Annotated in this window: 53 protein-coding genes and 1 other RNA gene (2 of these 54 cut by a window edge); 32 read left to right on the top strand and 22 right to left on the bottom strand. The window is 73.8% G+C overall.

Going from position 1 to position 54,973, the window contains the following annotated elements; translation table 11 throughout:
- Together Q7A36_RS04105 and Q7A36_RS04110 are read left to right on the top strand one after the other, a co-directional pair.
- A protein-coding gene (locus Q7A36_RS04105) for a metallophosphoesterase family protein (RefSeq protein WP_305102388.1) crosses the window boundary here: on the top strand, positions 1-527 show its 3' portion. The gene continues 697 nt to the left of window position 1, outside the view; the window shows 527 of its 1,224 coding nt (coding positions 698-1,224); the start codon falls outside the window, past its left edge; the stop codon is at positions 525-527.
- Positions 524-4,036: a YhaN family protein gene (locus Q7A36_RS04110; RefSeq protein WP_305102389.1), complete on the top strand. Its 3,513-nt coding sequence runs from the start codon at positions 524-526 to the stop codon at positions 4,034-4,036. Before Q7A36_RS04105 ends, Q7A36_RS04110 begins: the two co-directional genes overlap by 4 nt.
- Before the next feature lie 24 nt (positions 4,037-4,060).
- On the opposite strand, the gene Q7A36_RS04115 is transcribed toward Q7A36_RS04110, so the two are convergent.
- Complete coding sequence (locus tag Q7A36_RS04115; RefSeq protein WP_305102390.1) at positions 4,061-4,936, bottom strand: DMT family transporter; 876 nt, start codon at positions 4,934-4,936, stop codon at positions 4,061-4,063.
- Between the two features lie 106 nt (positions 4,937-5,042).
- Between Q7A36_RS04115 and Q7A36_RS04120 the strand changes: the two genes are divergently transcribed.
- From Q7A36_RS04120 to Q7A36_RS04140, 5 genes are all read left to right on the top strand, one after another.
- Positions 5,043-5,798 carry an MBL fold metallo-hydrolase gene (locus Q7A36_RS04120; RefSeq protein WP_305102391.1) on the top strand — a complete coding sequence of 252 codons (756 nt, stop codon included), beginning with the start codon at positions 5,043-5,045 and terminating at the stop codon, positions 5,796-5,798.
- A complete protein-coding gene (locus Q7A36_RS04125; RefSeq protein WP_305102392.1) occupies positions 5,799-6,452 on the top strand; it encodes a phosphohydrolase in 654 nt (217 codons plus the stop codon).
- Between the two features lie 125 nt (positions 6,453-6,577).
- A complete protein-coding gene (locus Q7A36_RS04130; protein ID WP_305102393.1) occupies positions 6,578-7,636 on the top strand; it encodes a class I SAM-dependent methyltransferase in 1,059 nt (352 codons plus the stop codon).
- Between the two features lie 151 nt (positions 7,637-7,787).
- Entirely contained in the window at positions 7,788-8,249 is a 462-nt protein-coding gene (locus Q7A36_RS04135) for an acyl-CoA thioesterase (protein WP_305102394.1), read from the top strand.
- A gap of 84 nt (positions 8,250-8,333) precedes the next feature.
- Entirely contained in the window at positions 8,334-8,948 is a 615-nt protein-coding gene (locus Q7A36_RS04140; protein ID WP_305102395.1) for a metal-dependent hydrolase, read from the top strand.
- On the opposite strand, the gene Q7A36_RS04145 is transcribed toward Q7A36_RS04140, so the two are convergent.
- A complete protein-coding gene (locus tag Q7A36_RS04145; protein ID WP_305102396.1) occupies positions 8,912-9,451 on the bottom strand; it encodes an NAD(P)H-dependent oxidoreductase in 540 nt (179 codons plus the stop codon). The two genes, Q7A36_RS04140 and Q7A36_RS04145, sit on opposite strands and share 37 nt — an antisense overlap.
- Before the next feature lie 88 nt (positions 9,452-9,539).
- On the opposite strand from Q7A36_RS04145, the gene Q7A36_RS04150 reads away from it, so the two are divergent.
- The 4 genes from Q7A36_RS04150 (at position 9,540) to Q7A36_RS04165 (ending at position 12,939) form a co-directional block, all read left to right on the top strand.
- Positions 9,540-10,463: a LysR family transcriptional regulator gene (locus Q7A36_RS04150; protein ID WP_305102397.1), complete on the top strand. Its 924-nt coding sequence runs from the start codon at positions 9,540-9,542 to the stop codon at positions 10,461-10,463.
- An 83-nt stretch (positions 10,464-10,546) separates the two neighbouring features.
- Positions 10,547-11,566: an NAD-dependent epimerase/dehydratase family protein gene (locus Q7A36_RS04155; RefSeq protein ID WP_305102398.1), complete on the top strand. Its 1,020-nt coding sequence runs from the start codon at positions 10,547-10,549 to the stop codon at positions 11,564-11,566.
- A gap of 6 nt (positions 11,567-11,572) precedes the next feature.
- On the top strand, positions 11,573-12,535 hold the full coding sequence (locus Q7A36_RS04160; protein ID WP_305102399.1) for a tripartite tricarboxylate transporter substrate binding protein: 963 nt from the start codon (positions 11,573-11,575) through the stop codon (positions 12,533-12,535).
- Positions 12,536-12,594: 59 nt separating this feature from the next.
- Entirely contained in the window at positions 12,595-12,939 is a 345-nt protein-coding gene (locus tag Q7A36_RS04165) for an Hpt domain-containing protein (RefSeq protein WP_305102400.1), read from the top strand.
- Between the two features lie 27 nt (positions 12,940-12,966).
- On the opposite strand, the gene Q7A36_RS04170 is transcribed toward Q7A36_RS04165, so the two are convergent.
- A complete protein-coding gene (locus Q7A36_RS04170; protein WP_305102401.1) occupies positions 12,967-13,962 on the bottom strand; it encodes a hypothetical protein in 996 nt (331 codons plus the stop codon).
- Between the two features lie 240 nt (positions 13,963-14,202).
- On the bottom strand, positions 14,203-14,739 hold the full coding sequence (locus Q7A36_RS04175) for an adenine phosphoribosyltransferase (protein ID WP_305102402.1): 537 nt from the start codon (positions 14,737-14,739) through the stop codon (positions 14,203-14,205).
- A gap of 133 nt (positions 14,740-14,872) precedes the next feature.
- Here Q7A36_RS04175 and Q7A36_RS04180 point away from each other — a divergent pair, with 133 nt between their 5' ends.
- The 7 genes from Q7A36_RS04180 to Q7A36_RS04210 all read left to right on the top strand — a co-directional run bounded on the left by Q7A36_RS04180 (position 14,873) and on the right by Q7A36_RS04210 (position 21,949).
- Positions 14,873-15,064, top strand: coding sequence for a DUF2842 domain-containing protein (locus Q7A36_RS04180; RefSeq protein ID WP_305102403.1), 192 nt, complete (start codon positions 14,873-14,875; stop codon positions 15,062-15,064).
- 303 nt (positions 15,065-15,367) lie between these two features.
- A complete protein-coding gene (locus tag Q7A36_RS04185; protein WP_305102575.1) occupies positions 15,368-16,477 on the top strand; it encodes a glycosyltransferase family 4 protein in 1,110 nt (369 codons plus the stop codon).
- A 145-nt stretch (positions 16,478-16,622) separates the two neighbouring features.
- On the top strand, positions 16,623-17,048 hold the full coding sequence (locus Q7A36_RS04190; RefSeq protein WP_305102404.1) for a hypothetical protein: 426 nt from the start codon (positions 16,623-16,625) through the stop codon (positions 17,046-17,048).
- Between the two features lie 126 nt (positions 17,049-17,174).
- Positions 17,175-18,563: a carbohydrate porin gene (locus Q7A36_RS04195; RefSeq protein WP_305102405.1), complete on the top strand. Its 1,389-nt coding sequence runs from the start codon at positions 17,175-17,177 to the stop codon at positions 18,561-18,563.
- A gap of 53 nt (positions 18,564-18,616) precedes the next feature.
- Positions 18,617-19,600 carry an aldo/keto reductase gene (locus Q7A36_RS04200; RefSeq protein ID WP_305102406.1) on the top strand — a complete coding sequence of 328 codons (984 nt, stop codon included), beginning with the start codon at positions 18,617-18,619 and terminating at the stop codon, positions 19,598-19,600.
- 93 nt (positions 19,601-19,693) lie between these two features.
- On the top strand, positions 19,694-21,271 hold the full coding sequence (purH, locus tag Q7A36_RS04205) for a bifunctional phosphoribosylaminoimidazolecarboxamide formyltransferase/IMP cyclohydrolase (RefSeq protein WP_305102407.1): 1,578 nt from the start codon (positions 19,694-19,696) through the stop codon (positions 21,269-21,271).
- Positions 21,272-21,337: 66 nt separating this feature from the next.
- Entirely contained in the window at positions 21,338-21,949 is a 612-nt protein-coding gene (locus Q7A36_RS04210) for a carbonic anhydrase (protein WP_305102408.1), read from the top strand.
- A 42-nt stretch (positions 21,950-21,991) separates the two neighbouring features.
- Here the strand turns inward: Q7A36_RS04210 and Q7A36_RS04215 are convergent, their stop codons facing one another.
- The gene (locus Q7A36_RS04215) at positions 21,992-22,384 is read right to left on the bottom strand and encodes a RidA family protein (protein WP_305102409.1); all 393 of its coding nucleotides are present in this window, start codon (positions 22,382-22,384) and stop codon (positions 21,992-21,994) included.
- Between the two features lie 141 nt (positions 22,385-22,525).
- On the opposite strand from Q7A36_RS04215, the gene Q7A36_RS04220 reads away from it, so the two are divergent.
- Together Q7A36_RS04220 and Q7A36_RS04225 are read left to right on the top strand one after the other, a co-directional pair.
- Complete coding sequence (locus Q7A36_RS04220; protein WP_305102410.1) at positions 22,526-23,548, top strand: DNA recombination protein RmuC; 1,023 nt, start codon at positions 22,526-22,528, stop codon at positions 23,546-23,548.
- Positions 23,545-24,792, top strand: coding sequence for a NupC/NupG family nucleoside CNT transporter (locus Q7A36_RS04225; protein ID WP_305102411.1), 1,248 nt, complete (start codon positions 23,545-23,547; stop codon positions 24,790-24,792). The genes Q7A36_RS04220 and Q7A36_RS04225 overlap by 4 nt, the downstream gene beginning before the upstream one ends.
- 3 nt (positions 24,793-24,795) lie before the next feature.
- On the opposite strand, the gene Q7A36_RS04230 is transcribed toward Q7A36_RS04225, so the two are convergent.
- A complete protein-coding gene (locus tag Q7A36_RS04230) occupies positions 24,796-25,167 on the bottom strand; it encodes a nuclear transport factor 2 family protein (protein ID WP_305102412.1) in 372 nt (123 codons plus the stop codon).
- Between the two features lie 120 nt (positions 25,168-25,287).
- On the opposite strand from Q7A36_RS04230, the gene Q7A36_RS04235 reads away from it, so the two are divergent.
- Complete coding sequence (locus tag Q7A36_RS04235) at positions 25,288-26,022, top strand: DUF4336 domain-containing protein (protein WP_305102413.1); 735 nt, start codon at positions 25,288-25,290, stop codon at positions 26,020-26,022.
- Between the two features lie 9 nt (positions 26,023-26,031).
- Here Q7A36_RS04235 and Q7A36_RS04240 read toward each other — a convergent pair whose 3' ends face one another.
- On the bottom strand, positions 26,032-26,427 hold the full coding sequence (locus Q7A36_RS04240) for a cupin domain-containing protein (RefSeq protein ID WP_305102414.1): 396 nt from the start codon (positions 26,425-26,427) through the stop codon (positions 26,032-26,034).
- A gap of 134 nt (positions 26,428-26,561) precedes the next feature.
- Here Q7A36_RS04240 and Q7A36_RS04245 point away from each other — a divergent pair, with 134 nt between their 5' ends.
- The 4 genes from Q7A36_RS04245 to Q7A36_RS04260 all read left to right on the top strand — a co-directional run bounded on the left by Q7A36_RS04245 (position 26,562) and on the right by Q7A36_RS04260 (position 31,002).
- A complete protein-coding gene (locus Q7A36_RS04245) occupies positions 26,562-27,896 on the top strand; it encodes an aspartate aminotransferase family protein (RefSeq protein ID WP_305102415.1) in 1,335 nt (444 codons plus the stop codon).
- Between the two features lie 114 nt (positions 27,897-28,010).
- Positions 28,011-28,202, top strand: a complete 192-nt coding sequence (locus Q7A36_RS04250; protein WP_305102416.1) for a CsbD family protein — start codon at positions 28,011-28,013, stop codon at positions 28,200-28,202.
- A gap of 180 nt (positions 28,203-28,382) precedes the next feature.
- Complete coding sequence (locus tag Q7A36_RS04255; protein WP_305102417.1) at positions 28,383-29,510, top strand: class I SAM-dependent methyltransferase; 1,128 nt, start codon at positions 28,383-28,385, stop codon at positions 29,508-29,510.
- 70 nt (positions 29,511-29,580) lie between these two features.
- Entirely contained in the window at positions 29,581-31,002 is a 1,422-nt protein-coding gene (locus Q7A36_RS04260; protein WP_305102418.1) for a polysaccharide pyruvyl transferase family protein, read from the top strand.
- A 208-nt stretch (positions 31,003-31,210) separates the two neighbouring features.
- Here the strand turns inward: Q7A36_RS04260 and Q7A36_RS04265 are convergent, their stop codons facing one another.
- The 8 genes from Q7A36_RS04265 to Q7A36_RS04300 all read right to left on the bottom strand — a co-directional run bounded on the left by Q7A36_RS04265 (position 31,211) and on the right by Q7A36_RS04300 (position 39,369).
- Positions 31,211-32,263 (bottom strand): polysaccharide pyruvyl transferase family protein, encoded by a 1,053-nt coding sequence (locus Q7A36_RS04265; protein ID WP_305102419.1) that lies wholly within the window; start codon positions 32,261-32,263, stop codon positions 31,211-31,213.
- A complete protein-coding gene (locus Q7A36_RS04270; protein WP_305102420.1) occupies positions 32,260-33,501 on the bottom strand; it encodes a class I SAM-dependent methyltransferase in 1,242 nt (413 codons plus the stop codon). Before Q7A36_RS04270 ends, Q7A36_RS04265 begins: the two co-directional genes overlap by 4 nt.
- 68 nt (positions 33,502-33,569) lie before the next feature.
- Complete coding sequence (locus tag Q7A36_RS04275) at positions 33,570-35,519, bottom strand: hypothetical protein (protein WP_305102421.1); 1,950 nt, start codon at positions 35,517-35,519, stop codon at positions 33,570-33,572.
- A 123-nt stretch (positions 35,520-35,642) separates the two neighbouring features.
- Positions 35,643-36,245, bottom strand: a complete 603-nt coding sequence (gene recR, locus Q7A36_RS04280; protein ID WP_305102422.1) for a recombination mediator RecR — start codon at positions 36,243-36,245, stop codon at positions 35,643-35,645.
- A gap of 79 nt (positions 36,246-36,324) precedes the next feature.
- Complete coding sequence (locus Q7A36_RS04285) at positions 36,325-36,660, bottom strand: YbaB/EbfC family nucleoid-associated protein (protein ID WP_305102423.1); 336 nt, start codon at positions 36,658-36,660, stop codon at positions 36,325-36,327.
- A 9-nt stretch (positions 36,661-36,669) separates the two neighbouring features.
- Positions 36,670-38,658, bottom strand: a complete 1,989-nt coding sequence (locus Q7A36_RS04290; RefSeq protein WP_305102424.1) for a DNA polymerase III subunit gamma/tau — start codon at positions 38,656-38,658, stop codon at positions 36,670-36,672.
- 73 nt (positions 38,659-38,731) lie between these two features.
- Positions 38,732-38,829: signal recognition particle sRNA small type (ffs, locus tag Q7A36_RS04295), an RNA gene on the bottom strand.
- Between the two features lie 72 nt (positions 38,830-38,901).
- Complete coding sequence (locus tag Q7A36_RS04300) at positions 38,902-39,369, bottom strand: DUF29 family protein (RefSeq protein ID WP_305102425.1); 468 nt, start codon at positions 39,367-39,369, stop codon at positions 38,902-38,904.
- Positions 39,370-39,460: 91 nt separating this feature from the next.
- On the opposite strand from Q7A36_RS04300, the gene nudC reads away from it, so the two are divergent.
- Positions 39,461-40,390, top strand: a complete 930-nt coding sequence (nudC, locus tag Q7A36_RS04305; RefSeq protein WP_305102426.1) for an NAD(+) diphosphatase — start codon at positions 39,461-39,463, stop codon at positions 40,388-40,390.
- A complete protein-coding gene (locus Q7A36_RS04310) occupies positions 40,387-40,701 on the top strand; it encodes a phosphoribosylamine--glycine ligase (protein WP_305102427.1) in 315 nt (104 codons plus the stop codon). The genes nudC and Q7A36_RS04310 overlap by 4 nt, the downstream gene beginning before the upstream one ends.
- A gap of 10 nt (positions 40,702-40,711) precedes the next feature.
- On the opposite strand, the gene Q7A36_RS04315 is transcribed toward Q7A36_RS04310, so the two are convergent.
- From Q7A36_RS04315 to Q7A36_RS04325, 3 genes are all read right to left on the bottom strand, one after another.
- The gene (locus Q7A36_RS04315; protein WP_305102428.1) at positions 40,712-42,895 is read right to left on the bottom strand and encodes a hybrid sensor histidine kinase/response regulator; all 2,184 of its coding nucleotides are present in this window, start codon (positions 42,893-42,895) and stop codon (positions 40,712-40,714) included.
- 95 nt (positions 42,896-42,990) lie between these two features.
- Positions 42,991-45,921, bottom strand: a complete 2,931-nt coding sequence (polA, locus tag Q7A36_RS04320; RefSeq protein WP_305102429.1) for a DNA polymerase I — start codon at positions 45,919-45,921, stop codon at positions 42,991-42,993.
- Positions 45,905-46,141 (bottom strand): zinc-finger domain-containing protein, encoded by a 237-nt coding sequence (locus Q7A36_RS04325; protein ID WP_305102430.1) that lies wholly within the window; start codon positions 46,139-46,141, stop codon positions 45,905-45,907. The genes polA and Q7A36_RS04325 overlap by 17 nt, the downstream gene beginning before the upstream one ends.
- Before the next feature lie 161 nt (positions 46,142-46,302).
- On the opposite strand from Q7A36_RS04325, the gene Q7A36_RS04330 reads away from it, so the two are divergent.
- Positions 46,303-47,361 carry an alpha/beta fold hydrolase gene (locus tag Q7A36_RS04330; RefSeq protein WP_305102431.1) on the top strand — a complete coding sequence of 353 codons (1,059 nt, stop codon included), beginning with the start codon at positions 46,303-46,305 and terminating at the stop codon, positions 47,359-47,361.
- On the top strand, positions 47,358-47,897 hold the full coding sequence (locus Q7A36_RS04335) for a TspO/MBR family protein (protein WP_305102432.1): 540 nt from the start codon (positions 47,358-47,360) through the stop codon (positions 47,895-47,897). Before Q7A36_RS04330 ends, Q7A36_RS04335 begins: the two co-directional genes overlap by 4 nt.
- On the opposite strand, the gene Q7A36_RS04340 is transcribed toward Q7A36_RS04335, so the two are convergent.
- The 3 genes from Q7A36_RS04340 to fsa all read right to left on the bottom strand — a co-directional run bounded on the left by Q7A36_RS04340 (position 47,898) and on the right by fsa (position 50,243).
- Positions 47,898-48,830 carry a tyrosine recombinase XerC gene (locus tag Q7A36_RS04340; RefSeq protein ID WP_305102433.1) on the bottom strand — a complete coding sequence of 311 codons (933 nt, stop codon included), beginning with the start codon at positions 48,828-48,830 and terminating at the stop codon, positions 47,898-47,900. It abuts the gene before it with no gap.
- Positions 48,831-48,912: 82 nt separating this feature from the next.
- Positions 48,913-49,590, bottom strand: coding sequence for a DUF484 family protein (locus Q7A36_RS04345; RefSeq protein WP_305102434.1), 678 nt, complete (start codon positions 49,588-49,590; stop codon positions 48,913-48,915).
- Positions 49,587-50,243, bottom strand: a complete 657-nt coding sequence (gene fsa, locus Q7A36_RS04350) for a fructose-6-phosphate aldolase (protein ID WP_305102435.1) — start codon at positions 50,241-50,243, stop codon at positions 49,587-49,589. The genes Q7A36_RS04345 and fsa overlap by 4 nt, the downstream gene beginning before the upstream one ends.
- An 81-nt stretch (positions 50,244-50,324) precedes the next feature.
- Between fsa and Q7A36_RS04355 the strand changes: the two genes are divergently transcribed.
- Complete coding sequence (locus Q7A36_RS04355; protein WP_370655629.1) at positions 50,325-52,562, top strand: primosomal protein N'; 2,238 nt, start codon at positions 50,325-50,327, stop codon at positions 52,560-52,562.
- Positions 52,563-52,669: 107 nt separating this feature from the next.
- Here Q7A36_RS04355 and Q7A36_RS04360 read toward each other — a convergent pair whose 3' ends face one another.
- A complete protein-coding gene (locus tag Q7A36_RS04360; protein WP_305102437.1) occupies positions 52,670-53,881 on the bottom strand; it encodes an MFS transporter in 1,212 nt (403 codons plus the stop codon).
- Between the two features lie 205 nt (positions 53,882-54,086).
- Between Q7A36_RS04360 and Q7A36_RS04365 the strand changes: the two genes are divergently transcribed.
- On the top strand, positions 54,087-54,680 hold the full coding sequence (locus Q7A36_RS04365; protein WP_305102438.1) for a F0F1 ATP synthase subunit delta: 594 nt from the start codon (positions 54,087-54,089) through the stop codon (positions 54,678-54,680).
- Positions 54,680-54,973, top strand: the 5' portion of a protein-coding gene (gene atpA, locus Q7A36_RS04370) for a F0F1 ATP synthase subunit alpha (RefSeq protein WP_305102439.1). 1,242 nt of this gene lie beyond the right edge of the window; the window shows 294 of its 1,536 coding nt (coding positions 1-294); it begins with the start codon at positions 54,680-54,682; its stop codon lies beyond the right edge, outside the window. Before Q7A36_RS04365 ends, atpA begins: the two co-directional genes overlap by 1 nt.

The following is a 54,973-nucleotide window of genomic DNA, read 5'->3' on the forward strand; positions in this document are numbered from 1 at the left end:
GGGCGGTCGAGCACCGCGCCGTCGACGTCCTGCGCTGGGCGGCGCTGGAGGTGGATGCCGAGGCCGGCGACATCCTGACCCTGCAGGACCGGCTGGCCGAGGCCGCCCGCGCGGCGGTGGCGGAGGCGGGCGACCTGCCGGTCCTGGCCCGCGTCACGCTGCGCGGCGCGACGCCGCTGCACGCCGCCCTGCTCGCCGATGCCGAGCAACTGGCCGCCGAATGCCGCAACGCCGCGCTGGCTGCCGGCGGCACGCTCTGGGTCGAGGCGCTCAAGCTCCGCACCCGCCCGGCCCGCACCGCCGAGGAAGGCGCGCTGCGGCCGCTGCGGGAGGCCTTCGCGGCGGCACTCGACGAGCCCGCCCGCATGACCGGGCTGCTGCAGGAATTCGAGTCGCTCCGCCGCAAGCTCCCTTCCCATGCCCAGGAGGGGCTCGACCTGCCGGCCGATGAGGCAGCGCTGCGGGCGCTGGCGGAGGACGCCTGGGCCGAGGCGGCGCGCGCCATCGCGGAGGCCGAGGCGCCATGAGGCTGCTGCGGCTCGACCTGCTGCGCTACGGCCACCTGACCGACGTCTCGCTCGATTTCCCGCGCGAGGCCGCGCTGCATGTCGTCCTCGGCCCGAACGAGGCCGGCAAGTCCACGGCGCTGGAGGCGATCGGCGACGCGCTCTTCGGCTTCCCCGCCCGGACCGGGCGCGACTTCCTGCACGCCTCGAAGGACCTCCGCATCGGCGTCACGCTCGCCGGCCGGGACGGCGCGACGGCAAGCTTCCTCCGCCGCAAGGGCCGGCAGCAGACGCTGCTGGACGCCGAGGAGAACCCGCTGCCGGAGGAGGCGCTGCGCCGCTTCCTCGGCGGCGCCGACCGCGACCTCTTCGACCGCGCCTTCGGCCTCGACGGCGCGCAACTGCGCAGGGGCGGGGAGGAGTTGCTGAAGGCGGGCGGTGACAGCGGCGAGAGCCTGCTCGCCGGCCTCGGCGTCATGCACCTGCACAAGGCGCTGGCGAAGCTGGACGAGGAGGCCAAGACGCTGGTCGGCGACGGCCGCGGCAAGCGGCAGTTCAGCATCGCCATGGAAGCCTGGAAGCAGGCCCGCGACGCCGCGGCCGAGGCCGCGGTGCGCCCGGCCGAGTGGCAGGAGGCGACGGAGCGCCTGGCCGGCATCGTGGCGGACCTCGCTGGGGTGCAGCAGGAGATGGCGGCGCTGGCGCGGGAGGACAGCCGCCTGCAGCGCATCCGCCGGGTGAAGCCGCGCCTTGCCGAGCTCGACCATGCGCGCGGGCAGTTCTCGCTGGTCGCCGATGCCCCGCGCCTGCCCGCCGATGCGCGCGCCGCGCTCGAGCACGGGCGGGAGGCGCGCCGCGCCGCCGCCCAGGACGCCGAGCGCGAGGCGGAGGCGGTGCGCCGCCTCTCGGAGGACCTGGAGGCGCTGCCGCGCGACGCCGCCGTGCTCGCCCTGCAGGATGGCATCGATTCGCTGGCCGGGCGTCGCGCCCTGGTGCAGCAGGCCGAGGCCGACCTGCCGGCGGTCCGCGCGCGGCTCGAGGGCTACCGGGCCGCGGCGGCGGAGGCGGCGCGCGGACTCGGCCTCGACCTCCCGGCCGAGGCGCTGCGCGAGCGCCTGCCGGCCGAGGCGCTGCGCCGCCGCGCGCAGGCGCTGCTCACCGACCGCGCCCGGCTGGTCACCCAGCGCGAGGCCGCGGCGCAGGTGCTGGCGGCCGCCCATCGCGCCCGCGACGCGGCGGCTGTGGCCGTGCAGGCGGCGCCCGCGCCGCCCTCGCCGGCGCCGCTGCGGCAGGCGATCCAGGCGGCGCAGCGCGAGGGCCGCATCGACCGCGAGCTTGAGGCGGCCGAGCGCCGCCTCACCGGCGCCGCGGAGGCCGCCGCCGCCGCCCTCGGCGCCCTGCCGCTCTGGTCCGGCGATGCCGCGGCGCTCGCCGCCTGCCGACTGCCGCTGGCGGCCGAGGCGGAGGCGGCGGCGACGCGCCTGGCCGAGGCCGATAGGGCTCTCGGCAAGGCGGGCGAGGAGGCGGCGCTGGTCGCGGCCGAGATCGCCCGGCTGCAGGAGGAACTGGCCGACCTTGCCGCTGGCGAGACCATGCCGACCCGGGCCGCGGTCGAGGCCGCGCGCGGCGAGCGTGACCGCGCCTGGCGCCTGCTTCGCCGTGCGCTCGAGGGCGGCGCACCGGCGACGGCGGAAGAGCGCGCCGGGCTGCCGGAGGCACCATTGCCCGAGGCTTTCGAGCGCCTCTGCGACGCGGCCGACCGGCTCGCCGACCGCCGCGCGGACGAGGCGCAGCGTGTCGCCGACTGGCTGCTGCGCTCCGACCGGCTGGAGCGCGCGCGGGCCCGCCATGCCGAGGCGGGGAGGGGGCTGGCCGCGGCCGAGGCCGCCGCGGCGGCGGCGCTCGCCGCCTGGCAGGCCCTCTGGACCCCGGCGGGCATCGAGCCCCGCGCGCCCGAGGCCATGAAGGAATGGCGGGCGCAGCGCGCCGAGGTCCTGCGCCTCCTGGCCGAGGCGCGGGCCGCGCGCGAGGCCCGCGACGACCTCGCCGCGCGGCGCGAGGCGGTGCGCGAGCCGCTCGCCGCCCTGCTGCCCGGCGGCCCCGCCGGCCCGGCGCTGGCGCCGTTGCTGAACGCCGCGGACCTCGCCTGCCAGGCGGCCGAGGAGGCCGTGGTCGAGCATCGCCGGCGCCTCGACCGGCTCGCCACCGAAGAGAAGCGCCTGCCCGAATTGCGCGACCGGGCCGAGGCCGCGGCGCGGGACCTCGCCGCCGCGGAGGCCGGCTGGGAGGAGGCCGTCGCGGCGCTCGGCCTGCCGCCCGGCGCGGGCGCCGAGGCGATGGAGGCCGCGCTGCTCGCCTGGGGCCGCATCGCCGAGGCCGCCGAGGCCTGGCGGGAGGACGAGCGCCGCATTGCCGACATGCAGCGCGCCGTCGAGGATTTCGCGGCGGCGACCGCGGCGCTGCTCGCCGCCCTGCCGGAGGCGGAGGGGGAGGGCGCGCCGGCGCTGCTGCTGCCCGGCCTCGTGCGGCGGCTGGCCGAGGCGCGCAAGGCGGAGGATGCGGCCGAGGCGCTGGCCCGCCGCATCGCCCAGCACCGCGAGGCCGCCGAGGTCGCCGGGCAGCGCTTGCGCCAGGCCGAGGCCGGCCTCGCCGCCCAGCGCGCGGCCGCCGGCGCGGTGGACGAGGCCGCGCTCGAAGAGGCGATCGACCTCGCCGCCCGCCGCGACCGGCTGGCCGCCGAGGTGGAGGGCCTGGAGCGCCTGCTGGCCGAACAGTCCGACGGCATGCCGGAGGCGGCGCTGCGCGAGGAGGCTGCGGAGGTCGGGATCGATGCCGCGACCGCCCGGCTCGAGGAGATCGGGCGCCAGCGCGCCGCGCTGGCGGAGCGGCTGAGCGCCCTCGGCGGCGAGCGCAACGCCGCCGAGCAGGTGCTGCGCGACCTGGAGAAGGGGCGCGACGCCGCCGCCCATGCCCAGGCCGCCGAGCAGGCGCTGGCCGAGGCGCGCGGCGCGGCCGAGCGCTATGCCCGGCTGCACCTCGCCCGCCGCCTGCTGCAGGCCGGCATCGAGTGCTTCCGTGCCGAGCGCCAGACCCCGCTGCTGCGCGATGCCGGCCGCCACTTCGCCCTGCTGACGGGCGGGCGTTACGCGAAGCTGGCGGCGGAGGAGGACGAGAAGGGCCGCATCGTGCTGCGGGCCGTCCGCTCCGACGGCAGCGACTGCGCGGTAGAGGCGCTGAGCGAGGGCACGCGCGACCAGCTCTACCTCGCGCTGCGCATCGCCGCGGTCGAGAGCCATGCGGCGAATGCCGAGCCGCTGCCCTTCATCGCCGACGACCTGCTGGTGCAGTTCGACGATACGCGGGCGGCGGCGGCGATCGGCCTGCTGGCGGAGCTCGGGCGGGTGGTGCAGCCGATCCTCTTCACCCACCACACGCATCTCGCCGAGCTCGCCGCGCGGCAGAAGGGCGTGCAGGTGCAGGTGCTGCCGGGCGGCGCCCCAGCGCCGGTGGAGGCGCGCAGCGCCGCCTGAGCCGGTCCGAAAACCGGACCCGGTTCAGCCCCGCCGCGCCGCCCGTGCCAGCCAGAGCGTCGCCGTCAGCATCAGCGCCGTGCCGAGCGCGAGGCCCCAGCCCGGCTGCTCGCCGAAGAGCAGCATGCCGATCGCCGCACTCGCCGGGATGCCGGCATATTCGACGGGCGCCAGCAGCCCGATCTCCGCCCGCCGCGCCGCCGCCTGCATCAGCAGGTCGCCCAGCACCGCGAGCGCCGAGCCGGCCAGCAGCAGTGCGAGGGCGAGCAGCGAGGGCATGCGCCAGAATACCGCCGAGACCGGCCCCCAGACCAGGATGGAGCAGACCGCGTACCAGGCGATGATGCGCGGCCCCGGCTCCGTCCCGCCGAGCCGCTTCATGCATATGATGACCAGCGCGCCGGTGATGCCGCTGCCGACCGCCGCGAGCACGCCGATGGAGAGGTCGCCGTCCGGCCGCGCGATGGCCAGGACGCCGGCGAAGCCCAGCAGCGCCGCGGCGATGCGGTCGCCCCGCAGCCGCTCCCCCAGCAGCAGCACCGCCAGCGGCAGCGCCCAGAGCGGCCGCGCCTGCATGATGGCGACCGCATCCGCCAGCGGCATCCAGTCGATGGCCAGCAGGTAGAGCATGAAGCTGGCGATCCCCGCCACGCCCCGCGCCAGGTGCCCCTTCCAGCGCCGCGTCGCCAGCCCCGCCACCCCCTGGCGCAGGAACCAGGGAGACAGGATCACCAGGGTGAAGACCCCGCGCGCGAAGGGGACGAGGGCGAGCGGCAGCCCGTCCTCCAGCGCCAGGCGGAAGCCGGCGCCCATGCCGGCGAAGGCGATGGTCGCGGCGAGCATGAAGCCCATGCCGGCGAGGGAACTCGAAGCGGCGGGGGCGCGCGGCGCGGCATGCATCGCCCGCCTCTAGCGGCCCTGCTGCAGCGCAGCAAAGGGATTCCCGGCGATTGACGCCGCGCCGGGCCGCGCCGAGTCTCCGGCCGGAACGGGAAGGGAATGCGCCATGGTCCGGCTCGACGTGCTGATCCAGGGCTATCCGGGGAAGTCGCTCTGCCATGGCGGCCTGGGCTGGAGCACCATCGCCCTGCTGCGCGGGCATGGCCGGACGATCCTGATCGATGTCGGCGCCTTCGCGGTGCGGCCGGAATTCGGCCGGCAGTTGCAGGCCGCCGGCTGCGACCCGGCCGAGGTCACCGACGTGGTGCTGACGCATGCGCATTGGGACCATTCGGTGAACTACACGCTCTTTCCCAATGCCGAAATCTGGATCGGCCGCGCCGAGATGGACTGGGCGACGACGACGCCGGTCGGCTTCAACCCGCTGCCCGAGCTCTATGTCCGCGACCTCGCGCAGCATCCGAAGCTGCACCTGCTGGAGGATGGCGAGGCCTTCCTGCCCGGCCTCACCGCGCATCTCTGCCCCGGCCACACGCCGGGCTGCCTGGTCTATCGCCTCACGGGCAACGAGGTGCCGGTGGTCTTCAGCGGCGATGCCGCCAAGAACCGGGCGGAGCTGCTGTCGATGGCGACCGACATGACCATGGATGCCGGCGCCAGCCGCGCCAGCCTCGACCGCATCTGGGGCCTCTGGCGGCAGGAGAAGGGGACGCTGCTGATCCCGGGGCACGACCTGACCATGCGGCTCGATGCCGCGGGCCGTCCCGAATACATCGGCCAGCGCCGCGCCGGCATCGCCGCCTGGTTCAGCGAGGATCTCGCGGTCATGGAGAAGTTCGACATCTCCGCCCCGAGGTTCTGAATGCGCCCATCCGCCGAGCCGAAGGCCGCGGGCTCTCCCGAGCTGCGCGCCTGGGTGCGGCTGCCCTCCGGCCGGCGCCTCGACCTCATCTCGCCCACCCCCTTCGACTGGACGGACGAGGACCTGGCGATCGGCCTCTCCCGCACCTTCCGCTGGGGCGGGCATTCCGTCTGGCCGGGCGCGCCGCTCTCCGTCGCGCAGCACTCGCTCGCCGTGCTGGCGCTGCGGCGGGCGAAGGCGAGGGGCGGGCTGAGCCGGGCCGAGGCGCGGCGCGAATTGCTGCACGATGCCGAGGAAGGGCTGCTCGGCTTCGACTGCATCTCGCCGCTGAAGCCCTTCCTCGGCGCCGGCTTCGCCGACCTGCAGGCGCGGCTCTCGGGCGCGGTCGCGCTGCGCTACGCGCTGCCGGCCTGGACCCCGGAGTCGAAGAAGGCCCACAAGGCCTGCGATATCGCCCTCGCGGCCGGCGAGGCGGTGCATGTCGCGGGCTGGACGAAGGAGGAGGTGCGCGGGACGCTCGGCATCAAGGCCGCCGTGATCGCCGAGGACCCGCTGCTGCCGGCCTATGGCGGCGATCCCTGGCGCCCCTGGCCGCCCGAGCAGGCGGCGGAGCGCTTCCTCGCGGCGCTGCGCGGATTGCTGGGCGGCGAGTGACCGCGCCGGGCCCCCCCGCCGGCCTGTGCGCTGCCGCACACATCATACCGGACCGATCGTGCGACATCGCCGCGCCATGGCGCGGGCCACAGCCGGCCGCGCATCGCATGACGAGGAGCCGCCACGTGCCCGACACCGCCATCCTGCCGCAGCCCGCGACCATGCCGGGGACCGAGCCGACCCCGGACGCCATCCTGCAGCTCGGCTTCGCCTTCTGGCAGTCCAAGACGCTGCTGAGCGCGGTGGAACTCGGCCTCTTCACGCTGCTCGACGAGGCCGGGCCGCTGCCTGCCGCGGCGGTCGGGGCGCGGCTCGGGCTGCATCCCCGCGCCCTCAGCGACTTCCTCGATGCCCTCGTCGCGCTCGGCATGCTCGGGCGCGATGCGGCGGGCCGCTACGGCAATACGCCGGCGACCGCCCGCTACCTCGTGCGCTCCCGCCCCGGCTATGTCGGCGGGATGCTGGAGATGGCGAATGCCCGCCTCTACCCCTATTGGGGCCGGCTGACCGACGGGCTCCGCACCGGCCTGCCGCAGAACGAGATCCGGGACGGGCAGCCCGGCATCTTCGAGACGCTCTATGCCGACCCGGCGGCGCTCGAGGGCTTCCTGCAGGCGATGACCGGCCTCAGCCGTCCCAATGCGCGCGCCATGGCCGAGGCCTTTCCCTGGGGCGAGCATGCCAGCGTCGCCGATATCGGCTGCGCCCAGGGCGGGTGCCTCGCGGAGATCCTGCGGGCGCATCCGCATCTCCGGGGCATCGGCTACGACCTGCCGCAGGTGCGCCCGGTCTTCGAGGATTTCGCGCGCGGGCAGGGGCTGCAGGACCGCATGCGCTTCACCGCCGGCGACTTCTTCGCCGACCCGCTGCCGCAGGCCGAGGTGCTTGTCATGGGCCATATCCTGCACGACTGGGACCTGGAGGCGAAGCGCATGCTGCTGCGCAAGGCGCATGCGGCGCTGCCGCCGGGCGGGGCGCTGGTGGTCTACGACGCGATGATCGACGACGACCGGCGGGAGAATGCCTTCGGCCTGCTGATGAGCCTGAACATGCTGGTCGAGACGCCGGGCGGCTTCGACTATACCGGCTCCGACTGCGCCGGGTGGATGGAGGAGGCAGGCTTCCGCGCCGTCCGGGTCCGCCACCTGCAGGGGCCCTATGCCATGGCGGTCGGCATCCGCTGATCGATACCCACCGGCAGACGTCTTGACGTCTGCCGGTGGGTACCGCGCGCAGGGATGGCGTGGCGGCTGCGCGCCGAACAACAAGCCATGCCGGTCGGCATGTGTGCTGGCCGGCATGCCCGGGGGCGGCAGGACGGGCTATCCTGCCGCCATGCCCGACACGCCCTCGACGCTCGACGACTTCGCCTTCGCCCATCGCCTGCGGGTGCGCTGGGCGGAGCTCGACCCGCAGCGCATCGTCTTCAACGCGAACTACCTGATGTATTTCGACGTGGCGCTGTCCGAGTACCTGCGGGCCATCGACTTCAAGGGCCAGCAGGGCTTCGCCGGACACGGCAGCAACCTGGTCGCGGCGAAGGCCGAACTCGACTTCCGCGCTCCTGCGCGGCACGACGACGAGCTGCTGGTCACTGCCCGCGTCGCCACGCTCGGCCGGACCTCGCTGCGTTTCCGCATGGGCTGCTTCCGGGACGAGGCGCTGCTGGTCGAGGGGCGGCTGGCCTATGTCAACGTCACGCTCGGCGACCACCGGCCCGTGCCGCTGCCGGCACCCTTCGTCGAGAAGGTGCTGGCCTTCGAGCGGATCCCGCCGGAGCGGACAGCGCCCGGTTAGGAAAGCGTTGGACATTCCGTGCGTTAGGGGGGAGTCTTCACCCTCCATCGCTGCGCCCGTCCAGGGCGGAAGGTCATCGCCGCCATGCTGGCGGGTTCCCATGTCGCCCTCGGCGCTGCTGCCTGGATGGCCGTCGCCCCGCATATCGGCCGCCCGCCGCTCGACCCCGAGGCGCTTGCCGTCGCGGTCGCGGGCGGGCTGCTGCCGGATATCGACCACCCCAAGAGCTGGGTGGGCAAGCGGCTGCGGCCGGTCTCCGACCTGGTGGCGGGGCTCTTCGGGCATCGCGGCGTCACCCATTCGCTGCTCGCGCTCGCCGGCTGCGGCTGGCTGCTGCACCAGGGCGCGCTGCCGGCCCGCTGGGCGGAGCCGCTGGTCGCGGGCTATGTCAGCCACCTCGCGGGCGACCTGCTGACGCCGGCGGGTCTCCGCCTGCTCTGGCCGGTCCGCGGCACCTGGGCCTTGCCGATCTGCCGCACCGGCTCGCCCTTCGAGCCGCTGGTGGTGGCGCTGATCCTGATTGCCGCCTGGTGCACCCTGCCGGACCGGCCGGATGCGCGGGGGGCATTGCAGCGCCTCGGCACCTTCATCGCCGGGACCATGGAGGCGCTGCCCCTGCCGCCGCCGCCGCCTCCGCCGCCGCCGCGCCGCCGGGTCGCGGATCAGCCCGCCGGCAGCGCCGCGAGCCGCGCCGCGTAGGCGCGGCCCGCCGCCGCCAGGGCCGCATCACCGGCCGATCTCGCGTCGTGGACCAGGAAGGGCTCCTGCCAGGCCAGGGCGCAGCGGCTCGCCGTCGCCTGCAGCGGCCGCAGCAGTTCGGCGAGCGGGTAAAGATTCACGCCGCCCGGCCCATAGGTCTCCCGCCGGTTGCCCGCGGTGGCCGCGACCAGCAGGGGCCGGCCGGCGATCACGGCGCCCTCGGTCTCCGGCGCGACATAGAACATGGGCGTCAGCACGCCGTCCTGCCAGGCTTTCAGGAGCGGCGGCGTCGCATACCACTGCACCGGGAATTGCAGCACGATCCGCCGCGCCGCGAGCAGCCGCGCGACCTCCGCCGGCACGTCGATCCGGCCATCGGGGTAGAGCGCCTCGAGATGCGCGACCGCCACCCCGGGCAGCCCTGCGGCGGCCGCGGCCAGCGCGCGGTTGGCGCGGGAGGCGCCGTAGTCGGGGTGGCTCAGCAGGATCAGGGTCTCGGTCATCGCCGTCCTCGGTCTCGGTTCGTCCGGACGATGACAGCGGCAGAGATATCCTTCCAACCGATAATACTTATGCTGCATTATCGGTCCTATGGATAATCTGCGCCGCCTGGACCTGAACCTGCTGGTCGCCCTGGATGCCCTGCTAGCCGAGGCGCATGTCTCCCGCGCCGCCCGCCGGCTCGGCCTCTCCCAGCCCGCGACCTCGGCCGCGCTGGAGCGGCTGCGGCACCTCTTCCGCGACCCGCTGCTGGAACGCACCCGCGGCGGCATGCGCCCGACCCCGCGGGCGGAGGCGCTGCGGGCGCCGCTGCGCGCGGCGCTCGACGCCGTCGCCGGGGTGCTGGGCGCGGCGGAGCCCGACCTCGCCGGCATGCGCCGCCCGGTCCGGCTGCTGCTGGCCGATGCGCCGGCGCTCGAGGCCGCCACCCTCCTCGTCGCGCGGCTGGCGGCGACCGCGCCGGGTGTCACGCCGGTGCTGCTGCCCTGGCGCGGCGCGCCGGATGCGCTGGCGCGGCTGGCGGCGGGGGAGGCCGATCTGGTCGCCTCCGTCCTGCCGCCGCTCGGCCCGGAATTCCGCAGCCGGCCGCTCTTCGAGGAGAGCTACTGCATCGCCATGCGGCTGCACCATCCGGCGGTCGCGGGCTTCGACCTCGACCGCTGGCTCGCGCACCCGCATGTCGTCGTCTCGGGCCGCGGGGAGGCGGCGACGCCGCTCGATGCGCAGCTTGCCGCGCTGGGGCGGTCGCGCCGCGTCGGCGCCGTGGTGCCGAGCTTCCTGATGGTGCCGCCGCTGCTGCTGCGCTCGGACCTGATCGCCCTGCTGCCGGGCCGCTGCATCCCGCCCGACCTCGCGGGCGAGCTCGCCACCTTCGCGCCGCCCGTCCCGGTGGATGGCTTCCGCCTCGGCCTCGCCTGGCATGTCCGGCGGGAGAGCGACGCGCTGGTGCGGCATGTGGCGGCGCTCCTGGCCGGGGTGCTCGGCGGCGATCCGATGGCCGGCGCGCAGGCCTGACCCGCGCCGCGGGCGAGGCCGGCCGCACTTCCCCTGCCGCCGCTCCCGCGCTTGGATGGCTCCCAAGCCTTTGGGAGCGAGACATGCCAGGAACCCCCGCCGTGCCGATCGCCGGCAACCGCTTCTGCATCGTCGGCGGCGCCAGCCTGGTCGGCTCGGCCACCGCCGGCGAGCTGCTGGACCACGGCGCCGCCGAGGTCGTGCTGTTCGACAATTTCGCCTTCGGCTCCGATGCCGCGATCGAGCACCTGAAGGACCATCCGCGCCTGAGGCTGGTCCGCGGCGACGTCATGCGCATGGCCGACCTGCTGCGCGCGACGGAGGGCATGGCGGGCGTGCTGCAGCTCGCCGCCTACATGACCCTGTCGATGGACCGCGATCCCTGGGGCGGGCTCGACGTCAATATCCGCGGCGTGCAGAACGCACTCGAGGCCTGCAGGGCCAACAAGGTGGCGAAGATGGTCTTCGCTTCCTCCAACGCTACTTACGGCTATGGCCCGGGCGTCGCGGGCGACCTCGTGGAGGGCACGCCTTTCCACAGCGCCGGCGCGCCGCCGGCGGCGATCCTCTACGGCGCCAGCAAGATCATCGGCGAGCAGCTCTGCCGCGACGCCTACCGCAAATGGGGCCAGGACTACGTCGTCCTGCGCTACTCCACCGTCTACGGGGAGCGGCAGCACTACCGCGCCGCCAATGCCCTCTACATCATCGAGACCTACGACGCGGTGAAGCGCGGCGAGGCGCCGCAGGTCTTCGGCGACGGGTCGGAGACCAAGCATTTCGTCTATGTCGGCGACCTCGCCCGCGCCAACCGCATGGCCTTCGAGAGCGCGGCGACCGATGTCGCGGTCAATGCCTCCGGCCCCGCGCCCATCACCACGCTCGAGCTGGTGAAGCTGGTCACGCAGCTCGCGGGTGGCGGGCCGGAGCCGCGCTTCGTCGGCAGCGAGCCCGGCAAGGTGCGGCTGACCAGCGGCGGCGCCTTCCGCATCGCGCATGAGGAAGCCTTCCGCGCCATCGGCTGGAAGCCGGAGGTTGATATGGCGGAGGGACTGCGGCGCCTGATAACGTGGCGGGAACGAAGCAACGCCTCCGGGAGATAGCCGTCCATGCCCACCCCGTTCCGCCGCCGCGGCCTGCTGGCCGCCGCCGGCGCCAGCCTCGCCGCGCCGGCGCTCGGCCAGCCGCGCTGGCCCGACCGGCCCATCGAGATCGTGGTCGGCTTCGTCGCCGGCGGCGGCACGGATCTCGACGCGCGCAGCTATGCCCGCGCGCTGGAGACGCGGATCGGCGGCAGCGTCGTCGTCACCAACCGCGCCGGCGCGGGCGGGGAGCTCGCGCTGGCCGCGGTCGCCCGCGCGAAGCCGGACGGGCACACGCTGGGCACCACCAACTATCCCGGCCTGCTGACCATCCCGATCGAGCGGCCGGCGCAGTTCCGGCTCGAGGATTTCGCGCCGCTCGGCAACCTGGTGACGGACCCGAGCGCCATCACCGTCCATGCCGAGAGCCCCTACGGGAGCCTGCAGGACCTGCTGGCGGCGGCGCGCGCCGCGCCGGAGCGGCTGACCTATGCCTCGCCCGGCGTCGGCTCCGACGACCACCTGCAACTGGTGCTGCTGCAGGCGGCCGCCGGGATCGCCATGACGCATGTGGTCTTCCAGGGCGACCCGCAGCTCCGCCAGGCGGTGCTCGGGAAGCAGGTGGACTGCACGGGGCTCAACCTCGGCGCCGTGCTGCAGGTGCCCGACCATCTCCGCGTGCTGGCGCAGGCCGGCGCGGCCCGCAGCCGCTTCCGCCCGGAGGTGCCGACGCTGAAGGAGCTCGGCTATCCCGTCGAGATGGCCTCCGAACGCGGCCTGGTCGCGCCCGCCGGCACGCCGGCGGCGATCCTGTCGCGGCTGCGGGAGGCGACGGAGGACATCGCCCGCGACCCGGACTTCGTGCGCCAGCTCGAGGGCCGCTTCACCGAGCCGGCCTGGGAGCCGGGCGATGCCTGGTTCGCCCGGCTGAAGCGGCAGGAGGCCGGCTACCGCGCCCTCTGGCAGCGCACGCCCTGGGCGCAACGCTGAGGGCGGGGGCCCGTGTCGCCGTGATTGACTGAGGGAGCCCCGAATGCAACGAATGCGGCGTGAGTGCACTCGATCCCGACATCGCCGGACTATTGGCGCAGGAGCTTCCGGCCGCTGATTTCCGGCGCATCGTCGAGACCTTCGAGGACGATATCGGCCGCCTGACCGGCGAGCTCGAGCAGGCCGGCGCGGCCGGCAGGCTCGACGAGTATCGCCGCGTGGCGCATGGCCTGGCCGGCGCGGCCGGGGCGGTCGGCGCCACCCTGCTGGAGCGCACGGCAAGGCTGGCGATGGACCCGCGCTCCACCCTCCCGCCGCAGCAGATGGTCCCGATGATCCGGGCCCAGGCCAGGGCCGCGCTGGAGGAGCTGGCAGCCCTCCTCCGCCGCGTGGGAAAGGTTTGAGCCTCGCGGCCTGTGGCGCGGGAAGCGTCAGTCGGCGCGCCAGTTCAGCCGGCGCAGCAGCCATTCCCGATAGGCCAGCGCGGCCGAGGGCGGCGGCGCGATGGCCGCGAGCAGCGGCGCCGCCTCCGTCCCCGGCAGGGCCCGCAGCCCGGGCGCCCAGCCCTGGCGGCCTTCCTCCTCCAGCCAGCGCAGGGCGGCGCCGCGCCAGGCCGCGACGATGTCGGCCGGCGTCAGCGGCGGCAGCACCAGCGCCGCCTGCAGCCGGATGCTCGCCGCCGCCGCGGCCAGCGCCGCCCGCAACTCGGGCGGCCCGAGGAGGCGCAGGTCGTGCAGGGAGGGCAGGTCGGGCAGCGCCGGGTCGCGCTGGCCGGCCGGCTCCAGCGTGAACCAGGGCCGCGCCCCGCAGGCGGCGAGGCGGCCCGGGATGTCGGCGCCGTGCAGCAGCACCGCCTCGGCGACGCCCTGGGCGAGCGCCGCCTCGGCCCGCGGCGGCGGCAGGCCGAGCACCGGGCTGGCGGCGAAGCCCAGCAGGTCGAGCGCGAGCAGCCCCGCCGCCCCCGGCATGTCGGGCGCGCCGAGGCCGAAGCGCGGGGCGGCGCCGGGCGGTGGCATCGCCTCCCGCCCCGCCAGCACGGCGGAGCCCTGCAGGGCGCAGACCGGCAGCCAGCCGGCGGGATCGAAGCGGGCGCGCGGGTCGCCGACCAGGCGGGCGAGCGGTGCCGCGCCGGGGAGCAGCAGCAGGGTGCGGCCGTCCGGCGCGCTTTCGGTGACGAAGCGATTGGCCGCGGTCACGCCGTCCGGGCCGCCGAGGACGCTATGCCCCAGCCGGATGGCCGTGGTGGCGCCGCGGGCGAGCGAGGCGGCGAGATGGGCGGCCAAGCGGGCGAGGGGGCCATCCTCCGGCCCCGGCACCAGCAGGGTGGCGGCAGGCGGCAGCATGGCCCGCGCCGGCGCGGCCAGGGCAAGGCCGCCGGTGGCGAGCCCCGCCTGCAGCAGGCGGCGCCGGGTCGGGCTGGCTGGCATCGCGGTTCCTCCCCCTGGCGGGTCGCCTCCTCGGGCCCGGCACAAGGCCGGGTGACCGCTTGCGTATGTCAGGCGGGCCGGTCCGGGTCCATGGGCCGCGCGGTCCTCGGGCCGACCTGCCGGCCGGGCGGGCCGGTTCAGACCTGCGCGATGTCGGTGCTCCGGTCGCCGGTCGGCCCTGCCGGCCGGCGGACCGCTTCGGACCTGCGCGCCTTCCGGCGCCGCGGGCATCGGGCCGCGTCAGTCGTCGTAGCGCAGCAGCGCCTCGAAGGGCACGTCCAGCCGCTGGCGGCCGTTGAGGAAGCTGAGCTCGATCAGCGCCGCGCTCGCCGGCACCACCGCGCCGGCCTGGCGGAGCAGCGCGATGCCGGCCGCCATGGTGCCGCCGGTGGCCAGCAGGTCGTCCAGCAGCACCACGCGCTGGCCGGGCTGCACCGCATCGGCCTGCATCTCGATCCGGTCGGTGCCGTATTCCAGCGCATAGTCCAGCCCGACCGTCGCGCCCGGCAGCTTGCGCGGCTTGCGCAGCATGACGAAGCCTAAGCCCAGCTCGAGCGCGAGGGGGGCGGCGACCAGGAAGCCGCGGCTCTCGATGCCCGCCAGCAAGTCCGGCTTGTAGGGACGGATGACGCGCGCGAGGCGGGCCATGGCGGCGCGCCAGGCCGGGCCGTGCCGCAGCAGGGTGGAGATGTCGTAGAACAGGATGCCGGGCTTGGGGAAATCCGGGATGCCGCGGATGTGGTCGCGGAGGTCGAGGTCGTCGTGGGTCTCGGTCATGGCCGGTCCTGCGGGCTGGGATGGGGGTGCCCGGACCGGCCAGCGGCGCGACGGACGGGGCCACTAAAAGCATCGGCACGGCGCGGCGGCAACGGGCCTTGGCGCGGCCGCGCGGCCGGTCCATGTGGCGGCCATGTCGCGCATCGCCATCGCCGTCCCGCTCGGCCTGCTGGGCTTCTGCCTCTATATCGTGCTCGTCCTCACGGCGGCCGACCGGGTGCTGCAATGGCACTGGCTGCTGCAGCTCCCCTTCTTCGCCATCGCCGGGATCGTCTGGGCCTGGCCGGCGAAGTGGCTGATGGCCTGGGCCGCCGGGCCGCGCTGAGGCGTGCCGATGACCGAAGGGCCGGATGGCCCGGAGTTCTGAAGCGGCTCGCCCAACATACAAGGCGGTCCGATGACCGTAGGGCCGGAGGGGTCCCCACGAAGCGGCGCTTCGTGGGGCGCCCCGGATGGCGCGGAGGTCTGAATCGGCTCGCCCAACATGCAAGGCGGTCCGGCGACCGCAGCGCCGCGCGGCAAGGAGGTCTGAACCGGCCCGACGGACCTGCGGCGCCGGCCGGTCGCGGCCGGGGCGCGGATATGCCATTCCTCCGCCGCCCGGCCACCCGCCAGAAGGTCCGTCCCCCTGAAGATCGCCGAAGTCATCAACATCGATTTCTCGCTGCGGCATTTCCTGCTGCCGCTGATGCGCGGCGCGCGGGCGCGCGGGCATGAGGTGGTGGGGATCTGCGCCGAGGGACCGCTGCTGGACCTGCCGCGGGCGGAAGGATTCCGCATCATCCCCGTCCCCATGGCGCGCAGCCTGAACCCGCTGGCGCAGGCGCGCTGCTTCCGGGCGCTGCAGCAGGTCTTCGAGGCGGAGCGCTTCGACCTCGTGCACGCGCATATGCCGATCAGCAGCCTGCTCGCGCGCGCCGCGGCCAAGGCGGCGGGCGTGCCGCGCATCGCCTTCACCTGCCACGGCTTCCTGTTCAACCAGCCTGGGCCGCTCTGGCGGCGGGGCCTCTCGCTCGGCCTGGAATGGGCGGCGGGGCGGATCACCGACACCTTCCTGACCGTGTCGGAGGAGGAGGCGGCGGATGCCAGGCGCATCGGCATCCATCCGCGCGCAACGGCGGTGCTGAACGGGCGCGACCCCGCGGTCTTCCACCCGGATCCGGCGGCGCGGGCGACGCTGCGGGCCGCGCTCGGCGCGGGGGAGGGCGACTGCGTCGTCGTCACCGTCTCCCGCCTCGTCCGCCACAAGGGCTTTCCGGAATTGCTGCGGGCCGCCGAGGCGGCGCCCGGCGTCACGCTCTGGATTGTCGGCGAGCGGCTGGCCACCGACCATGGCGAGGACCTCGAGCCGCATTTCGCGCGGGCCGCGCAGGTCCTCGGCCCGCGGCTCCGGCGGCTCGGGTACCGGCACGACGTGGCGCGGGTGCTGGCGGCGGCCGATGTCTTCTGCCTGCCCTCGCATTTCGAGGGCCTGCCCATGTCGGTGATCGAGGCCATGCTGACCGGCCTGCCGGTGGTCGCCACCGATATCCGCGGCCCGCGCGAGATGGTGGTGGAGGGCGAGACCGGCTTCCTGGTGCCGCCCATGACGGTGGACCCGCTGGCGGCGGCGCTGCAGCGCCTGGCCGCCGACCCGGCGCTGCGGGCGCGCCTGGGGGAGGCGGGGCGGGCACGGGCCCTCGCGCGCTTCGACGAGGCGAAGGTGGTCGGGCGCACCCTGGACCTGCTCGGCCTGTAGAGCGCCATCGTGGCGGTGGTGCGCTGGCCTAATCATTTCCCTCCCATAGGGGCTTTACCATCGCGGTTGCGGATTTAGTGCAGTTTCACTACAAATTGTCGAAACGCATCTTGTGGGAAGGTGCGTGGAGAGGAAGGCATCGAAAATGCGTATCGTTGCATGGCTGGCGATGTCAGCTTTGATCGGGTACGTTTTCAATAACATTGTAGGTCTTGATAATGTTCTTGCTGCGGGGGCGGTATTCGCCTTACCTTTCGTGGTAATAGGGTTTCAGTATAATGAACGCGCAGAATTCGCGGATGGTGTCTGGCAAGATAAGGGAGCAATATACCGGCAACTCACTTTTTGGGGTATTCCCGTCGGGCGTGAGACCCTTATGGCGTCATATCGCAAGACACCCCTAATTGACGAGAGAACCGGCGTTTTTGTCGATGGCGCCGAATCAGCGAAAGAGACGCTGCGCAGCCTAAAGCTCCGTCACAGTACACCTGTTTTATTTGCGCCGATTTTCCGAGGCTCGGCCCCGTCTCAGCCGGAAAAGCAACTGGCGTTGTCGAAGCCAGAAACATAACTGAGTTGGCGGGGGCAACCGGTACGTTGCCCCATAACGCCTTGTGGCCAGCCACTAAGCCCATTACTGGTGGCTATGTGCTTGAATTTCCTCAGAAAACTCTCGCCACCTCTTCATATGACTCATATGAACAGGTCTGCAATCATCGGTGTTGTCCTGGCGCTGCTGCCGGCCCTGCCGGCGCTCGGCCAGCATGGCGGCAGCCGCGGCACCGGCGCGCCGCCGCTGCCGCCCGAGGCGCCGGCGATCTTCCCCGACCTCGCCGCCCGGCAGGACGCGCTGGAGGCGGCGGGCTGGCTGATCCGCGGCCAGAGCACCTTCGTGCAGCAATTCCACCCTTCCTTCCACGCGCCCTATCGCGGCGAGAACAGCCTCGGCGCCGGCGACCAGGGGCGGAACACGCTCTCGCTCGACATCGTGGTGGGGCGGCGGCTGTGGGAAGGCGCGGAGGTCATCATCGACCCGCAGGTCTCCCGCGGCTACGGCCTCTCGGGCACGCGCGGGGTCGCCGCCTTCCCGAACGGCGAGGCATTCCGCATCGGCAGCGACTGGCCGACCATCTATGTCGCACGCGCCTTCCTCCGCCAGACCATCGCGCTGACGGCCGAGCGCGACGGCATGGCGCGCGACCCCCTGCGCTTCGGCGGCACCCAGCCGCGCGAGCGCATCACTATCACCGCCGGCAAGTTCCCGGTCTTCGACATCTTCGACGACAACAGCTACGCGCATGACCCGCGCACGCAGTTCCTGAACTGGGCCTTCGCCTCCGCCGGCGCCTTCGACTTCGCCAACGACGCCAAGGGCTTCACCAACGGCGTGGCGATCGAGTGGGACAACACCGCCTGGGGCCTGCGCGCCGGCGCCTTCCAGGTGGCCAAGCGGATCAACTCCCTCTCGCTCGACCCCAAGCCCTTCCGCGGCTTCCAGCTCCTCGCCCAGGCCGACCGTTTCTACCAGCTCGGCGGCCGGCCGGGCGCGCTCCGGCTGCTCTACGGCCTCTCCCGCACCCGGGCGCAGCGCTGGGACGCGCTGGTCGAGGGCGATATCGAGGCGACCGAGGTCAGCCCCGACAACCGCTCCACCGTCAAGCACATGCTGGTGCTGAACGGGGAACAGGAATTGCGCGAGGACCTCGGCGCCTTCGCGCGGGTCTCCTGGAACGACGGCCGGACGCAGAACTGGATGTACACGGAGATGGACTGGGCGGCCTCGGCGGGCCTCTCCTGGACCGGGCTCCGCTGGGGGCGGCCGGACGACACCGTCGGGCTCGCCGGCAATATCGGCGGCCTGTCGCGCAGCCACCAGCGCTTCCTCGAGGCCGGCGGCCTCGGCTTCATCACCGGCGACGGCCGGCTGCGCTACCGGCCGGAACTGGCGGCGGAGGCCTATTACCGCTGGCGCCTCGCGCCCGGGACGGACCTGACCGGCGACCTGCAGCTCTTCGGCAATCCCGCCTACAATGCCGATCGCGGCCCGGTCGCGGTGCTCGGTGTCCGGCTGCGGACGGAGTTCTGAACTGCGCCGCCCGCCGCCGCGTTCGGGGGCGAACCACCGAGGTTCCCCTGCCCATGCCCGCCACCGCCCGTTTCGCCCCGCCGGGTCCGCTCGGCTTCGGGGGCGCGCCGCTCGGCAACATGTTCGCCCCGATCGACGAGGCCGCCGCGGAGGCGGCGCTCGAGGCCGCCTGGGACAGCGGCATCCGGTACTTCGACACCGCGCCGCATTACGGCGCCGGCCTGTCGGAGCACCGCTTCGGCCATGCCCTGCGGCAGCGCCCGCGCGACGACTATGTGCTCTCGACCAAGGTCGGCCGGCTGCTGCGGCCCGACCCCGCCGCGCCGCGCGACTACGTCATGTTCCGCGATGCGCTGCCCTTCCGGGCGGCATACGACTACTCGCATGACGGCACGCTGCGCTCCATCGAAGACAGCCTGCAGCGCCTCGGCCTGCCGCGCATCGACATCGCCTTCATCCACGACATCGCGGCCGACGCGCATGGCGATGCCTGGGAAGGGCTCTTCGACCAGGCGATGCAGGGCGCCGCCAAGGCCCTGACCCGGCTGCGGGAGGAGGGGGTGATCAGGGCCTGGGGCCTCGGCGTGAACCTGCCGGAGCCGTGCCTCCGCGCCCTCGACCGGGCCGACCCGGATGTCTTCCTGATGGCCGGGCGCTACAGCCTGCTCGACCAGGGGGCGCTGGAGGTGCTGTTCCCCGCCTGCGCCGCGCGCGGCGTGCATGTGGTGGTGGGCGGGCCGTATAATTCCGGCCTGCTCGCCGGCGACCGCACCTTCGAATATGCCGAGGCGAAGCCGGAGCAGGTCGCCGCTCGCGACCGCATCGCCGCGGCCTGCGCCCGGCACGGGGTCGACCTGCGGGCGGCCGCGCTGCAGTTCAGCGCCGCGCATCCGGTGGTCGCGGCCGTCATCCCCGGCGCGAAGGGAGCGGCGCGGGTGCGGGAGAATGCCGGTCTGATGCGCGCCGCCATCCCGCAGGAGTTCTGGCAGGACCTGAAGGTGGAGGGGCTGCTGCCGCAGGACGCGCCGACGCCCTGAGGCCCGGCGCGCCGGCACGGCCCGCCTGCCGGCCTCTGTTGCCGAGGGGCCGGGCCGGGGTCTATGCCGCCGCCCTCTCCGGAGTTGCCCCCGATGACCGATCCCGTCCCCGTCCGCCGCGCCCTGCTCTCGGTCTCCGACAAGACCGGCCTGGTCGAGTTCGCCCGCTTCCTCGCGGGGCAGGGGGCCGAGATCCTCTCGACCGGCGGGACGGCCCGGGCGCTGCGCGAGGCCGGGATCGCGGTGAAGGACGTCTCCGAGCATACCGGCTTCCCCGAGATCCTGGACGGGCGGGTGAAGACCCTGGTGCCGCAGGTGCATGGCGGCCTGCTCGGCCGCCGCGACCTGCCGGAGCACCGGGCGCAGATGGAGCAGCACGCCATTGCGCCGATCGACCTGGTCGCGGTGAACCTCTACCCCTTCGAGGCGACAGTGGCGAAGGGCGCCGGCTACGAGGACTGCATCGAGAACATCGACATCGGCGGCCCGGCGATGATCCGCTCGGCGGCCAAGAACCACGCGCATGTCGTGGTGCTGACCGAGCCGGCGCAATTCGCCGAGGTGCAGGCCGAGATCGCGGCGCAGGGCGGCACCACGCTGGCGACGCGCAAGCGCCTGGCCGCCGCCGCCTATGCCCGCACGGCGGCCTATGACGCCGCCATCTCCGGCTGGTTCGCCGGCCAGCTCGGCGAGGAATTCCCGCCGCGCCTCGCCTTCGCCGGCATCCTGAAGCAGACGCTGCGCTACGGCGAGAACCCGCACCAGCAGGCCGGCTTCTACCTCGACGGCACGAACCGCCCGGGCATCGCCACGGCGGTGCAGGTACAGGGCAAGGAGCTCTCCTACAACAACATCAACGACACCGACGCGGCCTTCGAATGCGTGGCGGAGTTCGAGCGGCCGGCCATCGTCATCGTCAAGCACGCCAACCCCTGCGGCGTCGCCGTCGCGCAGGACCTCTCCACCGCCTGGGACCAGGCCTTCCTCTGCGACCCGGTCTCGCCCTACGGCGGCATCGTCGCCGCCAACCGGGTGCTGGATGCGGCGGCGGCGGAGAAGATCGCGGCCATCTTCACCGAGGTTGTGATCGCCCCCGATGCCGATGCGGCGGCGAAGGCGGTCTTCGCCCGCAAGAAGAACCTGCGGCTGCTGCTGACCGGCGGGCTGCCGGACCCGGTGGCGCCCGGCACGACCTTCCGCAGCGTCGCGGGCGGCTTCCTGGCGCAGTCCCGCGATGCCGGCCGTGTCACCGCCGAAGGGCTGAAGGTGGTGACCCAGCGCGCGCCGACGCCGCAGGAGCTGGACGACCTCCTCTTCGCCTTCCGCGTCTGCAAGCACGTCAAGTCCAATGCCATCGTCTATGCCAAGGGGCTGGCGACGGTCGGGATCGGCGCGGGGCAGATGAACCGGGTCGAGTCCTCCCGCATCGCCGCCTGGAAGTCCGAGGCCGCGGCCAAGGCGGCGGGGCTCCCCGAGCCGCTGGCCAAGGGCTCGGTCGTCGCCTCCGACGCCTTCTTCCCCTTCGCCGACGGGCTGGAGACGGCGGCGGCGGCCGGCGTGACGGCGGTGATCCAGCCCGGCGGGTCGATCCGCGACGCCGAGGTGATCGCGGCCGCCGACAAGGCCGGGCTCGCCATGGTCTTCACCGGCATGCGCCACTTCCGGCACTGAGCCGGCGGCCGGTCCCTTCTTGCACCGCAGCAATCCTGCACGATATGCGGCCGGAGGAGCCCTGCCATGGAACGACTGATCGCCGGCTACCGCCGTTTCCGTGACGAGACCTGGCCGCGCGAGCGCGCCCGCTTCGAGGAGCTGGCCGCCCGGGGCCAGCGGCCGCGCGCCATGGTCATCGCCTGCTCGGACAGCCGGGTGGATCCGCAGATGATCTTCTCCGCCGGCCCGGGCGAGCTCTTCGTCGTGCGCAACGTCGCCAACCTGGTGCCGCCCTACATGCCGGACGCCGCCTTCCACGGCACCAGCGCGGCGGTGGAGTTCGGCGTGCGGGTGCTGGGCGTCGAGGAATTGGTGGTCATGGGCCATGCCCTCTGCGGCGGCGTGCAGGCGGTGCTGCAGGGGGTGCCGCCGGCGGCCGGGGATTTCGTCGCCGGCTGGATCCAGATCGCCGAGCCGGTCCGCGCCGTGGCGCTGCGCTGCGACGACCCGGAGGCGCAGCAGGAGGCGGCGGAGCACGAGGCGGTGCGCATCTCGCTGCGCAACCTCATGACCTTCCCCTGGGTGGCGGAGGCGGTGGCCGCGGGCCGGCTGCGGCTGCGGGGCGCGCATTTCGGCGTGGCGACGGGGAAGCTGGTGCTGCTGCAGCCCGACGGGTCCTTCGCGCCGCCGGCTTGAGGGCGAGCGCCCGCCCGCGGGCGCCGCTCGACGCAGCCCGGCTCAGGCCAGCGCCACGCACTCGATCTCGATGTCGAACTCGAGCGGCCAGGACCCGACCGCGACGAAGGTCCGCGCCGGCGGCGCCTCCCCGCCGAAATACCGGGCATAGATCGCGTTGATCTTCCCGAACCAGGCGCTGTTGGCGCAGTAGATCGTCACCTTCACCACCTTCTCGAGCGACGATCCCGCCGCCTCCAGCGCGTGCTTCACCGCCGCCAGCGAGGCCTCGGTCTGCGCCTCGATTCCGCCCTGCACGATCCCGCCGGTCCGCAGGTCGATCCCCGGCAGGCCGGAGACGAAGACGAAGCCGTTCGCCCGCACCACCGGCGAGAGCGGCACGCCGTACTTCCGCACCGTCTCCGAGACGACCGGCACCTCGACGATCTCCTTCATCGCACCCTTCCTTGCTGGCCGCGGCAGCCTTCCATGCCGGCCGCCGCCCGGTCCAGCGCCGCGCTGCTGGCCCCGGCGCCGCGGGCGGTGCGACAGTGCGGGGCCGCGACTCGGGGGACTCGCGGCCCGGGGGAGAGGCGCATGCCCGACTGGCTGCTGCCCATGCTGGTGCTGCTGGCCGCCGCCCTCGCCGGCGCGCTGCTGGCGGGCGCCCTCGCGCTCGCCTTCCGCCCGCGCGGGGGCGGGGAGGGGATGCTGCTGCTGGCCGAGCGCATGGAGGCGCTCTCCGCCCGGCTCGACGCTTCCGTCGCCGCGCAGAACGAGCGCCTCTCCCGCGCCCTCGCCGACAGCGCCGACCGCACGCAGGAGAGCGCCCGCCGCATCCATGAGCGCCTTGCGGTGATCGACGCGGCGCGGGCGAATATCGAGCGTCTCGGCGGCCAAGTGACCAGCCTCGCCCAGATCCTCGGCAACAAGCAGGCCCGCGGCGCCTTCGGCGAGGTGCAGTTGCGCGACATGCTGGCGGACCGGCTGCCGGCCGATGGCTGGGGCTGGCAGGTCACCCTCGCCAACGGCACCCGCTGCGACGCGCTGATCCGCCTGCCCTTCCCGCCGGGGCCCATCGCGGTGGACAGCAAATTCCCGCTCGAGGCCTGGCAGGCGCTGCGCCGTGCCCAGGACGATCAGGCCCGCGGCATCGCCGAGCGGCGCCTCGCCGCCGATATCCGCCGCCACGTGGACGACGTCGCCCGCAAATACATCTGCCCCGGCGAGACCGCCGAGGGCGCGCTGATCTTCCTCCCCTCCGAGGCGCTGCATGCCGACCTGCATGCCCTCTTCGGCAGCCTGGTGCAGGAGGCGGCGCGGCGCGGCGTCTACCTGGTCTCCCCCGGCACGCTCTGGGCGGTGCTCGGTGCCATGCGCGCCCTGATGCGCGACGTGCGGCTGAAGGCGGAGGCACAGCAATTGCGTCGGGAGGTGGCGCGCCTCGCGGAGGAGACGGAGCGGCTGGACCGCCGCGTCGCCAACCTGAAGCGCCATTTCGCGGAGATGCAGGCGGACGTGCAGCAGATCGAGATCACGGCGCAGCGGATCACCGCCGCCGGCGCGCGGATCGAGGCGGTGGAGATGGACCCGCCCCCGGCGGCGAGGGCGGCGGAGTGAGCCTGCTCCAGCTCCAGGCCGGGCTCGGCCTCGGCCTGCTCTGCCTGCTCGCCTGGGCCTGCGGCGGCTGCCGGCGCGGGGTGCGGCCGCGGGTGGTCGCGGCGGGGCTGCTCGGCCAGCTTGTCCTCGCCGGCGCGCTGCTGCACATCCCGCCGCTCCGCGCCGGCTTCGCCGCGGTCGGCGATGCGGTGGAGGCATTGGCCCGCGCCACCCGCGCCGGCACCTCGCTCGTCTTCGGCTATCTCGGCGGCGCGCCGCTGCCCTTCGCCGAGACGACCCCCGGTGCCAGCTTCATCCTCTTCTTCCAGGCCCTGCCGCTGGTGCTGGTGGTCGGCGCCCTCTCCGCCGCGCTCTACCACTGGCGCGTCCTGCCGCTGGTGGTGGACGGGCTGGCGGCCGGGCTGAAGCGGCTCTTCGGCCTCTCCGGCGCCTGCAACCTCTCGGTCGCCGCCAATGTCTTCGTGGGCATGGTCGAGGCGCCGCTGCTGATCCGGCCATGGCTCGGCAGCCTGACGCGGGCGGAGCTCTTCGTCTCCATGGTCGCCGGGCTTGCCACCATCTCGGGCAATATGCTGGTGGTCTATGCGACCATGATCGCGCCGGTGGTGCCGGACGCCGCGGGGCAATTGCTGACCGCCAGCCTGATCGCCGCGCCGGCCTCCATCCTGGCCGCGCTGCTGATGCTGCCGGAGAGCGAGGCGCCCACCGCCCAGGCCGCGGAAGGGCCGATGCCGCGGCTCTACGACAGCACCATGGATGCGCTGGTGCGCGGCACGGCGGACGGGCTGCAATTGCTGCTCGGCATCATGGCCTCGCTCATCGTCTTCGTCGCGCTGGTCGCGCTGGCGAATGCGATGCTGGAGCCGCTGACCGGCCTGACGCTGCAGCGCGTCGCGGGCATCGTCTTCTGGCCGCTGGCCTGGGCCATGGGAATCCCGGCCGAGGAATGCGCCACCGTCGCCCGCAGCCTCGGCGTGAAGGTGGTGGTGAACGAGTTCGTCAGCTACCTCGAACTCGCGGCCTCTGGCGGTGCGGGCCTGGCCGAGCGCTCCCGCGTCATCCTCACCTATGCCCTCTGCGGCTTCACCAATTTCGCCTCGGTCGGGATCATGGTGACGGGCATGTCCGCCCTCTGCCCGGAGCGGCGGGCGGAGATCACCGCGCTCGGGCTGAAGAGCCTGGTCGCGGCCAGCATTGCCTGCTGCATGGCCGGGGCGACGGTCGGGCTGCTGACCGCGCCCTGAGCCTCAGGCGGCGATGGCGGAGGCATGCTCCGCCTCCACCTGCCAGCCCTCCGCCCCGCGGCGCCAGAGGCGGGTGACGGCCTGGCGCGCGGCGACGCCCTGGCCGAGGTGGCGGCCCTGCAGCCGCAGCCGCAGCCAGGCGATGGCGCAGTCGCCCAGCATGCGGACCTGCAGGTCCTCGACCTCCACCACCTCCAGCCGCAGGCGGTGGGAGCGGAACTCGGCCAGCTCCTCCTCCCGCGACACGGTCCGGCCTTCCTCGTCGGTGACGACCAGCTCCTCCGAGAGCAGCGCCGCCAGCGCCGCGGCATCGCCGTCCAGCATGGCGCTCCGCAGCCGCGATTCGGCGGCGTAGATCTCGGCCTCGTCCGGCATCGGCAAATCCCGCATGGGTTGGCGCGGCTTTGTGCGCGTGTCCGGCCGGAACGGCAACGGCCCGCGCGGAACCATCGGCCGGCCTGCCGCATCATGGCCGGCGCCAGCGCGAGGGATGCCATGACCCGGGACGGGACCTATCCGCCGCTCGACACGCCGAAAGCCGCCGCCGAGGGCGTCTGGGTGGTGGACAGCGGCCCGCAGCGCCTGCTCGGCCTGCCGGTGCCGATCCGCATGACGGTGCTGCGCCTCGCCGATGGCGGGCTCTGGCTGCACTCGCCGGTGGGCTATTCGCCGGCGCTCGCGGCCGCGCTGCAGGCCCTCGGCCCGATCCGCCACCTGGTCTCGCCCGGCACCGCGCATTGGCTGCACCTGCAGGCCTGGCAGGCGGCGGTCCCGGAGGCGCGCCTCTGGGCCCCGCATGGCGTGGTGGAGCGGGCGCGGGACCAGGGCGCGGCGCTGCGGGCCCATGGCGTGCTGGGCCCGGAGCCGCCGGCGGACTGGGCCGGCCAGATCGACCACGAGATCCTGCGCGGCGCCGGATTCGTCGAGGTCGCCTTCTTCCACCGTGCCAGCCGCACGCTCCTCCTCTGCGACACGGTCCAGGCCATGGAGCCGGCCCGGCTGCCGCTTGCGGCGGGGCTGCTGGTCCGCGCCCTCGGCGCCCCGGGGCCGGAGGGCGGGACTCCGCGGCATGTCCGCCTCGTCCTCTCCCGCTACCGCGGCCACAACCGTGAGGCGGTCGGCCGCCTCCTCGCCCTCGACCCCGCCCGGGTGGTCTTCGCCCATGGCGCCTGGTTCGAATCGGAGGGCGCCGCCCGGCTGCGGCGCGCCTTCGGCTGGCTATTGGGGTAGCCGCCGGCGTCAGTGGACCGGGTCGAGGAATGGCGTCCCCGGCTCGGCGACATAGACGATCAGCACCCGCAAGGGCCCCTCCGCCCGGTTGAAGCCGGTCATCCGGACCCCCGGCGGTTCCACCATCGCCTCGCCGGCGCGGAGCAGGACCGGGCCGCGCCCCTCCATCTCGAGCGTGAAGGCGCCCTCCAGCACATAGACCGTCACGGGATGGCGATGGGTATGGAGCACCGTCCGGTCGCCCGGGCGGAAGCTCGCGGTGAGCACCTGGACCTCCTGCCGGTCCCCGCGCGGCATGCCGCCGACCGCCTCCTGCAGCAGCAGCCTGGGCCGGACGAGGCCAGGCTCCTCGGCCAGGGCGGGCACCGCGCCCAGCAGCAGGGCGCAGGCGAGTGAGGCACGCATGGTCGTCCTCCCGGTCCGGGTTACTCCCGCAATGCTCCGCGCGGCCCGCGGGTCCCTTGCGGGCCTGCGGCAAGGGGCGTGACGGCGCATCGCGGATCGGGAAAGCTGGCCCGACCGCGCCGGAGAGCCCCGCCATGAGCCATCTCATCCACCGCAGCCTGCGGCAGGACCCGCCCCTCGCCCTCCGCGGCGAGGGGATCCACCTCTATGGCGAGGACGGGCGGGCCATCATCGACGGCTCGGGCGGTGCCGCGGTCGCCTGCCTCGGCCATGGCCATCCCAGGGTCGTCGCCGCCATCAAGGCGCAGCTCGACAGCCTGGCCTATGCCCATACCGCGCTGTTTTCCTGCGAGAGCGCGGAGCGGCTGGCCGACGTTCTGGTCGGGCATGCCCCGGGCGGGCTGACGCATGCCTGGTTCTGCTCCTCGGGCTCGGAAGGGAACGAGGCGGCGATCAAGCTGGCGCGGCAGTATTTCCTCGAGATCGGCGAGCCGCAGCGCACCCGCTTCATCGCCCGGCGGCAGAGCTATCACGGCAACACGCTCGGCGCGCTCTCGGCCGGCGGCAATGCCATGCGGCGCGCGCCCTATGCGCCGCTGCTCTCGCCTGCCTTCAGCCATGTCTCGCCCTGCTACCCCTACCGCGACCGGCGGGACGACGAATCCGACGCGCAATATGTCGCCCGGCTGCTCGCGGAACTTGAGGCGGAGTTCCAGCGGCTCGGCCCCGACACCGTCATCGCCTTCATGGCCGAGACGGTGGTGGGCGCGACGCTCGGCTGCGCGACGGCGCTGCCCGGCTATTTCGAGGGCGTGCGCGCCATCTGCGACCGGCACGGCGCGCTGCTGATCCTGGACGAGGTGATGAGCGGCATGGGCCGCTGCGGCACCCTGCATGCCTGGGAGCAGGAGGGGATCTCGCCGGACATCCAGATCGTCGCCAAGGGCCTCGGCGGCGGCTACCAGCCGATCGGCGGCATCCTGGTGCATGGCCGGGTGATCGAGGGCTTCCGGCGCGGCAGCGGCGCCTTCATGCACGGCCATACCTACCAGGCGCATCCCATCGCCTGCGCCGCGGCGCTCGCGGTGCAGCAGGTGATCGCGGAGGAGCGGCTGCTGGACAATGTCCGGGCCATGGGCGCCCTGCTGGAGCAGCGCCTGGTCGAGCGCTTCGGAAACCACCGCCATGTCGGCGACATCCGCGGCCGCGGCCTGTTCTGGGCGGTGGAACTCGTCCGCGACCGCGCGACGAAGCAGGTCTTCGATCCCGCGCTGAAGCTGAACGAGCGGGTGAAGCGCGAGGCCCATGACCGCGGCCTCGCCTGCTACCCCATGGGCGGCACCATCGACGGCCGGCAGGGCGACCATGCGATCCTGGCGCCGCCCTATATCGTCACGGCGGCGCAGGTCGAGGCGATCGTCGAGCGCTTCGGCGCGGCGGTGGACGCGGCGATCGCCGGCTGCGGCTGAGCGGGAGCGTCGCCGCCAGCGATTCGCCGCCTGCCCGCGCAACCTTCCGCGCCGCGCCTGCGTTCCATTCCAGGAAGCCGCCGCATTCGTGGCGACACAACTGGAGGGTCAGTCATGGACAAGGACCGCATCGAGGGCCTGGGCAAGCAGGTCAAGGGCGCCGTGAAGGACGCCGCCGGCAAGGTCACCGGCGATACCAAGCTGCAGGCCGAGGGCAAGGCCGACAAGGCCGAGGGCAAGGTGCAGAACACCGTCGGCGGCGCCAAGGATGCCGCCCGCGACGCGCTCGACCCGAAGCGCGACTGACGCCCTGAGCCGCGCCGCCCGCCCGACCCGGCGGGCGGCCCTCGCGGGGCGCATCCCGCCCGCGATGGAAAGGCGCCGTTAACGCAGCGGCCGGCAGGATGCCGGCCGCTGCGAACGGTGCACAGGATGCTGCAAGCGACGCCCAGGATCGGCGCCGGAACCCTTCCGGACTCTCATCGCGTGCGGCCGAAGGCGGGGGTCGACCCGGCCCGGCTGCTGCGCGCCGCGCCGCGCCTCCTGCGCGGAATCCGCCGGCGCCTCCGGCCGAGGCGCGTCTCGGCCGAGGCCGCGCGCTGGGCCATCCGCCTCTTCCTCGGCCGGGAGCCGACGGGGCGCGAGGAGGTCGCCTTCCATCGCGGCCATGGCGACCTCAACTCGCTGCGCACCGGCTTCGCCCGCACCCGCGAATTCCGCGAGTTCCTGGCCCGCATCGGCGGGGAGGGCCGCTATGCCGCGCCGCTCTTCCTCCTGCGGCCGCCGGCCTCGCCGCTGGTGCCCTGGCATTTCGCGCCGCCGAGCCTCGCCGCGCCGGTGTCGCAGCTCTGCACCGCCGCGCAGCTCGAGGAGCCGGACTTCGCCTGGCTCTGCGGCGCGCTCGGCCTGCGGCCTGACCCGCACCGCAAGGTCTGGGAATTCGCCTTTGTCGTCGCCGCGCTGCGCAAGGCCGGGCTGCTGCGGCCGGGGCTCCGCGCCCTCGGCTTCGGGGTGGGGCAGGAGCCGATCCCCGCCTTCCTCGCGCGACAGGGCATCAGCGTGCTGGCGACCGATGCACCGCCCGAGGCGATCGCCGGCCAGGGCTGGGAGAGCACCGGCCAGCATGCGACGGGCCTCGCCCCGCTGCGCCGCCCGTCACTCGTCCCGAACCCCGAATTCGACCGGCTGGTCCGCTTCACCTCCTGCGACATGAACGCCATCCCGCCGGAGCTCGAGGGCTTCGACCTCTGCTGGTCCTCCTGCGCCTTCGAGCATCTGGGCTCCATCGAGCATGGCCTGCGCTTCGTCGAGGAGAGCCTGCGCACGCTGAAGCCCGGCGGCCTCGCGGTGCACACGACGGAGTTCAACCTCTCCTCCGATGCCGAGACCTTCGAGGAGGCCAATCTCTGTCTCTTCCGCCGCCACGACCTGGAGGCGCTGCTGGAGCGCCTGGCGCAGGCCGGCCACCGGCCCTGGCCGCTGAACCTGCATCCCGGCGACGCGCCGATGGACGAGCATGTGGACCTGCCGCCCTATGCGCTGCCGCATCTGAAGCTGCTGGTCTCGCGCTTCGTCACGACCTCCATCGGCATCGTCGTGCAGAAGGCGGGGTGACGGGATTCAGCCTTTCGCAAGATCGGCCGCGCGAGCCTGGCGCTGCTGCCAATAGGGTGGTGTGACCTCGATGACCCTCAGCCTGCGCCCGGTCGGGCTGGACCTGATCGCCTCGGCCATCCGGCCGGAGGATGCGCGCCTTGCCGTGCCGGACCACCTGCAGGCCGCCGCCGCCGCGCGCTGGCCGGAGCGGCAGGTGATCCCGACCCATGCGCTGCGGGCCGATGCGCCGCCGGACCTGGTGATGCTGCACACGGGGCTGCTGCGCCGCGTCGCGCGGCCGGCGCTGCGGGCGCTGCTGGATGCCTGCCGGCCGGTGCTGGCGACCGAGGATGCGCTGCTGCTGCGGCCGGCCCTGTGCGTCGCGGAGGCCGCCCTGCGGCCCGACTGGCTGGCGGAGGTCGCGCGCCTGCGCCGGGCCGCCGCGCCGCCCGAGGCCGGTGCCCTCGATCTCGGGGGCACGGCGCTCGTCGCCGCAGACTACGGCAGCGGCGATATTGGCGCGGAGGCGGCGGCCATGGTCGCGGGCCGCATCGCCGCGGCCGCGGGCTTCCGCCGCGTCATCCTGGCCGGCGCCGCCGCTGCCTTCGACCTGGCGCGGGAGGCCGACTTGGTCGTGCTGGCCGGCGGCGGCGCAGCGGACCCTGCGGCGGTGGCCGACCAGGCCGGGCTGCTGCGGCATGCCCAGGATCTCGGGCGGCGGAGCGTGGCACTCGGCCTCGGCCTTCGCGGCCGGCCCGCGCCGGAGGCCGCCGCCACCTGGCGGGAGGCGCTGGGCCGCGCCGACCATGTCGCGGTCTGCGACCCCTTCGACCTGGGGCTGGTCCGCGAGGAACTCGGCATCGGGCAGGCCGTGCTGGCGGCGGATCCCTGCTTCGGCCTCGGCACCTTCGTCTGGCCGCCGGGCCCGCTGCCGCCGCGCCGCCTGGCGCTGGTGGCGCCGGGCGCCGCCGGAGAGGAGGCGGCCTGGGAGGGGGTGATCCGCCACCTCGCGGAGGCGCAGGAGGTGGTGATCGCCCGCCATGCGCCCGGGGACGCGGCGCTGTGCGAGCGGCTGGCCCGCGCCACCGGCGCACGGCTGGAGGTCATGGCGGAGCGCGGCGTGGTCGGCACGGGGGCGCTGTACCGGGAGGCCGCGACGGTGGTGGCCGGCCGCAGCCATGCCCTGGTCTGCGGCCTGCTGGCCGGCTGCCGCCTGTTGCCGGTGGTGCCGCCGGAGGGGCGGCAGGCACGGCTGGTCCGCTGGGCGCTGCCCTCGCTGGCCGCCGCCGTCACGCCGCCGGAGCGCTTCCTGGCCGAGCCGCCGGCGGTGCTGCTGGCGGCGGCGGTGGCCGCCGACCCGTCCGAGGTGGCGGCGCTGCAGGGGCGCGTGCAGGACCTGCCGGTGCAGATCGCCGCGGCGCTGCGCGGCCCGGTCGGCATCCAGACGACGATGGCGGCGATCCGCGCCGCGCTGGCGGCGGCACCGGAGATGACGGCGATCGCGGCCTGAGCCCGCGCCGCCGGGCCGGGGCGTACTTCCCCGGGATCATGCCGGCGGGCATGGCGCTCTGTCCGGCGCGCGGCCGCCGCCCTGCCGGAGTACGGCGCCAGCTCCGCCAGCGCGCATCATGTGCGGCGTCCCGGAAGGGGCGCGCCGGCGGCCGACGCGGCGGCAGATGGCCGCGTCCTGTGCCGGATGGCGGTGCCGGGCGCGCCGCCTATTGCCAGGGAAGCTGCGCCAGCAGTTCCGGCGGCATCTCCCACACCGGCTGGTCGAAGCCGACGCGCGGGGTCAGCGGGAAGGCTTCGAAGAAGCTGTCGAGCCGCGGCGGGAGGAGCGGCGTCCAGTGCCGGTCGATCGCGGCGATCACCTCGTCCCAGGCGGTCTCCGCGCCGAAGGGCTGGGCGAAGGCCGGCAGCACGGCGCGGCCGGCGCCGCGGTAGAAATCGGCGTAGCGGTGGTCCACCTCCCCGCCCTCGAGGTCGAACGCCATCTCGCCCTGGCCGCGGAAGGGGAAGGCGATGCAGGGGATGCCGTAGGATTCCGCGATGATCAGCCCGTGCAGGCTGGTGCTGGCGATGCGGCGGCAGGAGAGGATCTCTGCCAGCTTGCCGCGGAAGCCTTCCTCGCTCGCCTCGTGCAGGGTGTGGATGATGCGGACGCCGTCGGCCTCCCCATGGCGGTAGCGGGCATGCACCGGCCGCCCGTCCACCCGGATGGCGTCGAGCTCCGAGAGGTGGACGATCACCCCGAGCTCATGCGTCGGCTCGGTGGCCGGGCGCGGCAGGATGCGCGGCAGGAACCAGGCGCCGTCGCCATAGATCGGCGGCGCGGTGATGCCGGCGCCGAGCAGCGTGCGCCGGCTGTGCGGCCCGCGCGTCGCGTGCACGACGTAGCGGGTATGCGGCGCCGCGGCGAAGCCGGCATGGCGGTCGCCGAAGGCGCGCAGCTTGGCGTCGAAGCCGGTGCCCCAGACATGCACCGTGCCGAATTGCTGCGACTGGCCGATGGTGCCGATGGCGGCCAGCCGGATGAACTGGTCGCTATGGGCGCGCGCGAAGGGCAGGCAGCCGCTGATCGCCGCGACCACGACGACGCTGGCGACATCGCCGAAATTGGCCACGCCCTTGACGCTGCGGGCCCAGGTCAGCGGGACCTTGCCGCCCATGCGCCGGACGGCGTCGTCGAGGTCGAGATGCGGGCTATAGGCCAGCGGCGCCGCGGGGGTCGCGGCGGGCGGGGCGGGGATGACGGGCAGGGCGACGGTCACCGGGGCAGGATCTCCACATGCTCGATCGCGGCCTGGAAGCCCTGCTCGCAGAAGAGCCGGACCTCCAGCGTCTCCATCTCGCGGTCGGCGCCGAAGGGCAGGTCGAAGCTCAACCCCTCCGCCCCGATGGCGCCGAGGTCGACCTGCCGTTCCGCCAGCAGGTGGCTGCCGGTACGGCAGGCGACGTCCATCCGCGCCCGGCCCGCGGCGAAGCCGCCGCGGAACCGCAGCCGCGCCAGGTAGGTGCCGGCCGGGAGCGTGATGTAGGGGCCGTAGAGGCCGGTGCCGGCGCGGCCCTCCAGCAGGATCAGGTCGCCCTCGCGCCGGCCGGCCTGGGTCTGCAGCCGCGGGTCGCCGCCCGTGGCGCGGAAGACCGGCTGGTCGCGCCGCCGCGCCTCCCAGACCGTCATCCAGTCCGGGTCGGCGCAGCCGCGGCGCAGCCCGTGCCAGCCGGTCTCGGCCAGCGCCCGGGCGAAGTAGTCCTCGCGGAAGCCGAGCTCGAGCCAGCCGTTCTTGCGGATGGCCCAGAGCGAATTGCCGTCGAGGCGGAGGCCCCAGGGCATGGGGAAGTCCGGCGTGATTGGCTCGCCCGCGAAGAAGATGCGGCCCTCCGGCGCCAGCGCCTCGCCCAGCGCCCGCAGCAGCCGCAGGTGGTCGGCGCAGTGGTGGAAGCACTCGTAGAAGAGCGCCGCGTCGAAGCGCCGGCCGCAGCGCTCGGCCCAGAGGAAGTCGTCCTGGACGACCTCGACCTCCACGCCCTCCTGCGCGGCGCGGCGGCGGATCAGCTCGCAGAAATGCGGCTCGATGTCGACGGCCGTCACTTGATGGCCGAGCTTCGCCAGGGCGAGGGTGGTATTGCCCCAGCCCGGGCCGAATTCGACGACGCGGGAGCCGGGCGGCAGCGCCATGGCGCGCAGCAGGAAACCGATGGCCATGAGCTGCTCGCCGGTCGTCACGGCGCTGCCGGTATAAAAGGGGAAGGGGCGGCGCAGCGCGGCCTCGACATCGAAGGCCGTGACCTCGTTCGTCACGGCATAGTCGCGGCCGGCGACGTCGCGGTAGAGCGCGAGCTGCGCCTGCCGGTAGGCCTCCGAGAAGGGGTCGGGCGGCAGGCCGACCGGCGGGTCCATGCGGAAGCTGCCGAAGACCGCGCGCATGGCGTCGTCCGAGATCGCCTCGGCGCGGTTGCATTCCTCGATCTTGCCATCGAGTTCCGCGGTGGTGCGGATCACCTGCATGTGGCCTGTCTCCGTCCTGGCGCGGCGCCGCGGATCTGCGCGGGCGAGGGGGTGGGCATGGTGCGGGCTCAGTCCCAGGGATGGCCGGTGCGGCCGAGCACGACCCAGGGCTGGGTCTCGGAATTCGTCTCGGAGGAGAGCCAGGAGCTGCGGATCTCGAGCCCGTCCGCATGCTCGCGCGTCGCCAGCGCGACCTGGCGCAGCAGCAGCGGCTCGAAGACCGCGAGGCGTTCGGCATGATACGCATGGATCGCGCGCAGCCGTTCGTCCGGCGAGTCGCGGAGCGCGCGGAACAGCCGCAGCGTCAGGCCGACATGGAAATTCCAGAAGGCGTGGCTGATGCGCGGATGGCCGCCATCGTCGGTCCAGAGCAGGCCGAGCGTGTCGACCTTCCGCGCCTCGCCCAGCCATTCGATGCTGCCGGTGACGAGCGCGAAGGCATTGAGGCCGCGCTCGATCGCCTCCGGGATCGGCGCCTCGGGCAGCCAGGGCGCGGCATGGACGAGGGCGAGCAGCGCCGCGCTGTGGCAATCGACATGCAGGTCGCGGCTGCTGCGCAGGCCCATCAGGAAGCCGCTCTCCGGCCCGGCGAGGGGGTCGCGCAGCGGCTGCTCGAACTGCAGCATCACCTCGACCAGGGTGGCGAGGTCGCGGCGGTAGCGCTCCTCCCCCGTCGCGCGCAGCATGGTGGCGGCGGCGAGGATGACGAAGGCGAGCTGGCGGGAGAAGACCGTGTTCTCGCCGCGCCAGAAGCCCTCCACGAACTGCTCGCGGTAGACGTCGAGGTAGCGGTCGCAGAGCGACCGCAGCTCGGCGGCGAGGCCGGGCGGCGCCTCCGCCTCGCCGGCCGCGAGCACGGCATAGGCCTTGGCGAAGGCATTGATCTCGACGCCGTAGTCGTAGGAGATCGAGAGGTCGCGCGGCCAGGCCCCGGGCGGGGCGGCGGCGGCCTCGCGCATCAGCCGCTCATAGGCGGCGGCCTCGGCGTGGAAGCCGCCGGCGGTCAGCAGCTTGTCCTCGGCGACGGAAAGGCGCGCACCGCGATGCTTGCCCTGGAAGTCGTAGGCCGCGACCACCCAGTGCAGGCGTCCCGGCTGGTTCTGCACCACGCGCAGCTCGCGCAGCCGCTCCGGCGCATGCGGGCGGCTGTGGATGGCCAGCGCGAAGCCGTGCATCTCCTCCTGCCCCATGGCGTAGTAGCGCGCGCCCTCGGCCGGCAGGACGACCGCGCCCGGCTCGGCGGCCATGTGGCACCGCAGGGCGCCGTCCGGTCCCAGCACGCCGATGCGGCCGTAATGCACGTTGTTCTCGCCATGGCTGAGGTTGTCATGGCCGATGGTGAGCGTGACGTCGGCGACCTCGATCTCCGGGTCGAGGTCGAGCGCCGCCTCCGCCTGCACGAGCATGGAACTCGCCGCGACCCGGTAGGTGTAGGTTATGCGGCCGAGGCGCAGCCGCCCGCCCGCGGCCTCGAACCACAGGTCGCCGGCATGGCTGGCGACCAGCCGCCCGTCCTCGAGGGTGCAGGCGGTGTCGGTGATCGCCTCCTCCACGTCCAGCGTGACGTAGCGGTCGCGGTGGCGGAAGGCGACGTAGTTGCCGGTGAGGTAGAGGTTGCGGGCGGTCCGCCCGTCATGGAAGCGGATGCCGAGCATGACGCAGCCGGCCGGCAGGTCGGTGCCGACATGCATCATGCTGTGCAGCCAGGTCGCCCGGCGGTCGTCGCCCTCCGCCCGCTCCAGCCGCGGCGCGCCGATGCGGCGGAAGATGAAGGGCCCGTCGCACATGCCGCCGACGAAGCGGAGCATCGCCGCCGTTTCGCCCGGGAATTGCCGCCAGAGCGCGGGGTGGGAGAGGAGTTCGAGGACCTTGGCGTTGTCATCCGCCCAGGCCCAGACATCGCCGTCGGTCGGCCATTCCGTCTCGACCGCGGCCTCGACCCCCTCGCCACAGGGCCGGAACAGGCGCCGCATCAGGAAGGCGGCGTAAGGGGTCGGGTCGAGGCCGTCCTGGCTCATGCGGAGGGGTGCGCCTTTTCGCTGCGGTCGCGGCCGCGCGTCCTGCCCGGCCCCGATGGCCGGCAGCTTCCGCCGTAAAGGTAAATAATTCCGGAAGAAAGATCGCCTGGCGCGAGGCCGGGATCAGACCGCGCGGCGGGCCTTCAGCGCCGCGGCGAGCGTCCCCTCGTCCAGCACGTCGAGCGCGCCGCCGATCGGCACGCCCTGGGCCAGCCGCGTGACCTGCACGCCCGTCGGGCGCAGGCGGTCGGTCAGGTAATGCGCCGTCGTGGCGCCGTCCACGGTCGCGGGCAGGGCGAGGATCACCTCCCGCACCGGCGGCGCGGCGCCCTCGATCCGGGCGAGCAGGGGCTGCACCGCCAGGTCCTCCGGCCCGATGCCGCCGAGGGCGGAGAGGGTGCCGCCGAGCACGTGGTAGAGGCCGCGATGGGCATGCGCCCGCTCCAGCGCCCAGAGTTCGGAGACGCCTTCCACGACGCAGATCAGGCCGTGGTCGCGCTGCGGGTCGCGGCAGATGCCGCAGGGATTGGCGGCATCGAGGTTGCCGCAGATGCGGCAGGGCTGAACCGCGGCGGCGGCGGCGCGCAGCGCCTCGGCCAGCGGCAGCATGGCCTGGTCGGGCTGCATGAGCATCTTCAGCACGGCCCGGCGCGCGCTGCGCCGGCCGAGGCCGGGGAGCTTCGCCAGCAGGCCGATCAGGTGGTCGATGGGGTTGGGGTCGGGCATCTCAGGATGGCCGCGCGGCAGCGCGGCCCCGCCATGCGCAGGTAGGGTTGGTGTGGCGGCTACCTGCGCATGGCGCAAACTAGAATGGAAGCTTGAAGCCGCCGGGCAGGCCGCCCGGGATGTTCAGGCCGGCGGTCGCCTTCTGCATCTCCTCGGCCATCATCGCCTCCACCTTCTGCTTGGCGTCGGCATGGGCGGCGACCAGCAGGTCCTCCAGCACCTCCCGGTCGTCGGCCGACATCAGGCTGGGGTCGATGGTGACGCGCTTGAGGTCGCCCTTGCCGGTCAGCGAGAGCTTGACCATGCCCGCGCCGGCCTGGCCCTCGACCTCGGTGGCCTCGAGCTTGGCCTGCATCTCCTGCATGCGCGTCTGCATCTGCTGCGCCTGCTTCAGCATGTTGCCCAGGTTCTTCATGGGATCGGCCTACCGCTCCTCGTCTGGGGGTGGAACATCGTCATAGCCCGGCGGTTCGTCCAGCTCGGTCGGCGGGATGTCGCCCGGCTCCGATTCGGGCTCGTCCTCGGCCCGGGCCGGCAGGACCATGGCGCCGCCGAGGCCATAGGCATCGGCGCCCGCATCCCGCACCGCCTCGATCGTCGCGCCGGGGAAGGCGGCCAGCAGCGCCTGGACCAGCGGATGGCTCTGGGCGACGGTGCGTCGCTCGGCCTCGGCCGCGCGGCCCTGCTCGGCGAGCGTCGGCTCGCCCTCGGCATTGCTGAGCGTGATGGTCCAGCGCTCGCCCGTCGCTTCCTGCAGCAGGGCGCCGAGCTGGCCGGCGAGGTCGCGCGGGGCGGCGGGCAGGGGACGGAGCTCGATCCGGCCGGGGGCGACCTTCACCGGATGGACGCTGTGCACGAGATGGGCGTGCAGCATGGGCTTGCGGCCGGAGGCGAGGGCCACGACCTCCCGCCAGCTCGTCGGGCTGGCATTGGCCTGGGCGGCGACCGCATCGGCCAGCACCGCGCCGCCGCCGCCCATGGCGCGCAGCCCGCCGGGGTCCCCACGCAGCATTGCTGCGTGGGGTGCCCCGCCGCCATTGCCGTTCGGGGCGGGGCGCGGCCCGCCCGCCGGCACGGCGCCCGCGCCGTCGGTCAGCCGCCGCACCAGGTCGCCCGGGGTCGGCAGCTCGGCGACATGCGCCAGGCGAATCAGCACCATCTCGCAGGCCGCGCGGCGGTCCGGCGCCTCGTTCACCTCGCCGAGGCCCTTCAGCAGCATCTGCCAGGCGCGGCCGAGCACGGGGACGGAGAGCTTCTCGGCGAGCGCCGCGCCGCGGGTGCGCTCGCCCTCGGTGAGCGACGGGTCGTTCCTGAGGGAGGGGACGCTCTTCAGCCGGGTCAGCGTATGCGTCAGCTCCAGCAGGTCCTGCAGCACCACGGCCGGGTCGGCGCCGCGCTCATGCGCCCGGTCCATGAGCGCGAGCGCCGCCGGCGTGTCGCCGGCCATGACAGCCTCCATCAGGTCCAGCACCAGGGCGCGGTCGGCAAGGCCGAGCATGTCCCGTACCGCCTCGGCGGTCACGCTCCCCTCCGGCCCGCCGAGGGCGATCGCCTGGTCGAGCAGCGAGAGCCCGTCGCGGACCGAACCGTCGGCGGCGCGGGCGAGCATGGCCAGCGCCTCCTCCTCGACCTTCACGCTCTCCTTCCCGGCGATCCGGGCGAAGTGGGCGCGGAGCTCCGCCTGCGGCACGCGCTTGAGGTGGAAGGTCTGGCAGCGCGAGAGGATGGTGGCCGGGACCTTTCTGAGCTCGGTGGTCGCCAGCATGAACTTCACCTGGGCCGGCGGCTCCTCCAGCGTCTTCAGCAGCGCGTTGAACGCCGCGTTGGACAGCATGTGGACCTCGTCCAGGATGATGACCTTGAAGCGGCCCTGGGCCGGGCGGTAGCGCAGGCGCTCGCGCAGCTCCCGCACGTCCTCGATGCCGTTGTTGGAGGCGGCGTCGAGCTCCTGCACGTCCGGATGGCGGTCGGCGAGGATCGCCTTGCATTCCGGGCAGACGCCGCAGGGCTCGGGCGTCGGGCCGCCGGTGCCGTCGGGCCCGATGCAGTTCAGCGCGCGGGCGATGATGCGGGCGGTGGTCGTCTTGCCGACGCCCCGGACGCCCGTGAGCATGAAGGCATGCGCCACGCGGTTCTGCGCGAAGGCGTTGCGGAGCGTGCGGACCAGGGCGTCCTGCCCGATCAGCTCGGCGAAGCTGGTCGGGCGGTATTTCCGCGCCAGCACCCGGTAGGGCGTGGCCGGCGGCTCGGCCGGGGCGGGCACGGGCGGCGGAGCAGGGGGCGGCTCGGGCGCGGCCGCAGGGGCGAAGGCGTCGCCGAAGAGGCCTGGACCCTCGGGCGGCGGGGGCTCGGGCAGGGCTTCCTCAACCGGCGCGTCCTGCGTGTCGGGGGTGCCGAAGAGGGAGGAGGACATCGCGGCGGCGGGTTCCTGCTGGCCGGTGGCCCGCCGGGCCAAGGCGAGGGCGGGGCGGGGCGCCCCGCGATGGGGTGGAAGGCCGACAAGCGACCCGGGCGAGAACCCGTTACGGCTGCTTCCTTCCGGACCTGACCGGGTTGGCGAGGAGCCCGTCCGCGCCGACCTTCCGAGGGCACCATATCATGCCCCCCCACCCCCAACACAATGGAGGGGGGCGCAACGACCTGGCGAGCCGAGGAGTCAGGCCGGCCGCAGCCGGGCGATCAGGGCATCCGCGCCGAGCGACTCGTCGAGGAGGCCGGCCAGGGTGAGGTCGGTCGTCTCCGGCAGCGGACGCGGCGGCCGGCGCATGTCGAGCTTCAGGACGAGCTTCCTCGCCCGGCGATGGATCTCGGACAGGTCGAGGCGCTGCGCCATGCCGGGGGTGAAGCGGACCCGCGCCTGGTCGAGGAAGAGGTCGATCTCGTTCCGCCACTTGCGGGCCGCAGCATGGTCCGGCCAGGCCACGACCTTCAGGGCATGGAGAAGCGCCTGGAGCAGCAGCGAATTGACCGCATCGACCTGGCTGCTCCCCACCGACTCGATCTCCTCGATGACGTTCGCCCAGTCGACGTCGTTCACCCGCTCCCCCGCCGCCACGCGGCGCAGGCGCTCCGCCTGGGCGATGGACCAGGCCAGGATGTCGCGGTCGTAGAGATCGTCCGGCATGGGAACCTCCGTCCGGAACAATAGGGATCCGCCGCCCCGGTTGCCACGCCCGGTTGCCGCGCCGCGGCCCGCATGGCACGGTCCGCCTCCCATGCTCTCGATCCCCGCCAGCCGGCCCAATGCCTATACAGGCAGCCCCCTCGACCGTGCCGCGCACCGGCGGGAGGATGCCGACTGGATCGCCGCCATGCTGGCCGATCCGGACACCCTCTTCGCCCCGGTCTGGCGCAGCCGCAGCCTGATGAAGGGCGTCGATGCCGGCACGCCGGAGGCCGTGCTGCTGACCGGCGCCGCCGCCGAGGCGGTGCGCATGGCGGGCGGGCCTTGGGCCTTCCTCGGCCTCTGGGACGACCGGCCGGTCTTCGCCGTGGACTGCTCGGAGGCCGCGGACCCGCTGCCGCTGCTGCCGGAGGGGATGGGCACCTTCACCGACCTCCGCGCCGTCGCCGGCCTGCTGCCGGCCGGCGAGGCGAGCGTCCTCGCCCATGCCCGCGGCCTGATGCACTGGCGGACCAAGCACCGCTTCTGCGGCGTCTGCGGCCATGGCTGCGAGCCGCGCTCGGCGGGCCATGTCATGGTCTGCACGAACTGCAACGCGCAGCATTTCCCGCGCACCGACCCGGCCGTCATCATGCTGGTGGTGCGCGGCGACCGCTGCCTGCTCGGCCATTCCACGCGCTTCCCCAATACCACCATGTACTCGACGCTGGCCGGCTTCGTGGAGCCGGGCGAGAGCCTGGAGGAGGCGGTGCGGCGGGAGGTGCTGGAGGAAGCCGGCGTCGCGGTCGGCGCGGTGCGCTACCACTCCTCCCAGCCCTGGCCCTTCCCCTCCTCGATCATGCTCGGCTTCCATGCCGAGGGGCTGACCGAGGCGATCACCATCGACCCGGAGGAGTTGCGCGACGCCCGCTGGTTCAGCCGGGAGCAGTGCCGCGACCCCGCCGCACATGGCTTCGCCCTGCCGCGGGCGGATTCCATCGCCCGCCGCCTGATCGAGGACTGGCTGGCCCATATCCCATGACCCGCCTTCGCCCCCTGCGGCCGCTCGCGCTCGCAGGCCTGCTGGCCCTCGCCGCCTGCTCGGCCTTCCGTGCCGAAGGGCCGCCCCTCCCGCCCGAGCAGGACACCGCCGAGCACCGCGCCTGCCGGGCGGAGGCGCGCAATTCGCCGGAGATGAAGGCGGTCGGCCGCGAATTCTACGCCGGCAACCAGGGGAACATCGACCGCGTGACGCGGGAGGAGCAGGTCGCCTTCAACCGCGCCTATCGCGACTGCCTGCGGGCCCGCGGACTCGGCATGCCGGGCGGGGTGGAGCCGGTCGTCCGCCGCTGACCCCCGCGGGTCAGGCGGCGCTCCGTTCCGCCACCGCGGTCAGTTCCGCCAGGCGGCGCAGCAGCGCCGCGCGCTCATAGGGCTTGGCCAGCACCTCGAAACCCGCGGCGTCGAGCCCCGCGGCGCCGGCATAACCGGTCGCCAGCAGCACCGGCAGCCCGGCCCGCAGCCGCCGCGCCGCCTCGGCCAGCTCCATCCCGTTCATGCCGCCCGGCATGACGATGTCGCTGAACAGCACGTCGACCGGCTCGCCCCGCCGCAGCAGCGCCAGCGCCTCCGGCCCGTCGCCGGCGGCCAGCACGCGGAAGCCGCCCTCCTCCAGCATCTCGACCGCCACGGCGCGCAGGCGCGCGTCGTCCTCCGCCACCAGCACGGTGGCGCCGGGATGGCCGGGCGTGGCCTCGGTCCAGCCCGGCCCGGCGGGCTCCGGCCGTGCATCGGCTGCGGGTGTGGCGACGGGCAGGAACAGCCGCACGGTGGTCCCGCAGCCGGGATTGCTCTCGATCGCCACATGCCCGCCGAGCTGGCGGACGAAGCCGAAGACCTGCGACAGGCCGAGCCCGGTACCCTGGCCGACCGGCTTGGTGGTGAAGAAGGGCTCGAAGGCGCGCTCCCGCACCTCGGGCGGCATGCCGGTCCCCTCATCCGCCAGCGCGATGGCGACGAAGGGCCCCGGCGCCGCATCCGGGTTGCCGGCGAGATGCGCCGTGTCGAGCTCGACCTGCCGCGTCTCCAGCCGCACCGTGCCGCCGCGCGGCAGCGCATCCCGCGCATTGATCGCCAGGTTGAGGATCGCGGATTCGAGCTGCGCCGCATCGGCACGGCAGGGCGGCAGGCCGGGCGCGAGGGCGAGCTCGAGCCGCACGGCCTCGCCGAGCGCGCGCTGCACCAGCGGCGCGAAGCCCTCGACCAAGGCATTGGCATCGACCGCCGTGGCGTTCAGCGTCTGCCGGCGGGCGAAGGCGAGCAGGCTCTGGTTCAGGCCCGCGCCGCGCCGGACGGCGTCCCGCGCCATGCCGAGCAGCCGGCGGGCGCGCTCATCGGCCGCCGCGCCCAGGTGCTTCTCCAGCATCTGGACGGTGCCGAGGATGGCCGTGAGCAGGTTGTTGAAGTCGTGCGCCACGCCGCCGGTGAGCCGCCCCAGCGCCTCCAGCCGCTGGCTCTGCAGCAGATGCGCCTCCGCCTCCTCCCGCCGGGCGATCTCGCCGCGCAGCGTGGCGAGCACCGCCTGCTCCGACTGCCAGCGACGGATGGCGTTCAGCGTGGCGAAGCTGAGGGCGGCGGCGGCCAGCAGGCAGGGCAGGGCGAGGGCGGCGAGGTCGCGCCACCAGGCCGCCCGGACCTGACCGAGGTCGAGGGCGACGGTGATGCCGAGCGGGTAGGGCCCGACCCGGCGGAGGGCGACGAAGGCGTCGTCATGCCCGTCCAGCCGGCCGAGCGCGCCGCCGTCGCCCGCCGGCATCCGCAGGGCCGCGAGTACCGCGGCAGGGTCGGGCGGCGCCACGCCGTCCCGCGCCGGGACCGAGACCAGCGTCACGCCATCGGCGCGGACCAGGCCGAAGGCGGCGCGGTGCCCGGGATCCATCGCCCGCCAGGCGGTTTCGAAGTAGCTGGCCGTCATGGCGCCGATGACGGCGCCGTCGAACCGGCCCTCCGGCCCGCGCAGGGCACGGCCGACCACCACGCCGACCTGACCGGAGAGGGGCGAGCGGAGCGGGCGGCCGAAGACCAGCCCCTGCGCCCCCTGCTGCATGGCCTGGAAATAGTCGCGGCCGGCGACGTTCAGCGGCGGCGTGGGCCAGCCGAGGCTGATCGCGACGGTCTCGCCATCGGGCCGCAGGAAGTGCAGCGCGATGATCTGCGCGATCTCCTCGTCGAGGGCCCGCAGCCAGGCATGGTGCGCCGCGGCCTCCGCCTCGACCTCGGCCCAGGACCGGCCGCGGATGCGGTCCTCCATGCGGTCGAGGACCAAGGAATTCGTCTCGACCACCTTCAGCGCATGCTCGCGGGCGATGGCGGAGAGGCGGTCGGCCTCGGCCGCGGCGGCGGCCATCATCTGGCCATGGCGGTACCAGCCGCCGGCGGCGAGGAACAGGAGCGGCACAAGCAGCGAGGCGACCAGCATGAAGCGCAGCGACCGCGGCAGCTTCCGCCCGGGCGAGCCCCGCCTGTCACTGCCGCCGCCGCGCATCATGCCTGCATCTCGGACCCTCAGGGGCCGAGCGGCAGCCTAGTCAGGCCGTCGTGCTTATACAATGACAACAAAGCCGCGCGGTGCCTCCGCGCGGGTCAATGCGCCTCCGCCCAGCTCCGTCCGGTGCCGACCTCGACGGCCAGCGGGACGCGCAGCGTCACCACGCCCTCCATGACCTCGCGCACGAGCCGGCCGGTCGGCTCCACCTCGGCCTCCGGCACCTCGAAGACCAGTTCGTCATGCACCTGCAGCAGCATGCGGGCGCGCAGCCCGGCATCCCCGAGCGCCCGCGGCAGGCGGACCATGGCGCGCTTGATCACTTCAGCCGCGCCGCCCTGGAAGGGGGCGTTGATGGCGGCGCGCTCGGCGCCGGCGCGGCGGACCATGTCCTTGGCGCCGATATCGGGGACCCAGAGCCGGCGGCCGAAGGAGGTGGAGACATAGCCCTGCAGCCGCGCCTCCTCCTTCAGCCGCTCCATGGCGTCGCGGATGCCGGGATACTGCGCGAAATAGGCATCGATGATGCCCTTGCCCTCGGCCGGGGAGATGCCGAGGCGGCCGGCGAGGCCGAAGGCCGACATGCCGTAGATGATGCCGAAATTGATGGTCTTGGCGCGCCGCCGCGCCTCCCGGTCCACCGCATCGGGGGGGAGGTGGAAGATGTCGGCCGCCGTCCGGGCATGGATGTCCTGGCCCTTCTTGAAGGCGTCGCGCAGTGCCGGGACATCGGCGAGGTGGGCCAGCAGCCGCAGCTCGATCTGGCTGTAGTCGGCCGACATCAGGACATGGCCCGGCTCGGCGACGAAGGCCTGGCGGATGCGCTGGCCCTCCGCCGTCCGCACCGGGATGTTTTGCAGGTTCGGCTCCGTGGAGGAGAGGCGGCCGGTCGAGGCCACCGCCATGGCAAAATCCGTGTGCACGCGGCCGTCGCGCGGGTCGATCGCCGCCTGCAGCCCGTCCACATAGGTGGATTTCAGCTTCTGCAACTGCCGCCAGTCGAGCACGGTGCGGGCCAGCGCGGCGCCGGAATTGCTGCCCGAGGCCGCGACCTCCTCCAGCACGCTCGCATCCGTGCCCCAGGCGCCGGTCGCCTTGCTGCGCCGGCCGCCCGGCAGCTTCATCTCGTCGAACAGGATCTCCCCGAGCTGCTTCGGCGAGCCCACGTTGAAGGGGCGGCCGGCAAGCTGGTGGATCTCCTGCTCGAGCTGCGCCATGCGCTGCGAGAAATCCTCGCCGATGCGGGCGAGCTCGGCGCCATCGACCTTGATGCCGGCGATCTCCATGTCGCGCAGCACTCCGACCATGCGCCGCTCGACCTGCTCGTAGAGGGCGAGCGCGCCTTCCTCCCGCAGCCGCGGCTTCAGGATGTGCCAGAGGCGGAGCGTGACGTCCGCATCCTCCGCGGCATAGGCGGTCGCCTTCTCCAGCGGCACCTTGTCGAAGGTGACGCGGGCGCGGCCGGTGCCCGTCACCTCGTCGAAGGGGATGGGCTTGTGGCCGAGATGCAGGACCGAAAGCTCGTCCATGCCGTGCCCGTGCCGCCCCGCCTCCATGGCGTAGGAGATCATCATGGTATCGTCGATCGGCGCGACGGCGATGCCGCCATTCTCCGGGCGGCAGAAGACCTCGAGGTCGTATTTCGCGTTCTGCAGCACCTTGAGGACGGAGCGGTCGGTCAGCAGCGGCCGCAGCGCCTCGATCGCCTGCTCGAAGGGGATCTGCGGCGGCGCCTCGGGCGCCTTCTCCGCCAGCATGTCCGATTGCGCCGCGCCGGTCGCGACGTGCCGCAGCGGGATGTAGCAGGCGCGGCCCGGGGCGGTGGACAGGCAGATGCCGACGAGGTTGGCGCGCAGCGCGTTCAGGCTGTCGGTCTCGGTATCCAGCCCGACCAGGCCGGCGGCCTCGGCCTCGGCGATCCAGGCCTGCAGCGCCTCAAGGGTCGTGACCGTCTCGTAGCCGCCGAAGGGCGCGCTGCCGGGATCGGCCTTCGGCGTGACGGCCTGCGCAGCGGCATGCGCGGCGACGGCGCTGTTGCGCGCCCGCGTGCCGGCATCGCCCGCGGCGTCGCCCAGGCCCATGCGGGCGAGGACGCTCCGGAACCCCTGGACCTCGAGGAACTTCTTCAGCGTCGCCGGCTCGGGCGGCTTCACCGCGAGCGCCTCGATCGGCGCGGTCAGCGGCGCGGCATCGTCCAGCTTGACCAGCGTCCTCGAGATGCGCGCCTTCTCGGCATTCTCGACCAGCGCCTCGCGGCGCTTGGGCTGCTTGATCTTCGGCGCGTTCGCCAGCAGCGTCTCGAGGTCGCCATATTCGGTGATGAGCTGCGCCGCGGTCTTGATGCCGATGCCGGGCACGCCGGGGACGTTGTCCGTGGGGTCGCCGGCCAGTGCCTGGACGTCCACCACCTTCGCGGGCGGCACGCCGAATTTCTCGACGACCTCGGCCTCGCGGATCGGCTTCTGCTTGATCGGGTCCAGCATCTGCACGCCGGGGCGCACGAGCTGCATCAGGTCCTTGTCGGAGGAGACGATGGTGACCTCGCCGCCCTCCTCCACGAAGCGCTTCGCATAGGCGGCGATCATGTCGTCCGCCTCGAAGCCCTCGCGCTCGACGCAGGCGACGCCGAAGGCCTCGGTCGCCTCGCGGATGAGCGCGAATTGCGGGACGAGTTCCGGCGGCGGGTCCGGCCGGTGCGCCTTGTAGTCGGGGTAGAGGTCGCTGCGGAAGGTGACGCGCCCGGCATCGAAGACCACGGCCAGGTGGCTGCCGCGATGGTCCATCAGGAAGCGCGAGAGCATCTGGGTGAAGCCGAAGACGGCGTTCACCGGCGTGCCGTCCGGCCGCGTCATCGGCGGCAGGGCGTGGAAGGCGCGGAAGATGTAGCCCGAGCCATCCACCAGGACGAGGTGCCTCGCCCCCGGCGGGGTGACGGGCACCGCCTCGGCCGAGGCCGCGGCGCCGGCGAGGGCGGTACTGCGCGCGCGGCCCGCCTCCGGGGTGGCGGCCTCCTCAGTGATGGCCGTCATCCCCCGCGCCGGGCTTCAGCACATAGGTGATGGAGCAATAGGGGCAGGTCACCTGGTCGGGGCCGATGGGCAGGCGCAGCCAGATCCGCGGATGGCCGAGGCCGCCGACGCCGACCTCGCCGTCGCAGGGCACGCTGCGGCTCTCGACCTCGATCTTCTGCTCCGGGGTGACACCCGGAACGAGCGTCGGCGCATAGCCGGTGATCTTGCCGTCGCGCATCGGGCGGTCCTCGTCTCGCAAAGCCTCGGGTCGGCGCCAACATAGTCGCGGGAGGCTCCACCGGCCAGCCTTCCGGGGAATGGCCGGCCGCCGCCGGCCATTTCCTGGCAGGCCTGGCGCGCCAGGATGCCGCCCGACGCAAAGGACCGGATGGCGTTCGCGTGAGTCCCACCCTGTTCCGACGCCTCCGGCGCCTGTTCCTCCTGGGGGCGCCGCTGCTGGCCCTGCTGACCGCCGCCTGCACCCCGGTGCTGATCCCAGCCGGGCCGCCGGTCACCACCCCGGCGGTCGCCGGCGATGCCCTGGTCATGCGGGACGGCGCCCGGCTGCCGCTGCGGCGCTGGCTGCCGGAGGGACCGCCGCGCGCCATCCTGCTCGGCCTGCACGGCTTCAACGACGCCGCCCGCAACTTCATGGAGGAGGCGGCGCCCGCCTTCACCGCGGCCGGCGTCGCCGTCTATGCCTATGACCAGCGCGGCTTCGGCGCGGCGCCGCATCCCGGCATCTTCGCCGGCGGGCCAAGCCTCGCGGCCGACGCATCGGAGGCGGCGCGGCTGATCCGGGCGCGGCATCCCGGCGTGCCGCTGGTCCTGCTGGGGGAGAGCATGGGCGGGGCGGTCCTGGTGCTGTCCGCGACCTCGGCCGACCCGCCGCCGGCCGATGGCTACATCCTGATGGCGCCGGCCTTCTGGGGGCGGGAGGACATGCCGCCCGTCATGCGCTGGGGCCTTTGGCTCGCCAGCCGGACCATCCCGCTGGTCGGCTTCCCCGGCACCGCCGGCGGCATCGTGGCGTCCGACAACGAGGAGGCGCTGCGCCGCTGGGGGCGCGACCCGCTGACCATCAAGATCACCCGGGTCGATGCCGCGAGCGGCCTGGTGGACCTGATGGATGCCGCGGTCGCCGAGGTGCCGGAGTGCTGCCGCACCGCGCTGCATCCCGGGGCGGCGCCGGTGCTGGTCCTCCTCGGCGCCAAGGACAGGATCATCCCGACGCGCGTCGCCCGCCGGGTTGTGCGCGGCATGCGCGACGACCAGCAGGAGAGCGTCGCCTATTACGAGGAGGGCTGGCACCTGCTGCTGCGCGACCACCAGCGGGCGGTGGTGGCACGGGACATCCTGGCCTGGATGGCGGCGCCGGCTGCGCCGCTGCCCTCCGGCGCCGACCTCGCGGCGCGGGACTGGCTGGCGAAGGAGGAGGCGAAGGCCGCGGGACGGTGAGCGGCCCTACCCTCGACACCGGCGCGCGCGCGGACCATCTGCGCCGCATGGACATCCCCCTGACCCTCGGGCTGATCGGCTTCCTCGCCTGCTGCTACCTCGCGGCGTCGACCGGCGCCTTCTTCCGGCCGGGGCCCTGGTACGAGGGGCTGGCCAAGCCCGCCTGGAACCCGCCGAACTGGCTGTTCCCGATCGCCTGGGCGGTCCTCTACACCATGATGGCCGTCGCCGTCTGGCTGGTCTGGCGGGAGGCCGGCTTCGCCGGCGCGGGCCTCGCGCTCGGCCTGTGGTTCCTCCAGTTGGCGCTCAACGCCGCCTGGTCCTGGCTCTTCTTCGGGCTGAAGCGGATGGACCTGGCGCTCGCCGAACTCTGCGCGCTGTGGCTGGCGATCCTGGCGACCATCGTCACCTTCGCGGCCGTCAGCCCGCTCGCGGCCTGGCTGCTGGCGCCCTACCTCGCCTGGGTCAGCTTCGCCGGGGTGCTGAACGCGAAGCTGCTGCAGTTGAACCGGGCGCGGGTGCTGGCGCGGGGCTGATCACCCCGCCCGCGGATGCGCCTTGCGCCAGGTGGCTAGCAGCGCCGCGGCGTCCACCGCGGTGTAGCGCTGGGTGGTGGAGAGGCTGGCATGGCCCAGCAGCTCCTGGATCGCCCGCAGGTCGGCGCCGCCGCCGAGCAGGTGGGTGGCGAAGGAGTGCCGCAGGGCATGCGGCGTCGCATGCTCCGGCAGGCCGGCGAGGCGGCGGAACTCCCGCATCGCCCGCTGCGCGACCGCCGGGTCGAGCCGCGCGCCGCGGGCGCCGAGGAAGAGCGGGTCGCCGGGCGCCGCGCCCGGCCGCAGCGCGAGATAGGCGGCGATCGCCTGCCGCACCGCCGGCAGCACCGGCACGACCCGCTGCTTGCCGCCCTTGCCGGTCACCCGGAGTCCGGCCTCGCTGCCGGGCAGGGGGGCGTCGCGGATCTCGAGCGCCAGGGCCTCGGCGATGCGCAGGCCGCAGCCATAGAGCAGGGTGGCCAGCGCCGTGTCGCGCGCCGCCTGCTCGGCGGGGCGCATGGCGCGTTCCGGGTCATGGACCGTGCCGACCTGGCTGGCGACCTCCTTCGCCTGCTCCGCCGTCAGGGCGCGCGGGACCGGCGGCTTGAGCCGCGGGCCGCGGATGGTGGCGAGGGCGAGGGGCTCCAGCCCCTGGGTCCTGGCGAGGTGGCGGAGGAAGCCGCGGATGGCGGCAAGCTGGCGGGCGCGGGTGGCCGGGCCGGCGCCGGCATTGGCGCGGGCGGCGAGGAAGGCGCGGAGGTCGGCCGCGCGCAGCCCGCCGAGGGCCGCGAGGTCCGGCTCCTCCCCGAGATGGCCCGCGAGGAAGCGCAGGAAGTCGTCGAGGTCCCGTCCATAGGCCTCGACGGTATTGGCCGCCGCCCGCCGCTCCCGGGCCAGCCAGTCAATGTAGCGGGCCCGTGCCTCGGCGCCGGTCATGGGCAGACTCAGGCCGGGTCCAGGGGTCGCTCGACCCCTGGCGGGGGTCCAGGGGGCAGCGCCCCCTGGGATCTCCCCGTGGTCAGCGCGCCAGGGCGGCCGCGACGGTCCGCCCGAGGAAGGCGAGGGTCGCGGTCGCCTGCCGCGCCGGCAGGGCATTCGGGTCGCGGGCGCCGAGGGCCATGAGCGTCGGCGTGCCCGTCCAGACCGGCACCCGCACCAGCGCGTCGCGGGCGACGAGGGAGGCCGCCTCCTCGTGCAGGGTATCGGTCTCGGTCGGGGCGGAGCGGACCAGGGCGTCCCGGCCCGGGCCCATCAGCCGCATGACGGTGCCGCGCGGCAGGTGCAGCATGCCGCGGCGGTCCGGCTTCTCGCTCAGCAGGTTGCAGCTCTCGATGCCGAGCAGCGCCGGCAGCTCCTGCGTCACCGTGTCCACCACGTCGGTGCTGCGCATCAGCGCGAGCACGGCGAGGCGCACCCGGATGGTCAGGCCATAGCCGGCGCGGCCGGCGGTGATGGCGGCGTCGATCTCCGCCTCCAGGCTGCGGGTGCGGCGGCGCTCGGCCGCCAGCATCGCCGCCATGTGGTCGGCGATCCGCTCGCCATGCACCCGCCGGGGCGGCGACAGCACCCGGTAGAGCTCCGGCCGCTCCGAGAGGAATTCCGGATGCGCCTCGAGATAGGCCGAGACCTGCTCGGGCGAGGGCAGGTCCTGCGCCGGATCGGGGAGGCGACTGGCGCCGGGGAGGGTCGCGTTCACAGGATGCTCTGGCCCGTCTTGCGCCAATCGGCCAGGAAGGCTTCGAGGCCCCGGTCGGTCAGCGGGTGCTTGAGGAGCTGGCGGATGACAGCCGGGGGCAGGGTGGCGACGCCGGCGCCGAGCTTTGCCGCCTCGACCAGGTGGATCGGGTGGCGGATGGACGCCACGAGGACTTCTGTCTTAATGTGGGGGTAGTTGCGGTAAATTTTCACGATGTCGGCGATCAGCAGCATGCCGTCGGTGGCGATGTCGTCGAGCCGCCCGACGAAGGGGGAGATGAAGGTGGCGCCGGCCTTGGCCGCGAGCAGCGCCTGCGCGGCGGAGAAGCAGAGGGTGACGTTCACCAGCGTGCCCTCGGCCGAGAGGGCGCGGCAGGTGCCCAGCCCGGCCTCGGTCAGCGGCACCTTCACGGCGACGTTCGGCGCGATCTCGCGGAGGTACCGGCCCTCGGCCAGCATGTCCTCGTATTCGGTCGCGGTGACCTCGGCCGAGACCGGGCCGGGGGTGATGGCGCAGATCTCGGCGATCACCTCGGCCATCTTGCGGCCGGACTTGGCGATCAGGCTCGGGTTGGTCGTGACGCCGTCGACCAACCCCGCCTCCGCAAGGGATCGGATCTCCGACACCTCGGCGGTGTCCACGAAGAACTTCATGGTCGGGGGATCCTTCAATGCGAGCGCAACCGATCCGCGAGTGATATGTTGTTGCGCTTTTGTTCTTGACCAGGATACCCGATGCCTGCCCGCCCGGGAAAGCACCGCGATATGAAAGACACGCCTACCGTGTCGGCGAGGACACGGGTCTCCATCCTGCTGCCTCTGCCTCTCGCCGGCGCTTACGACTATGCAGTGCCCGCTTCCATGGCACTCCGTCCAGGAGAATTCGTCTCCGTTCCGCTCAACCAAAGAGAGGTGATCGGGGTCGTCTGGGACGCGCCGGCGGAGCCGGACCCGAACCCGGTCCCGGACCGCCGGTTGCGTCCGGTCTCGGCGGTTCTGCCCGCCCCGCCCATGACCGGGAGCCTCCGCCGCTTCATCGACTGGGTCGCGGCCTATACGCTCAGCCCGCCCGGCGCCGTGCTGCGCATGGCGATGAGCGTGCCGGCGGCGCTGGAGGCGCCGACCCCCCAGGCCGGCTGGATCCTCAGCCCTCCCGGCGGCAACAGCCGGCCCCGCATCACGCCGGAGCGGCAGCGGGTGCTGGACGTCATGAAGGCCGGGCAGGTCCATGCCGGGGCCCCCCTGGCGGAGGCCGCGGCGGTCTCCCTCTCCGTCCTGCGCGGCATGGCGGAGAATGGGCTGATCCGGCCGGCGCTGCTGCCGCATCGCAGCCGCTTCGGCCGGCCGGACCCGGCGCATCCCGGCCCGGCGCTCGGGCCGGAGCAGGAAGCGGCGGGCGCCGCGCTGCGCGACCGGGTCGCGGCCCGCGCCTTCGGCGTGACGCTGCTGACCGGCGTCACGGGATCGGGCAAGACCGAGGTCTATTTCGACGCCGTCGCCGAATGCCTGCGCCAGGGCCGGCAGGCGCTGGTCCTGCTGCCGGAGATCGCCCTCTCCGCCCAGTGGCTCGAGCGGTTCAAGGCGCGCTTCGGCGTCGCGCCGGCGCTCTGGCATTCCGAGGTGACCTCGCGCACCCGCCGCGACACCTGGCGGGCGGTGGCGGAGGGCGAGGCACCGGTCGTCGTCGGCGCTCGCAGCGCGCTCTTCCTGCCGTTTCCCGATCTCGGCCTGGTGATCGTGGACGAGGAACACGAGACCGCCTTCAAGCAGGAGGACGGCGTGGTCTACCACGCCCGGGACATGGCGGTGGTGCGCGCCCGCCTGTCCCAGGCCGCCTGCATCCTGGTCTCGGCGACGCCGAGCCTCGAGAGCCTGACCAATGCCGAGGGCGGGCGCTATGCCGCGCTGCACCTGCCGAGCCGGCATGGCGGCGCCAGCCTGCCGGAGATCGAGATCGTCGACCTGCGGCGCACCCCGCCGGAGCGCGGCCGCTTCATCTCCCCGCCGATCGTCGAGGCCGTCACGGCGACGCTCGGCCGCGGCGAGCAGGCCATGCTCTTTCTCAACCGTCGGGGCTATGCGCCGCTGACCCTCTGCCGGCATTGCGGCCACCGGATGCGCTGCCCGAACTGCACGGCCTGGCTGGTCGAGCACCGCGCGCAGCGCCGGCTGCAATGCCATCACTGCGGCCATGCCGAAGTGCCTCCCGCCGAATGTCCCGAATGCGGCACCGCGAACAGCCTGACCGCCGTGGGACCTGGGGTTGAGCGTGTCCTGGAAGAGGCCGCGGCGCTTTGGCCTGACGCAAGGCGCCTCGTCATGGCTTCCGATACCTTGCCCGGCCCCGCGGCGGCGGCCGAGGCAGCGCGGGCGATCCAGGACCGTGAGGTGGACCTGATCATCGGCACGCAGATCGTCGCCAAGGGCTGGCATTTCCCGCATCTCACCCTGGTCGGCGTGGTGGATGCCGATCTTGGTCTCGCAGGTGGCGATTTGAGGGCAGCCGAGCGCACGGTGCAGTTACTGCACCAGGTCGCCGGCCGTGCCGGCCGGGCGGAGGCGCCGGGGCGCGTGCTGCTGCAGAGCTTCTCGCCCGACCATCCGGTGATGCGGGCGCTGGTCTCGGGCGACCTCGACGCCTTCATGCAGGAGGAGGCGGCGATGCGCCGGCCCGGCCACTGGCCGCCCTTCGGCCGGCTGGCGGCGCTGATCGTGAGTTCCGAGGAGGAGCGGGAGGCGGACCGGACGGCGCGCGACCTCGGCCTGGCCGCGCCGGGCGGGGAGGGGGTGCAGGTGCTGGGGCCGGCGCCGGCGCCGCTCGCCCTGCTGCGCGGCCGCTATCGGCGGCGCCTGCTGCTGAAGACGCGGCGCGACATCGCGGTGCAGCCGATCCTGCGGGACTGGCTGGCGCGCGTGCCGGTGCCGAACCATGTCCGGGTGCAGGTGGATGTGGACCCGGTGGGGTTCCTGTGAACCAGGCTTGAGGCCCGGAGAGCGGCGATGCCCGACGGCCTCTGCGACGTGGACATGCTCCCGGGCGTACTTGCCGGGCGCCGATCCGCCCGCACCCTGACCCGCAGCTATGCGCGCCGCTGACCGCGCAGCAGCACCCCCGCCGCCGCCGCCTGCAGTGCCATCGCCAGCGCCGGCGGAGCCGCCGCGCCCCAGCCCTGCAGCGCCGCGCCGAACAGCGCCGGGCCGAAGGCGTAGAAGGCCTGGTTCACCGCCGTGACCAGCGCGAGCACCGCCGAGACCTGCTCCGGCGGCCATTCCGCCTGGGCGATCAGCGGCGGCAGGGACAGCAGGTTGCCGATGCCGAGGCCGAACAGCACCACGCCCGCCAGCAGCAGGGCCGGCGCATCGCCGGCCGCGGCGAGCAGCGCGCATCCCGCGGCCTGCAGCAGGAAATTCGCGCTGCCGGCGAGGCGCCGGTCGAGGCCCGCCGGCAGCACGAGGCCGACGACGGTGCGGCCGAGGATGGCGCAGCCGGTCGCCAGGCTCATCGCCAGGCCCGCCCCGGCCTCGCCCAGTACCGGCGCGAGGAGCGAGAACAGCACCGTCAGCAGCCCCATCTGCGCCAGCAGGCCGAGCGCGAAGGCGAGGGAGAGGCTGCGGAACCGCGCCTGCCGCCAGAGCGGGCCGGCGGGCGCCGCGGCCGGCCGCGGCGCGGGCGGGGTGTCCGCGCCGTCCGGATACAGGCCGAGGGTCGCGGGCGTGTCGCGGAACCACTGCCCGGCCAGCCACCAGCCGAGCGCCGCGACCGGCAGGGCGATGCAGAGCGAGGCCCGGGCGAAGCCGAAGGCGGCGATCAGCGCCGCCCAGAGCGGGGCGAAGAGCACGCCGCCCATGCTGGCGCCGTTGAAGGCCATGGACAGCGCGGCGCCGCGCCGGCGGTCGAACCAGGGCGCCACCATGGCATTGATCGCCACGCCGCTGGTCAGCGCCCAGCCGAGCGCGGTGACCAGCGCGGCGGCCGCCATCTGCCAGGGCGCCGCGGCATGGCCCCAGGCCGCCGCGCCGGCGGCGCAGGCCAGCAGCCCCGCGCGCGTCACCGCCACCAGCCCGAAGCGCCGGTGCAATCCGGGCAGGCGGGTGACGATGGCGCCGCTCGCCAGGAAGTGCAGGGTGATCGCCGCGGCGATCAGCGCGGGTGGCCAACCCTCGCGCGCCTGCAGCGCATGCAGGTAGACGGACGGGCCATAGAAATTGATGCCCCAACTGCATATCGCGACGACGAAGGCCGCGGCGACGACCTGCCAGCCCCGGAACATCGCCTTGCGCGGCCGCGCCATGACTGGCCCTTTCCTCCCGGTTGTCGCGGATCCCGCAGCCTGCCGCCGGCGCATGGGCCGCGGCTTCGGCCCGGGCCGAATTGGCGAGGGGAGGCCAGATTGCGGGGGCGTGAACCCCATGGTAAAGGCCCGTCGCACCGCGCCGCCGGGACCCTGGTGGCCTTCCGCGCTCGCGCGCCATCTGGAAACAGGACCGGGACTGCCCGTGGCCTCAGCCGAGACGATATCCGCTTCCGCCCCCAGCACGACCGGGCTTGCCGAGCGCTATGCGCATGCCCTGCTGGCCCTCGCCGATGACCGGCGCCAGACGGATCCCGGCACGGTCGACCGCATCGCCGCCGATCTCGACCGCCTCTTCGCGCTGTGGCGCGACGATGCGCCCTTCCGCGCCTTCGTCGCCGATCCGCGGCTCGACGCCGCCTCGCAGCAGAAGGGCGCCTTCGCGGTGCTCGACCGCGCCGGCATCGGCGGCGAGGTGCGCAACCTGGTCGGCGTGCTGGTGAACAACCGCCGCCTCGCGGCCCTGCCGCAGGTGGCGCAGGCCTTCGGCGCGCAGCTCGCGGCACGCCGCGGCCAGCAGACGGCGCATGTGACCAGCGCGCATCCGCTGAACGACACGCAGCGCGCGCAGATCACCGCGCGCCTGACCGAAGCCGGCTATTCCGGCGTCAAGCTTTCGGAGCAGGTGGATCCTTCGATCCTCGGCGGGCTGATCCTGCGGATCGGCTCCCGGCTCTATGACAACAGCATCAAATCCAAGCTGCAGCGACTGCAGTACGCCATGAAGGGGGCCGCCTGATGGACATCCGTCCCGCCGAGATCTCGGAGATCCTGAAGCAGCAGATCGCCGGCTTCGACACCGAGGCGAATGTGGCCGAGGTCGGCACCGTGCTGACCGTGGGCGACGGCATCGCCCGCGTCTACGGCCTGCAGAACGTCATGGCCGGCGAGCTGGTCGAGTTCCCGGGCGCCGGCCTGAAGGGCATGGCGCTCAACCTCGAGCACGACAACGTCGGCATCGTCATCTTCGGCCCCGACGACCACATCCGCGAGGGCGACACGGTGCAGCGCACCGGCACCATCGTGGACGCG

It is taken from the genome of Paracraurococcus lichenis (genome assembly GCF_030657435.1).
Lineage (GTDB): Bacteria > Pseudomonadota > Alphaproteobacteria > Acetobacterales > Acetobacteraceae > Paracraurococcus > Paracraurococcus lichenis.

Bases quoted from the DNA above. Each gene is read 5' to 3' on its own strand.
- Q7A36_RS04110 (WP_305102389.1), top strand. From the start codon at position 524: ATGAGGCTGCTGCGGCTCGACCTGCTGCGCTACGGCCACCTGACCGAC.
- Q7A36_RS04115 (WP_305102390.1), bottom strand. From the start codon at position 4,936: ATGCATGCCGCGCCGCGCGCCCCCGCCGCTTCGAGTTCCCTCGCCGGC.
- Q7A36_RS04120 (WP_305102391.1), top strand. From the start codon at position 5,043: ATGGTCCGGCTCGACGTGCTGATCCAGGGCTATCCGGGGAAGTCGCTC.
- Q7A36_RS04125 (WP_305102392.1), top strand. From the start codon at position 5,799: ATGCGCCCATCCGCCGAGCCGAAGGCCGCGGGCTCTCCCGAGCTGCGC.
- Q7A36_RS04135 (WP_305102394.1), top strand. From the start codon at position 7,788: ATGCCCGACACGCCCTCGACGCTCGACGACTTCGCCTTCGCCCATCGC.
- Q7A36_RS04140 (WP_305102395.1), top strand. From the start codon at position 8,334: ATGCTGGCGGGTTCCCATGTCGCCCTCGGCGCTGCTGCCTGGATGGCC.
- Q7A36_RS04145 (WP_305102396.1), bottom strand. From the start codon at position 9,451: ATGACCGAGACCCTGATCCTGCTGAGCCACCCCGACTACGGCGCCTCC.
- Q7A36_RS04150 (WP_305102397.1), top strand. From the start codon at position 9,540: ATGGATAATCTGCGCCGCCTGGACCTGAACCTGCTGGTCGCCCTGGAT.
- Q7A36_RS04155 (WP_305102398.1), top strand. From the start codon at position 10,547: ATGCCAGGAACCCCCGCCGTGCCGATCGCCGGCAACCGCTTCTGCATC.
- Q7A36_RS04160 (WP_305102399.1), top strand. From the start codon at position 11,573: ATGCCCACCCCGTTCCGCCGCCGCGGCCTGCTGGCCGCCGCCGGCGCC.
- Q7A36_RS04170 (WP_305102401.1), bottom strand. From the start codon at position 13,962: ATGCCAGCCAGCCCGACCCGGCGCCGCCTGCTGCAGGCGGGGCTCGCC.
- Q7A36_RS04175 (WP_305102402.1), bottom strand. From the start codon at position 14,739: ATGACCGAGACCCACGACGACCTCGACCTCCGCGACCACATCCGCGGC.
- Q7A36_RS04180 (WP_305102403.1), top strand. From the start codon at position 14,873: ATGTCGCGCATCGCCATCGCCGTCCCGCTCGGCCTGCTGGGCTTCTGC.
- Q7A36_RS04190 (WP_305102404.1), top strand. From the start codon at position 16,623: ATGCGTATCGTTGCATGGCTGGCGATGTCAGCTTTGATCGGGTACGTT.
- Q7A36_RS04195 (WP_305102405.1), top strand. From the start codon at position 17,175: ATGAACAGGTCTGCAATCATCGGTGTTGTCCTGGCGCTGCTGCCGGCC.
- Q7A36_RS04200 (WP_305102406.1), top strand. From the start codon at position 18,617: ATGCCCGCCACCGCCCGTTTCGCCCCGCCGGGTCCGCTCGGCTTCGGG.
- purH (WP_305102407.1), top strand. From the start codon at position 19,694: ATGACCGATCCCGTCCCCGTCCGCCGCGCCCTGCTCTCGGTCTCCGAC.
- Q7A36_RS04210 (WP_305102408.1), top strand. From the start codon at position 21,338: ATGGAACGACTGATCGCCGGCTACCGCCGTTTCCGTGACGAGACCTGG.
- Q7A36_RS04215 (WP_305102409.1), bottom strand. From the start codon at position 22,384: ATGAAGGAGATCGTCGAGGTGCCGGTCGTCTCGGAGACGGTGCGGAAG.
- Q7A36_RS04220 (WP_305102410.1), top strand. From the start codon at position 22,526: ATGCCCGACTGGCTGCTGCCCATGCTGGTGCTGCTGGCCGCCGCCCTC.
- Q7A36_RS04230 (WP_305102412.1), bottom strand. From the start codon at position 25,167: ATGCCGGACGAGGCCGAGATCTACGCCGCCGAATCGCGGCTGCGGAGC.
- Q7A36_RS04235 (WP_305102413.1), top strand. From the start codon at position 25,288: ATGACCCGGGACGGGACCTATCCGCCGCTCGACACGCCGAAAGCCGCC.
- Q7A36_RS04240 (WP_305102414.1), bottom strand. From the start codon at position 26,427: ATGCGTGCCTCACTCGCCTGCGCCCTGCTGCTGGGCGCGGTGCCCGCC.
- Q7A36_RS04245 (WP_305102415.1), top strand. From the start codon at position 26,562: ATGAGCCATCTCATCCACCGCAGCCTGCGGCAGGACCCGCCCCTCGCC.
- Q7A36_RS04250 (WP_305102416.1), top strand. From the start codon at position 28,011: ATGGACAAGGACCGCATCGAGGGCCTGGGCAAGCAGGTCAAGGGCGCC.
- Q7A36_RS04260 (WP_305102418.1), top strand. From the start codon at position 29,581: ATGACCCTCAGCCTGCGCCCGGTCGGGCTGGACCTGATCGCCTCGGCC.
- Q7A36_RS04270 (WP_305102420.1), bottom strand. From the start codon at position 33,501: ATGCAGGTGATCCGCACCACCGCGGAACTCGATGGCAAGATCGAGGAA.
- Q7A36_RS04275 (WP_305102421.1), bottom strand. From the start codon at position 35,519: ATGAGCCAGGACGGCCTCGACCCGACCCCTTACGCCGCCTTCCTGATG.
- recR (WP_305102422.1), bottom strand. From the start codon at position 36,245: ATGCCCGACCCCAACCCCATCGACCACCTGATCGGCCTGCTGGCGAAG.
- Q7A36_RS04285 (WP_305102423.1), bottom strand. From the start codon at position 36,660: ATGAAGAACCTGGGCAACATGCTGAAGCAGGCGCAGCAGATGCAGACG.
- Q7A36_RS04290 (WP_305102424.1), bottom strand. From the start codon at position 38,658: ATGTCCTCCTCCCTCTTCGGCACCCCCGACACGCAGGACGCGCCGGTT.
- Q7A36_RS04300 (WP_305102425.1), bottom strand. From the start codon at position 39,369: ATGCCGGACGATCTCTACGACCGCGACATCCTGGCCTGGTCCATCGCC.
- nudC (WP_305102426.1), top strand. From the start codon at position 39,461: ATGCTCTCGATCCCCGCCAGCCGGCCCAATGCCTATACAGGCAGCCCC.
- Q7A36_RS04310 (WP_305102427.1), top strand. From the start codon at position 40,387: ATGACCCGCCTTCGCCCCCTGCGGCCGCTCGCGCTCGCAGGCCTGCTG.
- Q7A36_RS04315 (WP_305102428.1), bottom strand. From the start codon at position 42,895: ATGATGCGCGGCGGCGGCAGTGACAGGCGGGGCTCGCCCGGGCGGAAG.
- polA (WP_305102429.1), bottom strand. From the start codon at position 45,921: ATGACGGCCATCACTGAGGAGGCCGCCACCCCGGAGGCGGGCCGCGCG.
- Q7A36_RS04325 (WP_305102430.1), bottom strand. From the start codon at position 46,141: ATGCGCGACGGCAAGATCACCGGCTATGCGCCGACGCTCGTTCCGGGT.
- Q7A36_RS04340 (WP_305102433.1), bottom strand. From the start codon at position 48,830: ATGACCGGCGCCGAGGCACGGGCCCGCTACATTGACTGGCTGGCCCGG.
- fsa (WP_305102435.1), bottom strand. From the start codon at position 50,243: ATGAAGTTCTTCGTGGACACCGCCGAGGTGTCGGAGATCCGATCCCTT.
- Q7A36_RS04355 (WP_370655629.1), top strand. From the start codon at position 50,325: ATGCCTGCCCGCCCGGGAAAGCACCGCGATATGAAAGACACGCCTACC.
- Q7A36_RS04360 (WP_305102437.1), bottom strand. From the start codon at position 53,881: ATGGCGCGGCCGCGCAAGGCGATGTTCCGGGGCTGGCAGGTCGTCGCC.